The 40,566-nt window shown below is 43.4% G+C and carries 34 protein-coding genes; 6 read left to right on the top strand and 28 right to left on the bottom strand.

What is annotated here, in order from left to right:
- A partial coding sequence (locus JQM82_RS03415) for a CCA tRNA nucleotidyltransferase (protein WP_235248616.1) occupies positions 1–1,246 on the top strand: 1,246 nt, incomplete at its 5' end.
- Between the two features lie 49 nt (positions 1,247–1,295).
- Here JQM82_RS03415 and JQM82_RS03420 read toward each other — a convergent pair.
- The 7 genes from JQM82_RS03420 to JQM82_RS03450 form a co-directional block, all read right to left on the bottom strand.
- On the bottom strand, positions 1,296–2,135 hold the full coding sequence (locus JQM82_RS03420; RefSeq protein WP_235248617.1) for a 4Fe-4S binding protein: 840 nt from the start codon (positions 2,133–2,135) through the stop codon (positions 1,296–1,298).
- A 20-nt stretch (positions 2,136–2,155) separates the two neighbouring features.
- Entirely contained in the window at positions 2,156–2,311 is a 156-nt protein-coding gene (locus JQM82_RS03425; RefSeq protein WP_235248618.1) for a CD1871A family CXXC motif-containing protein, read from the bottom strand.
- The gene (locus tag JQM82_RS03430; protein WP_235248619.1) at positions 2,304–2,900 is read right to left on the bottom strand and encodes a TlpA family protein disulfide reductase; all 597 of its coding nucleotides are present in this window, start codon (positions 2,898–2,900) and stop codon (positions 2,304–2,306) included. The genes JQM82_RS03425 and JQM82_RS03430 overlap by 8 nt, the downstream gene beginning before the upstream one ends.
- Before the next feature lie 755 nt (positions 2,901–3,655).
- On the bottom strand, positions 3,656–4,456 hold the full coding sequence (locus JQM82_RS03435; protein ID WP_235248620.1) for an MBL fold metallo-hydrolase: 801 nt from the start codon (positions 4,454–4,456) through the stop codon (positions 3,656–3,658).
- A 267-nt stretch (positions 4,457–4,723) separates the two neighbouring features.
- Positions 4,724–8,116, bottom strand: a complete 3,393-nt coding sequence (locus JQM82_RS03440) for an ATP-binding protein (RefSeq protein WP_235248621.1) — start codon at positions 8,114–8,116, stop codon at positions 4,724–4,726.
- Positions 8,067–8,711: a DUF4194 domain-containing protein gene (locus JQM82_RS03445; protein WP_235248622.1), complete on the bottom strand. Its 645-nt coding sequence runs from the start codon at positions 8,709–8,711 to the stop codon at positions 8,067–8,069. Before JQM82_RS03445 ends, JQM82_RS03440 begins: the two co-directional genes overlap by 50 nt.
- A gap of 25 nt (positions 8,712–8,736) precedes the next feature.
- A complete protein-coding gene (locus tag JQM82_RS03450) occupies positions 8,737–10,101 on the bottom strand; it encodes a Wadjet anti-phage system protein JetA family protein (protein WP_235248623.1) in 1,365 nt (454 codons plus the stop codon).
- A gap of 199 nt (positions 10,102–10,300) precedes the next feature.
- Here JQM82_RS03450 and JQM82_RS03455 point away from each other — a divergent pair, with 199 nt between their 5' ends.
- Positions 10,301–11,011, top strand: coding sequence for a hypothetical protein (locus tag JQM82_RS03455; RefSeq protein WP_235248624.1), 711 nt, complete (start codon positions 10,301–10,303; stop codon positions 11,009–11,011).
- A gap of 138 nt (positions 11,012–11,149) precedes the next feature.
- Here JQM82_RS03455 and JQM82_RS03460 read toward each other — a convergent pair whose 3' ends face one another.
- Positions 11,150–11,740, bottom strand: a complete 591-nt coding sequence (locus tag JQM82_RS03460) for an ECF transporter S component (protein WP_235248625.1) — start codon at positions 11,738–11,740, stop codon at positions 11,150–11,152.
- 232 nt (positions 11,741–11,972) lie between these two features.
- Here JQM82_RS03460 and trhA point away from each other — a divergent pair, with 232 nt between their 5' ends.
- Positions 11,973–12,635 carry a PAQR family membrane homeostasis protein TrhA gene (trhA, locus tag JQM82_RS03465; RefSeq protein WP_235248627.1) on the top strand — a complete coding sequence of 221 codons (663 nt, stop codon included), beginning with the start codon at positions 11,973–11,975 and terminating at the stop codon, positions 12,633–12,635.
- Between the two features lie 56 nt (positions 12,636–12,691).
- Here the strand turns inward: trhA and JQM82_RS03470 are convergent, their stop codons facing one another.
- The 18 genes from JQM82_RS03470 to JQM82_RS03555 form a co-directional block, all read right to left on the bottom strand.
- Positions 12,692–14,005, bottom strand: coding sequence for a glycoside hydrolase family 32 protein (locus JQM82_RS03470; RefSeq protein ID WP_235248628.1), 1,314 nt, complete (start codon positions 14,003–14,005; stop codon positions 12,692–12,694).
- Between the two features lie 56 nt (positions 14,006–14,061).
- On the bottom strand, positions 14,062–14,298 hold the full coding sequence (locus JQM82_RS03475) for an HPr family phosphocarrier protein (RefSeq protein ID WP_235248629.1): 237 nt from the start codon (positions 14,296–14,298) through the stop codon (positions 14,062–14,064).
- A gap of 11 nt (positions 14,299–14,309) precedes the next feature.
- Entirely contained in the window at positions 14,310–15,404 is a 1,095-nt protein-coding gene (locus tag JQM82_RS03480) for an ABC transporter ATP-binding protein (protein ID WP_235248630.1), read from the bottom strand.
- A 6-nt stretch (positions 15,405–15,410) separates the two neighbouring features.
- Positions 15,411–16,262, bottom strand: coding sequence for a carbohydrate ABC transporter permease (locus tag JQM82_RS03485; RefSeq protein WP_235248631.1), 852 nt, complete (start codon positions 16,260–16,262; stop codon positions 15,411–15,413).
- Positions 16,234–17,130, bottom strand: coding sequence for a carbohydrate ABC transporter permease (locus JQM82_RS03490; protein WP_235248632.1), 897 nt, complete (start codon positions 17,128–17,130; stop codon positions 16,234–16,236). The genes JQM82_RS03485 and JQM82_RS03490 overlap by 29 nt, the downstream gene beginning before the upstream one ends.
- The gene (locus JQM82_RS03495) at positions 17,130–18,452 is read right to left on the bottom strand and encodes an ABC transporter substrate-binding protein (protein ID WP_235248633.1); all 1,323 of its coding nucleotides are present in this window, start codon (positions 18,450–18,452) and stop codon (positions 17,130–17,132) included. Before JQM82_RS03495 ends, JQM82_RS03490 begins: the two co-directional genes overlap by 1 nt.
- Positions 18,453–18,725: 273 nt before the next feature.
- A complete protein-coding gene (locus JQM82_RS03500) occupies positions 18,726–18,971 on the bottom strand; it encodes a GIY-YIG nuclease family protein (protein WP_235248635.1) in 246 nt (81 codons plus the stop codon).
- A gap of 129 nt (positions 18,972–19,100) precedes the next feature.
- Positions 19,101–19,853 carry a murein hydrolase activator EnvC family protein gene (locus JQM82_RS03505; protein ID WP_235248636.1) on the bottom strand — a complete coding sequence of 251 codons (753 nt, stop codon included), beginning with the start codon at positions 19,851–19,853 and terminating at the stop codon, positions 19,101–19,103.
- Between the two features lie 44 nt (positions 19,854–19,897).
- Positions 19,898–20,821 carry a SpoIID/LytB domain-containing protein gene (locus tag JQM82_RS03510; protein ID WP_235248638.1) on the bottom strand — a complete coding sequence of 308 codons (924 nt, stop codon included), beginning with the start codon at positions 20,819–20,821 and terminating at the stop codon, positions 19,898–19,900.
- Positions 20,822–20,883: 62 nt separating this feature from the next.
- Positions 20,884–23,361: a glycogen/starch/alpha-glucan phosphorylase gene (locus JQM82_RS03515; protein WP_235248639.1), complete on the bottom strand. Its 2,478-nt coding sequence runs from the start codon at positions 23,359–23,361 to the stop codon at positions 20,884–20,886.
- Between the two features lie 63 nt (positions 23,362–23,424).
- Positions 23,425–26,592, bottom strand: a complete 3,168-nt coding sequence (ileS, locus tag JQM82_RS03520; protein WP_235248640.1) for an isoleucine--tRNA ligase — start codon at positions 26,590–26,592, stop codon at positions 23,425–23,427.
- A 495-nt stretch (positions 26,593–27,087) separates the two neighbouring features.
- The gene (locus tag JQM82_RS03525; RefSeq protein WP_235248641.1) at positions 27,088–28,500 is read right to left on the bottom strand and encodes a D-alanyl-D-alanine carboxypeptidase family protein; all 1,413 of its coding nucleotides are present in this window, start codon (positions 28,498–28,500) and stop codon (positions 27,088–27,090) included.
- Between the two features lie 26 nt (positions 28,501–28,526).
- Positions 28,527–29,450, bottom strand: coding sequence for a cysteine synthase A (gene cysK, locus JQM82_RS03530; RefSeq protein WP_235248642.1), 924 nt, complete (start codon positions 29,448–29,450; stop codon positions 28,527–28,529).
- Positions 29,437–29,934 carry a tRNA adenosine(34) deaminase TadA gene (tadA, locus tag JQM82_RS03535; RefSeq protein ID WP_235248643.1) on the bottom strand — a complete coding sequence of 166 codons (498 nt, stop codon included), beginning with the start codon at positions 29,932–29,934 and terminating at the stop codon, positions 29,437–29,439. Before tadA ends, cysK begins: the two co-directional genes overlap by 14 nt.
- Before the next feature lie 10 nt (positions 29,935–29,944).
- Positions 29,945–31,030 carry a DUF6128 domain-containing protein gene (locus JQM82_RS03540; protein ID WP_235248644.1) on the bottom strand — a complete coding sequence of 362 codons (1,086 nt, stop codon included), beginning with the start codon at positions 31,028–31,030 and terminating at the stop codon, positions 29,945–29,947.
- A 44-nt stretch (positions 31,031–31,074) separates the two neighbouring features.
- A complete protein-coding gene (locus JQM82_RS03545) occupies positions 31,075–32,508 on the bottom strand; it encodes a deoxyguanosinetriphosphate triphosphohydrolase (RefSeq protein ID WP_235248645.1) in 1,434 nt (477 codons plus the stop codon).
- A 23-nt stretch (positions 32,509–32,531) separates the two neighbouring features.
- Positions 32,532–33,689, bottom strand: coding sequence for a hypothetical protein (locus tag JQM82_RS03550; RefSeq protein ID WP_235248646.1), 1,158 nt, complete (start codon positions 33,687–33,689; stop codon positions 32,532–32,534).
- A 149-nt stretch (positions 33,690–33,838) separates the two neighbouring features.
- Positions 33,839–35,116: a chloride channel protein gene (locus JQM82_RS03555; RefSeq protein WP_235248652.1), complete on the bottom strand. Its 1,278-nt coding sequence runs from the start codon at positions 35,114–35,116 to the stop codon at positions 33,839–33,841.
- 230 nt (positions 35,117–35,346) lie between these two features.
- Here JQM82_RS03555 and JQM82_RS03560 point away from each other — a divergent pair, with 230 nt between their 5' ends.
- The 3 genes from JQM82_RS03560 to JQM82_RS03570 all read left to right on the top strand — a co-directional run bounded on the left by JQM82_RS03560 (position 35,347) and on the right by JQM82_RS03570 (position 38,049).
- The gene (locus JQM82_RS03560; RefSeq protein WP_235248647.1) at positions 35,347–36,132 is read left to right on the top strand and encodes a Uma2 family endonuclease; all 786 of its coding nucleotides are present in this window, start codon (positions 35,347–35,349) and stop codon (positions 36,130–36,132) included.
- A 195-nt stretch (positions 36,133–36,327) separates the two neighbouring features.
- Positions 36,328–36,666, top strand: a complete 339-nt coding sequence (locus JQM82_RS03565) for a P-II family nitrogen regulator (RefSeq protein ID WP_235248649.1) — start codon at positions 36,328–36,330, stop codon at positions 36,664–36,666.
- A 132-nt stretch (positions 36,667–36,798) separates the two neighbouring features.
- Positions 36,799–38,049 (top strand): ammonium transporter, encoded by a 1,251-nt coding sequence (locus tag JQM82_RS03570; RefSeq protein WP_235248650.1) that lies wholly within the window; start codon positions 36,799–36,801, stop codon positions 38,047–38,049.
- A gap of 143 nt (positions 38,050–38,192) precedes the next feature.
- Here JQM82_RS03570 and JQM82_RS03575 read toward each other — a convergent pair whose 3' ends face one another.
- Complete coding sequence (locus JQM82_RS03575) at positions 38,193–39,941, bottom strand: glycoside hydrolase family 2 protein (protein ID WP_235248651.1); 1,749 nt, start codon at positions 39,939–39,941, stop codon at positions 38,193–38,195.
- A gap of 43 nt (positions 39,942–39,984) precedes the next feature.
- Positions 39,985–40,566: 4'-phosphopantetheinyl transferase family protein (locus tag JQM82_RS03580; RefSeq protein WP_268827656.1), on the bottom strand; the 582-nt coding region annotated here is incomplete at its 5' end.

The following is a 40,566-nucleotide window of genomic DNA, read 5'->3' on the forward strand; positions in this document are numbered from 1 at the left end:
ACAGGTTGGTGGCTGTGTCCGTGATTCTATTCTCGGGCGGACTCCCGGTGACTGGGACATCACCACCTCAGCCATGCCCGAAGAAACGAAAGCACTGTTTGACAAGACGTTTGACACTGGTATTGAGCACGGTACTATTACCGTTCTTCTTGGCAGAGAGGGTTACGAGGTCACAACTTATCGAATTGACGGGAAATATGAAGACAGCCGCCATCCAAGCGAGGTTACTTTTACCCGGAATCTGCAGGAGGACTTACTGAGACGTGATTTTACAATTAATGCAATGGCTTATAACGAAAAAGACGGGCTTGTTGACATTTTTGGCGGTCTTGACGATTTGAATGCAAAGACACTTCGTTGTGTAGGAAATGCCAGAGAACGTTTTTCTGAAGATGCCCTGCGAATCCTGCGCGGAATCCGATTCGCCGCACAATTAGGTTTTCAGATTGAAGAAAAAACCCGCCAGGGAATGAGCGAACTGGCTCCTACATTACAGAATATCAGCGCAGAACGCATCCAGGTAGAACTGATTAAGATGATCACTTCTGACAGGCCGGAACTGCTCCGGGAGGCATACGAACTTGGGCTTACGCAGGTATTTCTCCCGGAATTTGATCGTATTATGTGTACTTCCCAGGAAACGCCGCATCATATGTACACGGTAGGGGAGCATACACTGCATGCGATGATGAATGTCCGATCAGACAAGGTTCTCAGGCTAACGATGCTTCTGCATGATATGGGTAAGCCTGCGTTAAAGACCATAGACGAAAAAGGAACGGCACATTTTAAAAAGCACGCAGTCGAAAGTGAACGTATTGCAAAGACAGTATTAAAGAGGCTGAAATTTGACAATGATACTTTGAACAAAGTTACGAAGCTGGTATTCTATCATGATTATCGGATGCCGGCAACTGCCAGGAATGTGCGGCGTGCTATGAACACCATCGGCGAAGATCTATTTCCTTACTATATGGAAGTAAGGCGTGCAGACGTTATGGCGCAAAGTATGTACCTGAGGGATGAGAAGATAAATAATCTGAATGATATTGAAAAAATATATGACGACATTGTTTCTGCAGGTCAGTGTGTCTCGTTAAAGGATCTTGCTGTCACAGGCAGGGATCTGATTGCTGCCGGAATAGCTCCGGGAAAGGAACTTGGTGAGAAGCTGAATCAGCTGCTGGATATTGTCATTGAAGATCCTTCATTAAACACGAAAGAAAACTTGCTAAAATATCTGTAAAATTCGTTTATTTTATACAATTAAAAAGCGGCAATGGTTCTGTAAGTTCCTATTGCCGCTTTTTAAATCGAATCTCCAATACCTGCCCGGGACATTGTTCCGTACATTTCCCGCAGCGGATGCATTCTGCAGAATTTGGATTTTTAACCGGATCTACATCCATTGGACAATTTGCGCTGCACATCCCACAGGAAATGCACCGGTCTTTGTCGATTACCATATGATACAGACTGACTTTATTCAATAACCCATAGATTGCTCCCAACGGGCACATTACTTTACAGAAAAACCGACAGACCATCAGACACCCGATCAATGTTGCAATCAATATGCACATTTTAAATGAAAATAATGTCCCCAGCATACTGCGTAATTCCGGATGCGTTCCAAGAAGCGGAATCCCGCCTTCCAGTGTTCCTACCGGACAGATGTATTCACAGAAAGCAGGATCTCCCATCCCAACTGCATTTGTACATACAACCGGAAGTATCAGGACAAATACCAGAAGCATCAGGTATTTTACGTAAGTAAATTCTTTCCTCAGCTTTTTCTTTGGAAAAGGGAGCTTATAGATCAACTCTTGAATCAGGCCAAATGGACAGATGAATCCGCAGATGGCTCTCCCGAATATCACTCCCAGCGCCAATACAAATCCCACTACATAAAAGCTGAACCGAAACTGTATCGATCCACTCACTGCCTGCATGGCACCGATCGGACAGGACAGGCGCGCTGCCGGACAGGAATAACAATTCATTCCCGGATTACAGAACTGTTTCCACTCTCCTTTGTATATCCTGCCACTGATAAAATTACCAAGATAAGTGTTGGAATAACCAAACGCTGCAATCTGAATTATTTTTCTTCTTACTTCCTGATGTATTTTCATCCATTTACCTCTAACTGCTCTTATCCCAATCCGATACATTCCAGGCAGATATTGACTGCTTTATTCAGAACCATGGAGACTTCTCCCCGGTATATTCCATATGAAAGCATTCCAAACGCTGCCACCAGAATAAATATCTGCAAGACCCGTAAGATCTGTCTCCTGTTGTTATTCATTCATATACTCCTCTACAAATGTTTTATATCCATCCACATCCGCTCCAACGATCGGATCTCCGACGATATTGCCGTCCTTGTCTACAAAAAATGTTGTCGGAACGCCGATCAGCTCATAGATGATATCATCAAATTCTCCGACTGCCACCAGATTCTGATATCTCGCACCAGTCTGCTCTGCAAGCTGGCACGCTAACGCATATTGATCCGACTCTTCTGACTCCACATCCACAACAATACCTATGATCTGAACATTATCCGGCATCTCTTCCGCCCATTCTCCCAACTCCGGTAATTCACTGATACATGGGCTGCAATAAGTTGCCCAGAAATTTACAACCGTCAGATCTGTCTTCGAAAACACATCATTTGCAACAACATTGCCCTGAAGATCGATCGTGGAAAATTCCGGAATTACTTTCGGAAACCCGGAAGAGGTACTTCTCTTCGTTTCCTTATCCGTCGAATCTATCACAGTCTGCGCTTCTTCCGATTTCCCTGTATCATCTGCTTCTTTAGAACTGCAGGCACTAAGTGTCATACATATTGCAGCAATTAATAAACAAAAAGCTACGTTTTTCCTATTCATTTCAGATATTTTCTCCTCAACTTTTCCTATACTCCATCTATAACTTTCTGCGGCATCCAACATAAACAGTCCGCTTCATACGTATAGTTACAAAAAGGAGCTGTTGCCTAGTAACAACTCCTTTATAACACAGCCGGATTTATTTTGCAATTCCATCCTGCTGTAGCAGCCATGCAAACTGACGATATGTTACCGGTTTTACATTGATCTGCATCTAATACCTATACGACCGGCTGCTGACTTTGATGGACAACCACTACGAATCGTTCGAGTTATATATGCTTTGATTATCGGGCAGGAGGTTGATTTCGTACCGCAGCAATAAAAATAGCAGTTCGTCCAATATAGCAGGCCAGAACCAGCGCAGCTCACCGCCGTAGAGTCTTGCCATAGCCCATGGGCGCAACAACGGTAGTCATGGCAGAACGAGAGATGGGCCGCAGGCTCTCCTGCAGCCGTTCGGATATGTAAATGGTGTTCAAATTCCATTTTGATTTTGGCATGATGTTCACCTCTGACTCATTCTATTTGTCTTCTTACGCGGATCAGAGGGCATTTTCGCATTCTCCGAAATTGCCCAACCCCCGTGAGAATATCAGCTAACACGATACATTGTATATGAATATACCATCGGTTATCAGGAATCTGATGTCAATTGGTCTTGCACTTTTTCGTCCGTATTTGGAAAATTTCAGGTCGTTCACTGTAGTAGCAGTGAGAATTTTCACAGAAACATTTTATCTATGGGCTTACCTTTATATTTCAAATATTTCCAAATCATCCGGCACATACAGATTACCATGATAGTATTGCTTTCCTTCCTCCGTGTATAACCGTTTACGTTCTGCCAGATGCGTTTCCTCCGTGTGATACAGAAGAAGATTCGATACCTTCAGTTCTTCAGCCAGCTGGCAGGCTTCTTTTACTGTGCTGTGATGCTTCTCATAAGGCTTAAACTTGTCTGCCTCATCAAACAGGCAGAATGCCTCATGAAGCAGCCAGTCGCTGTCTTTTACATATTCGTAATTCACCTCATTGTACGGCTCGTCACCCACGCAGGTAAACTTTCTTCCATCCAAAAGCTGCATGGTGAATCCAAACTGCTTTGCCTTTGTAGATGCGATATCAAAAAACGTTACAGGACACCCCAGGATCATGCGGAAATCTCCACTTTTCACCACATCAAATCGAATTCTCTCGCCCATATGCCTGCACACCTTCTGCTGAATCGTCATATTGGCAATCGCCTGAATCTTCTCCGCAAGCTGCCCGTGACAATAAATACGCAGTTCCCCTTCATATTTTCCCTGGTTCATCCGCTGCCCGATCATTCGAATCAGCCAGATAACCCCCAGCACATGATCTACATGCTCATGGGTCACAAAGATATCATGAATATCTTTCAGATCAATATCTGTATCTTTTAAAACCTTCAGAATCCGGTTACCGCCACCTGCGTCAACGAGAAAATGCCGGTTTCCTTCCGAAATTGCAAAACATGTATTATAACACTCCGAAACCGCTGCATTGCCTGTACCTAATATTGTTAATTTCATAATCATGCCTCCGTCTATCATCACCAACTATATTTTCTGAACTTTTTCTTTTACCGCACTATTTATATCCTTTCTCCCCTGCAGGATACTGACTTCCTCAGCACTAATCCGAAAATCGGGTCTGCATATTTCAAACTGCAAAGATCATTTACATTTCCTTACTTTCCATCCGCTCTGAGTTCACCGGTTTTATACTTATAATATCGAATATTCCCTGGCCCCAATCAGCATCTCTTCTTCCGCCGGCATATCCTTGAACGGAACCATCTATAATAGCTCCGATTCACCTTCATTGTCCAGTTCTCCAAATTCCGATTTTTCAAATTCCTGAATAGATATATGCCTTTTATTCGGATTGGCATATACAAATGTCTTGTCTACATTTTCCAGATAGTTCTGTATCTTATCATTGGTTGCACTGATGATCGCCTGAAATCCAAGTCCCCGGATCAAAGAGATACAGCTTGCCACCTTTTCCGCATCCATCTTGGAGAATGCCTCGTCCAGAACCACCAGCCGAAGCGTTGGCACCCGCCGCATCTTCGGAGACTGACTGATCCGGTAGATCTGCGCAAAGCTTGCCAGCAGTGCTACGTATAACGGATTCTGTCCCTCTCCTCCGGAATTCTTCTTGATCATCCGGCTTAAGCCTATGGTCATGTCCTTTTCCCCATGCACGATCTGCTGCATATCAAAGGACAGATAGGTCCGGTAATCCGCATACTTATCCATATTCTTTTTCGCCTCGTCCAGCTCTTCCTTGGTTGCATGCTCCGGCGGGATAAAGATGTTGATCAGTTCATTCATCATCTCACCGTACTGATTCTCATGCTCCATCGTAAAGAGATCCATCTGATTCTCCATCGTATCTTCCAGCATCGACGGCTGAATCTGCAGTGCATCATCCATGAACATTTTGTAATATCTTCCATCTGCACCTTTGTTTTTCGTAATCACAAACTGATATTTGTCTTTTCCGAAGTCCAGCCGACTGATGATCCGGTTCAGTTCATCCCGTCTCTGGTATGCTTCCAGAATCGCACTGCGAATCTTAAAGATAAAGTCGTCCTTAAAATGCTCCACCGCCTGCCGTGCCTGTTCTTTTGCAGACTCCCGGTAAGCCTCAAGATTATCGCACTGCAGTTCCTCCAGTAGCTGTTCGTACATGGTGTTCTCTCTTGCCGATGTGGAAAATGTCCGATTTGGATAGCTGCGTATATAGCCGCTTCTTTCTTCCACCAATTTCTGGTAAGCACCTTCTTCTTCTTCTTTCAGCCGATAACTTTCAGCAATCTTCTGCCGCTTCAGATACTCATAATTCGTGGATTTTTTCGTGGCAAGGTACTCCCGGAAAACATTCTCGTAATCAGACAGTTGCTCTCCATCTTCGCAGAACATCCGGCTCTTCACCTTCTGACTTCCTTCTTTCCATTCTGTTTCTGCTGCAAGAAGCTCTTCCGTCAGTTTTTCCATTTCTTTTCGATGTTCCCAGATCGCCTTCTGTATCTCTCCAAGCTGTTCTTTTCCGGTATTCTGCGCTTTCTGCACCTGAATCTTTTTCTCCTCCCAGGCATCTACCGACTCTTCCTTCATCTTTTGCATCTGTTCGATCATTCCGGCCTTTTTCTTCTCTTTTTCAGTGACCGTTTTGATATCTGCAAACCAGCGCATATAATCTTCCGTCGGCTGATTCAGCATCTCAAACTGCATGGTCTGCCGGATCTCTTCCAGCTGTTCCTGAATCGGGAGCCGTTCTTTCTGCAGTTTCTCACAGCGTTCCTCCAGCTTACGGATCCGCTGACGCATACTCGTCTCTCCAATATAGGCCCTTCTGGTATAATGCTCCGGATTGATATGCTGGAGGCGATAACTGTGATACAGCATGCAGTCTGGTGTGACGCCAATTCTGCAGTCCCGAAGTTCCTCCACATTCTCGCATTTTTTTACATTTCCCAGGAAGAAATCAATATAAGCCCGCACATGCGGCTCTTTTGCCGTTACCTCCTCCGCAAGCGACCCCGCCTGGGCGACATGCGGCTCCTTCATAAGCTTTTCCGTATCCAGCACTGCTGCACGCGAAAACTTCTTCTTATCCATACCATGATAGATATCCAGTGCTTCCTTTGAATAAGCCGGATCCACGATCAAAAGCAGCTTGTTGCTTCCCATGTATCCCTCGACCGCATTATGCCAGCGTTCATCCCGGATATCCAGAAGGTCTGCAAGGATCTGGACATTCACAAACTTTCCACATCTTTCATGCAGGCGGTTGCGAATTTCATATCTTGCCTCTTCCAGTTCCCGCGGATATGCCTTCTTTCCCTGCTTTAACGCCTTCAGTTCCTCTCTGGCTTCTTTTTCTTCTTTTTTGATTCGCCGAAGTACCGCATCCGCTTCCTGCCTCTGTTCTTCCAGCTCTTCCTGCAGATCCTGCAGGCCTTCACTTAAGCGCTTCAATTCTTCTTCCGTAATCTTCCCCTGTATAAATCGATCAATATCCCAGAGCACCTGGTTCGGAGTCATATCCAGTATCGTCCACTCTTTCAGCCGATCTGCCGTCTGCTTCCAGCGCACTTTGCTTGTATTCAGACGTTCCAGAACTTCATTTAACGATATCAGATCCGCCTCCATACGCGCATATCCGCTGTCGGCAATCCGGAGTATGATCTCTTCGTATTCCTTCTGAAGTTCCTGCTGCTCCTGTTCCAGTGTCCCCTGCTTTTCTTCCAGTTTTTCGATTGCTTCCCGGCGGACCTGAATCTTATCACGACATTCCTGGCTCTTTCCCTCCTGCTGCATCATCTCCAGACGGTCAATCTGGTATGTACACATCTGTGCCTCTTCATGCTTTTTCTCATAGGCCTGATATGCTTCCTGAATCTGCCGGAGTCTTCGGATCTCCTCCAGTGTCTCCTCGATCTTACCGCGCATTCTTCCATACTGCATTACACTTTCCTGCAGGTCTTCAATATGAATATCCTGTTCCATACAGATATATTCTTTTACAAATTCCTCCAGCTTGATATTCATTCGAAATGATATCGCACGTTTGAACAGCTTCGGAAACTTTTCCATATCCAGTCCGCCCAGATAAATGTCGTATAATTGTCTGCGGAACCGTTCATTGCTTGGTCCGCAGTAATACTGTTCCGGCGAAAATGTCCGCTGCAGATATTCCCGCAGTTCCATCGTCGTAAGACACCTTGACTGTGTCCGGTACTGATTCTCAAGAAGCCCTCCTGTATGCCAGAAGAAAAGTCTGCTGATATCATTCGTTGCTGTTTCCACATCAAATACGACTCCGACACACTGCTTATCCTTCGTATTGGTCTGCTCCAGTTCCAGTACGATCGTACTGGAAAAATTACGATTTCGCAGGTACTGTGCTTCATTGTTGTCACTGATATTGACCATGCCGCGCAAGTACTCGATCAAAGTACGGTCCGAATCATCTGCAGCAGCCTTGTTAAAGAATCCTCTTCCGTCGGTATTGGCATACAGTATAATCTGGATCGCGTCGATGACCGTCGACTTTCCGCTCCCGGAATGTCCGGTAAAAAAGTTGATTCCTTCATTCATCGTCAGTATCTTCTTATCTATATAATGCCAGTTATTCAGACATATCTTCGATAGCGCCTTGAACGGCTGTTTCGTCTCCATTTTGTTCCTCCTCACTGAATGTTGCCAGCAGTTCTCTGATGTCATCTGCCATCAGCACTGCATGGATACACGGATAGATTACAAGTCTTGTTTCCTCATTTAGCTCTTCCAGTATATCCAGTGGCTCTATAATCTGGTGTTTTTTCAGAAGCGCAATGGTCCGGCGCATCTCTGTCGGAGAAGGAATCCCCCGCAGCACACGGAACTCTCCTGCCTTCTGATTGATCGCTCCCAGAGTGGTAACTACATGACTACTGGAAGATACCGCCTGCATCTGCTCATCATAGATCAGCTTCAGCACCAGCAGATATATGGTCGCAAGACGCGGCAGTTTTTCTCCCCACAGCATCTCTCCCTGAATATAGATAACACCCATATGTATATTTTCCCTTAACTGGATCCCTGCAATCGCAAAATAGCATTTCAGGAATTCCAGATGCTTGCTGCAGATCCGGTATTCTTTTGTATACTGCATCCTTCCGGACCGTTTATCATACTTTCTTTCCAGAAGAAATGTCTGTCGATACAGGGTCTGTACAACCTCCGTAATCTCCTCTTTTTCTTCCTGTGACAGCTGTTCGTAATACTCTATCATAGCCTTTCCTCCTTCTGCCGGTCCTCTACAGACTTCTTCTTACAAACTTTAAGGCCGGATACCGATAGCCATCGTTCTCCACCATCTCAGGTTCCTCTTCCAGCAGCATGTAACGACTGTTCTTACGGGTGCTGTAGTCATATGCCAGAATCAGTTTTTCAAAGTCTTCTTCCCCGGTAATCTCAAGCTTTGCCGCGTCCATGACTTCGTCCCGCATGTGAGTTTCGATAAACTCCTCAATCTGCTTTTTCGTGTAACGGACCTGAATCCGATTCAGCTTCAGCACGTCCTCTCTGTTAAGATCCTCCGTCTTTTCATCCGGAAGCATCTGACTGATAAAATCTTTTCTTGGTTTTTTCCGTTTATATAATGATTTATCCGATACAATCTCAAGCAGTGACAGATTCATCCTCGTTCCGACTGTCCGGATCATGTCGTCTGTTTTTTCCGGAGATGCCGCCATCCGGTTCAGTAGCTGTACCACCAGTCCTTTTGTATCAGTCTCTCCGCTCAGAAGATAATTCATCCTTGTTACCGTTGCTCTTACATACTTCGTATGCTCACTGTCCATATTCGCGATCCGGTGCTCGATATCGTCAAAGCCCCTCTCGATCAGATCCAGAAGATCCAGCACATCATCTCCGGTATCTCCCATCGCTCTTGATCTTGCACGCACCTTTTCAATCCACATTTCATCATCGCGGATCTCTTTCAGACATTGTTTGATATCATTTTTGTATCTGTAAAAATTGTCCGATGTCTTCAGAATATGGTACTTTTTCCTGACCACTTCTTCGACGTAACCATCCAGATGTTCCTTCAGAAGATCGCCGTAAAACTTCTGCTCCAGCAGCTTCGAAAAAAAGCGGTCCATATTGTGAAGCATATCCTGAAGTGCCTTGTTCAGCCTTCTGGTATTGACAAGCGCCGTCCGAAGCATACTCAGATTTGCCCTTGGATCATTACGAAATGAAAACAGGGTTGCATACACATTCTGAATATAGATATTCGTCTCCTCCATATCCTCCGAATTCAGACGTTCAAATGCGTCAATAAATATTGCCGCATAATCCGGAATCACAATATGGGTCACCAGAGTCCGGTAATCCTCTATCTTTTTCAACCATCCTGTCTTTAAAAGCCAGTTCAGAATCCGAGATGCCGGTGTTTCCAGCATATCGAATTCTGTATCATTTTCCTCTCGCTGAAGCTCAAATCTTTTTCTTGCATTCATATCACTTAAGACCTGAACACACACTTCTTTCGTCAGAAAATAATTGCTGTATTGATATTCTTCATTAATACATAAAAGTGCTTCGATATATATCTCCCGGTTTATGGACCGGAAAAGCCCCCAGAACCCCTCCGGGATTTCATGTTGCAGATGCATATATTTCTCCTGTAATCTATTGGTTATTTTATTGATCTGATGGCGGACTTGTTTCTCCACTTGTTGTTACTGACGGCCTTCCAGCGGTCAGGCTGACGCCGCTATCATATTTTAGCATTTTTAAGCCTCATTTTCCAGATTTCTTGTATTTTCTCCTAAGAACTGTTATGATAATAGAAAAATGTCCGGAGGGATTTCTATGTCTGAAAAAGCAAACAAAATAAACAATACAACTGAACAAATAGAAGCAACTACAACCGGATCCAACGTTTTACTGTATCCAGCGACTGAAACTGCAGTGAAAACCGATGAGACCACACTCTCTGCCGAAGCAGGCAGCGTTGAATCCCCGGTGCAGGCCCAGGCAGACATCAGTGAAACAGAAGCGCAGGCCCAGACAGAAGCCGATGAATCCGCACTTCCTGCACAGCCGAAAGCAGTAGAAGAAGATATAACCGCAAAAAAAGATGCTGCTTCTGCTGCCACTTCATCTGTCGTTGAACATACTTCTTCGCCGGATGAGGAAGATCTGTTTGAAGAAGAAGACTATACAAAAGCAAATGAAGAAAAAAAGCAGCGCAGCTTCTTCCATTTTCACTCCCGCCGAAAGGCTGAACTGTCACGTGACGAGCTGATTCTCTCGCGAATCAGTGATGAGGACCTGATGGAATACCTGCGGTTGGAACAGCATCGCCAGGAACTTCTTCAAAAGTCGAAAGAAGTCCGCGAAAAAAGAATCTGGAGTGCATTTCTGTTAGCCATATCGTTACTGGCAGTTGTCCTTGTAATCTATTTTTTAAAAGATAATCCTACCATCCTGGTCAGCATCCTGTACACAATCGGAATTCTGGTTGCCCTGTATATCTGGAACCGACCAAAAGACAAGGGTTCGGATAAGAAAACAAAATAAAAGATCAAAATAAAAGGTGTTGCTTTCTCCCCGTCCCATAGGATCAGGCCAAAAAGCGACACCTTTTATGACACATTCTTAATTAAACAGTTCCAATCATGCAGTAGTTATCGTATTTCTTAGTTATCGTATTTCTCACTAAGCAATTCTGTTATAGATTCTCTTTACCGGCTGATAAAGCACTGCAATCGCAATGATCATAAATACTGCATTGATCACAGTTGCCGGAATGGAAGCCACTGAACCGGCAAACGCTGCTGCAAGTCCACTGCCAAGAAGCATCATCCGAATCGTTCCCATCGTCAGTTCAATCACAACATTCATACATCCATAAAGTACTGCACAGATAACCGCATAGCCGTATTCCTTTTTCTGATCTCCCTGTGCTTTTCTCTTTAAGATCATGAAAACAGCTCCTACGATCAGACATTTTACAACTGTCTCAATAAATACCTGCGGGACGTCCTGCATATATCCATTCAGGATATCAAATATAATCAGCCCTAACGTTCCGGATACTGCACCGCGTTTTCCTCCCTGGAGCAGAACACCCATCACTACAAAAATATGACCAAAGTGTACGAATGGCGTTCCGATTGCCGCCGGAAGCGGAATCCGAAAAGACTGAATTCCCAAGAATGTAATTGCTGCAAAAAAGGCTGTAATCACCATGGCCTTCACATGCCCATCCGTTGCAACATTACCTGATTTTACCGCATTTGTACTCATTCACTCTTCCTCCTGTTCTTACATTAACCGTTCCTAATCTTACCATTCTTTTGGTTTTATTAAAACAGCCAATTATTTATATTTTAACCAGTCCAGTTCTGTTTTCAAAGACAAACACATAAAATTCAATTATCTGCTTGCTTTTTTCTTCTTTCGGGTATAATATACGTGTATAGATAATATAGTTTTTAAAACTACATGTTGTAATTATAATATTAGGAGGCGTATTATTATGGCAGAAAATTTATCAGAACACATCAAAGATCCAGGAAGCGCAATTACACATTTCATAGGAATGCTGATGGCTATATTTGCCGCCGTTCCACTTCTGATAAAAGCAGCACATGAACCCAGCAGGATATATATCATCTCGATAGCAGTCTATGCAGCAAGCCTGATCCTGCTATATGCTGCCAGTACAACCTATCATACATTTGACAGATCAAAAAAGGTAAACACGATTCTCAAAAAGATCGATCACATGATGATCAGTGTTCTCATAGCAGGAAGCTACACCCCTATCTGCCTGCTGGTTTTAAAAGGCAGAATCGGAATCATACTTCTTACGATCGTGTGGGCATTTGCCATAGCAGGCATTCTCATCAAAGCATTCTGGGTGTACTGCCCAAAGTGGGTCTCATCCGTACTCTACATTGGCATGGGATGGACCTGCGTACTGGCATTCACACAGCTTTTGAATACTCTGTCACCAGCTGCTTTCGGCTGGCTCCTTGCCGGCGGGATCATCTATACAGTCGGCGGCGTCATCTATGCACTGAAGCTGCCTGTCTTTAACAGCAGACACAGATACTTCGGAAGCCACGAGATCTTTCATCTCTTTGTAATGGCAGGAAGCGCCTGCCATTTCGTTGTAATGTACGCTTTCGTACTTTAAAGGAGTAAAAAAGGGACGGGGAATTTTTAAAAATTCCCCGTCCCTTTTTTACTGCGCTAAAGTGTAGTATATATTTCCACCTGCATTTTTGCATCTTTCTGTATTTGCTTTTCCAGGCCGTACACAGTATTTGTAATCACACACTCACCATTATTTACAAAAACTTCTATCAGATGAGGATCTACATAAACTTCTACATGATACCCCTCCTGAAGTTCCGGAGTTTGAAATTCCGTCCGAAAATCCGGAAATTCCTTATATAAACTGCTCCTGTCAGTACATATCCGTTTACCCTTTCTATGAATCCGGTAACCACCGATATCTATCACATCGCCGTCATTCATCTCAAACACCAGACGATATCTGTTTTCTATCGCTTCACTGACCTCCTGAATCTTTTTCTGATAAGTCTTCTGAATATTAGGATGCACCCTGTAATAAATATGGTTATTCTTTACTTCTACGACTCTCGGCACACAAAACATTCCATTCCAGCTTTCATCCACTGTTTTCGGCATACGGGCCCAGGCAATAACAACTCTTCGCCCAGCTTCATCCACTGTACTTTGAGGCGCATACAGATCAAGACCATAATCAAACATCTGATATTCTTCAGGTAGTTTCATGCTGCAGTTCTTCCTGTCAAATTCCACCAGCATACTGACTGCCTGATTTTCTTCCCTTTTTCCATCCTTCATAATGCCCATAGGTGAAAACTGTAAGACCTTGCTTCCGTTGACTTCAAAATAATCCGGACATTCCCACATCCATCCGAATTCTTTGTCCATGGAAGCCGCGTTTACGTATGTCCAGTTCTCGAGGTCTTCACTTCTGTAGAACAAAACTTTTCCTTGCTTATCATCCTCTGTGCTTCCCAGAATCATATACCATGCATCTTCTTCACGCCACACCTTCGGATCACGGGTATGACGTGGATCACCGTCAAGAGTATCTTTTATGACAGGGATTACCGTTTTTTTATTCTGAATGTTATTAAAATGTAACCCGTCTTCTGAAATCATTCTCATCTGTGCCGAAACAAACTGTTCATCCAGGCAAAGATTAACATCCTCCGGATCTTCTTCCAGATATCTGACTCCCGTGTAAAACAGATACATTTTTCCATTATGCTCTATCGCACTTCCCGAAAAGCAGCCATTTCTGTCATCCCATTTACTTGGAAACAATGCAATCCCCAGATCTTCCCAATTCACCAGATCTTCGCTTACTGCATGCCCCCAATGCATCCTTCCCCATCTTGGTCCATAGGGAAAACACTGGTAAAACATATGATATTTTCCTTTATAATAAATGAAGCCGTTCGGATCATTGATCCAGTTATTCTGTGCCTTAATATGTATCTTATGCATTCTTCAAAACTCCGTTTCAGCTATATTTTACCGTCGATAGAATCATTATACAGGTGTTATTCTTGTATATATTCTTTGAGACTCTCAATAATTTTCTCTGCTTCTTCATCCGAAGCATGTATCCGCAGTTCAATCGGTTTCGATATATCGATGCTGAATATACCCATGATTGATTTCGCATCAACTATATATCTTCCCGCAGCGAGATCCATATCACAATCTATTTTTGAAACAGTATTTACAAACACTTTTACTCGGTCAATTGAATTTAACAATATATTCTTTTTTACCATTTTCTATTCTCCTATATATAATTTTCACCGGTTTCTTTATCGAAGAAATGCATTTTTGAAGGCATAAATACGAATTCTATCTGATCACCGATCTGGCTGACCTCATACTTTGATACTCTGGCTACTGCCTGGCTTCCACCAAACATAAAATACAGATTATTCTCATTTCCCATTACTTCAGTATCTGTAATTACAGCCTGCTGCTTATTCTCACCATACAGTTCCATATTCTGAGCATCCATCTTCAGATCCTCACCCCGGATTCCAAGCGTCATCTCTCCCTGTCTTCCGTCAAGCTTCTTTATCACAGCTTCCGGAACTGTCATTTTGCTTCCGTCTTCAAATGTTGCCACGTTGCCTTCTAACACAATGTCGAAGAAGTTCATCTGTGGAGATCCGATAAATCCGGCAACAAACTTATTCGCAGGATGGTCATAAAGCTCCATCGGCTTTCCTACCTGTTGAATGACTCCATCTTTCATAATAACAATTCTGTCCGCCATTGTCATGGCCTCTACCTGGTCATGTGTAACATATATCGTTGTCGCACCAAGTTCTCTGTGCAGTTTACTGATCTCTGTACGCATGCTGACACGGAGTTTTGCATCCAGATTAGACAGTGGCTCATCCATCAGGAATACTTTCTGATTCTTAACAATCGCTCTTCCTAACGCTACTCGCTGACGCTGTCCTCCGGAAAGGTTTTTCGGTTTTCTGAACCTGTACTCTTCCAGCCCCAGAATATTGATTGCCCAGTCTACCTTCTTCTGAATCTCATCAGCCGGCATTTTCATATTCTTGAGACCATACCCAATATTTTTTTCAACGGTCATATGCGGATACAATGCATAATTCTGGAACACCATCGCAATGCCACGATCTCTTGGAGCCACTTCATTTACCTTTTGTCCGTCAATATACAGTTCCCCGCCTGTAATCTCTTCAAATCCTGCAACCATGCGCAAGGTCGTAGATTTACCACATCCTGAAGGTCCTACAAATGCTATGAACTCTTTCTCTTCAATATTCAGATTAAAATCATCTACCGTATTTTTATCGGAACCAGCATATCTTTTACATATATTTTTAAACTCTATAAAACTCATAATCTCTTATCCTTCCTTTGAACCTGTTGAGGTAACTCCTTCTACAATCTGCTTTGAGAACAAAGAGTAGATGATGATTACCGGAATTGTAATCAATGTGATGACCGCAAGAGTCTGTCCCATTGTTGTATTATCATTAGATGTAATCGAATTCAGTCCGATCTGTGCAGTCAGAAGATCGCTGGATGTAAATACCAGTGACGGCCAGAGGTAGTCATTCCATACATTCAGGAATGTAAATACACTGACAGTTGCCACAACCGTCTTTGACATCGGCAGAACCATTGTAAAAAAGTATTTTACAGGGCCACAGAAATCTAACTGTGCAGCCTCATATACATCATCCGGCAGACTGACAAATACCTGTCGGAACAGGAATATATTAAATGGATTCACGATCATTGGCAGGATATATCCAAGTACTGTATTCAAAAGCCCTGCCTTGGCAATAATCAGGAAATGAATGGTAATTACCGTCTCTGTCGGAACAATCAGAAGCATCAATATAACCATAAGCCACTGATCACGAAACGGAAAATCAATCTTTGCAAGAGCATATCCCGCCAGTCCATTTACAACAATCCCAAGAACGATCAGAATTGCTGCGTATAACAATGTATTTCCCATATATCGCAGAAAATTCGTATTTGTTATAATTGAAATATAATTGTCAAAGAAATTTCCATCCGGCATCGGTGGAATAAATGCCGCTATAGAATTCATGTCTGCTGTGATTGCTGCATCCGGTTTAAAAGAATTTGCCAGCATCCAGATGACTGGAAAAAGGAAAAACACGGACAGTCCCAGCAGGATAATCACTAAAATCCAGTTAATTCTTTTTTGCTTTTTTGTTAGCATGTCCATCCTCCTTATCCTTTGTCAGCACATTCTGGATAATCGTCAGAATCACGACAAATATTGTAAATACGATTGCCATGGTTGAGGCAAGTCCCATCTCCCAGTTCACCGTGCCTGTTTCATAGATGTCGTATACGATCGTGTATGTAGAATGATCCGGGCCACCGCCGGTCATTACCATCGGCTGAACCAACATACGGAATGCTCCGATCGTAACAGTAATAAACACAAATACGCACAGAGGTTTCAATTCCGGAAGAGTGATGTCTTTAAATTTCTGCCAGTTGCTTGCATGATCCATCTCTGCAGCCTCATATAATGCAGGATTAATATTCTGAAGGCCTCCGAGGAAGATGATCATCTGATATCCGACTCCCTGCCACACGCTCATGAATGCAATTGATGGAAGTGCCTGTTTCGCACTGTAAATAAATGGCTGTGCATCCACTCCAAACTTACCAAGCAGTGTATTGAGTATTCCCTCCGGGCTGTAGATCTGAAGCCATAAGGTAGATACAACCGCCAGTGACATTACGACCGGCACGAAAAATGCAACCTTAAAGTACTTCTTGCAATGAGCGGCTTTATTGATAGCCAGTGCCAGAAGTAAAGCTCCTCCGCACTGAAGAGGCACAATAATAATTACAAACTTGACGGTATTTAAAAATGACTTAACAAACAGTTCATCCTTAAAAATATTACAATAATTTTCCAGGCCTACAAAATGCGTTAACTCCGGATTCAGGGCAAAATAATCTGTAAAACTGAATCCCAGGGTCAGAAGCATTGGCAGAAACAGAAATAACGTAAGCAGCACCAATGCCGGCCCAAAAAATGCCATTCCCATAATTGAATTTTTCTTCTTCATTATTCCCTCGTATAACGTTCTAACTTCGCGTTAATCCTTTCTACAGATTTATCCAGCTCAGACTGTGCATCCTTGCCTCCCAGCGCCACACTCTCCAGAACCTCCTGGAAGCAGGTACTTACCTGCGGATATACAGGTGTCTTTGGCCTCGGATGGCCATACTCACTCAACTGATTATATAACGCATTGTAGTTCTCATCCGTCTGGAATATATCAATCTGCGCAAATGCCTCGTGTGTAGACGGAAGACTCTTGGCTTTCTCCCAGATATTTATTCCACTCTCCACACCACTCATCCATTTGACCAGCTCCGTAGCCCCTTCAATACATTCTGTACCTGAGGAGGCCGCAAATGCCCATGAACCTGTTGGTGTATAGCGTTCCCCAGCCCAGTCATCGCCAACAATATACGGTGCTACTCCAAGATTTACATCAGGATAGTTTTCGTATATCGTATTGACCTCCCAGGCTCCGTCAAACTTGAAAGCAGCCCTGCCACTTTCAAATAATTTATCTACCGGAGTTTCTGACATATATCCATTCTGAACAATAGACTGGAAATATTCCATGGTTTCCTTGCATTTCTCTGAATTAAAATATCCATCCACTGTAAGACCGTCTTCACTCACCAGGTCTCCTCCGTTGGACCAGATAAACGGTGCATAGTAGTAAATGCTGGCTTCACCGACCGGGAATGTCATATCCAGCGGATATCCTCCAATGTCATCTGTAACTGTTTTAACTTTTTCAAGAATATCCAGAAACTCTGACCATGTCCATGGGTGTTCTGCATCAGGAATTTCAATTCCCGCTTCTGCAAGAATATCTTTATTATAATAAAGTCCTACGCTTGATTCCATGACGCCCAGTGCATACAATTTGTCATCATACGTTCCCTGATCTATGATAGAATCCAGATACACACTCTTTTCTTCTTCTGTAAGCTCTGCCAGTGGCTGGATGATGCCATTTGCCGCATATGCTGCCACATTCGGCCCGTCTACAGTAAGAACATCCGGCAGACCTCCTGACATAACAGATGCGTTTATTTTATCAGAATATCCGCCACCACTGTCATTTCGCGGAATAAATTCAATGTCTGCGAAATACTTTCCGTCATATTTCTCATTAAAACTTTCCACAGATTCTTTGTAGACCTGCCCTTCATCAGTATCTTCGATACTGTGAACCCACAGTGACAGATATTGTTCTCCCTCATCATATCCTTCAACGTCACCGGGATTCACCTCCTTTTTCTGACACCCGCACAAAACGCCGGCTGTTATAAGCGCTGCTGTCAGAAATAACCATTTTTTCTTCATAGGTTCCTCCTTTTCTTTCCATAATATTACTTTATTGATCCTGCAAGATGAATAACCGGTAAAGTTACCGGTTACTTTATGTGCTAATAATAGCATCCTAAGATAGAGGCGTCAATAAATTTTACAAGATTCCTTCACTTTCGTAAAATGTCCTAATTTTGCACTTTCATTTTTATTACAAGTTCACAAAACCGGTTACTTTAGCGTAGTAAAAACGGGACGGGGAATTTTTAAAAATTCCCCGTCCCGTTTTTACTACGCTAAAGTAACAAGTTATCCACACGTTTTCACCAATTTTTCCTTCTCTTGCCGACTCATACGTTTAATTGCATATTCACGTTTCATTGCCTCTCCTTTTGTCTCATATTCTTCCCAGTATATCAGCTTCACCGGTCTCCGGTTCCTCGTATATTTCGCCCCTTTGCCCGCATTATGCGCCTGTATCCTTTTCTCAAGATCATTCGTCCATCCAGTATAAAAACTCCCGTCCTGACATTTTAAAATGTATGTGTAATTCATGATGCAATCCTCTCCATTTATTTTATCCACTTAATCCCCATTATAAATTCATTCTCTCTTTTTTTAAATAGGGACAGGGGATTTTATAAACGGGACGGAGGATTTTTAAAAATCCTCCGTCCCGTTTTATCATTCCATATACTCCACCGGATTGACCGGCTGTCCATCTTTACGCATTTCAAAATATACATTGCATCCTTCTACGCTATAGTATTTGGTCGGCTGACTCACGTACCCCAGTATAGTCTTTGCTTCTACATAATCTCCCACTTTTACCGGCACTTCCTTCAACTGACCATAGAACAGTTCATATCCGTTTCCCAGATCAACATTTACCGTTGTACCGGTCTGTGCGGTCACGTCTATGGATTTAACGATTCCCGGTGCAGCTGAGATTACCTGATCTCCTTCTGCTCCGGATATAATCATCGCCGGATTATACTTATACTGATCCAATGTTGAAAAGTATACCGTCTTGTCCATGCTGTAGCTCATAATGACAGTTCCGTCTACCGGCCACAATAACTGACTGCTTTCATTAAAGTTAATATTATGACCGCTCCCTGCAGTTGTCTGTATCCCACTTTCAACGTCTCCGTTTGATCCTTCGCCGCCTTCGTAGTCATCTTTTTCTTCGGTATCTGTCTTTGTTGTTTTTTCTTCTTCTTTGACTGCCAGGTTATTGGCTTCCTGTAAAGGTTCCTCCTGTGCTTTATCATCTGTATTATTCGTTTCTTCCGCCCTGGCAAGTTCATCCTGCTGTGTTTTCCTATAATCATTGAATGTATATGTTCCAACTATTGCGATTGCTGCCACAAAACATAATACTGCCGCGACGGTAGCACCTCTTTTTTTCTGTGAGGGACTTTTCTTTTCTTTCATGTTATCACCACCTCTGATTCTATTTTTGCCAGATAGTGATGCCCTTATTCTGTTTCCAGTAATATTTCCGCAACTTCTTTTATTTCCGTTCCTTCAAAAAAATAATTTAATATTTCCTGATATTTTTTCCCACTTTCTGCCATTCGATTGGCACTGTACTGACTCATTCCAATACCATGTCCAATTCCCCGGGTCGTAATCCTCATTTTTCCATTATAACGCTGCAGCGTAAAGCATCCGGATTGCAGATGATAGTTTTTGCGAAATTCCTCTCCGCTTATATTCTCCTGCCCTACCCTTACATTGGTTACATATCCTGCGCTGTCCACTGCTGTCACTTCTGCATCCATATCATCTGTTACCAGTGTCTGTATCTGTTCTTCGGATTCTATATCCGCCTGGCAATCCACAATTTTCAGATATGGATAGGCTTCGCTTCCCAGCGCTTCTGCACCATCTCTGGTACATCCGTTACTCAACCGAAAAAATGGTGTATAAGCCAGCTCTTCATTATACATAAGAACCTGTCCCTCTGTTTCTTCCCATATCTGCTCCAGCTTATGATATTTTTTTGAATATTGCGTTCCCCACGCCTGTTCCATCTTTTCCTGTGTCCAGAACGGTTCTTCCAGTATTGTATTGCTTCCGGATTCTATAATCTTCTTATATACGTCAGTCCGTACCAGGATTGCCTGTGCTTTGAGTGCTTCTTTCTCATAATCGGCCGGAATTTCTCTGGCAAGCACGCCGATACAATACTCCGCGATCGGCATTCTGACAATCTCTGTCTCCTCCTCTTCATCTGTATTTTCTTCCTCATCCCCACTCGAGATTCTCACCTTCACACAGGTCTGGTCAACATGCGATGATACCTCTATCTCTGATCCATTTAAAAACACCGTAATCACATACGGAAGGAGCACGATAATAATCGCATAACAACCCCATTTTTTTAATCTCTGCCGCATAAAAAAGCCCTCCCATACACTGTATGGAAAGGCTTGTTATTTTATTCCACTTTATTCTCTTTTTAATATTCCGGCTTGGCCTCATTGATAGAAATCGGCTCCAAATGCCAGATATCATCCACATATTCGCGAATTGTTCTGTCGGATGAGAATTTTCCACAGCATGCAGTGTTAAGGAGTGCCATTTTTGCCCATCTGTCTTTGTCTTTGTAAGCTTCCTCCACTCTCTGCTGTGCTTCAGCATATGAACGGAAATCCTTCAGGATAAAATACATATCCGCACGGCTTCCGCCCTTGTTATTCAAAAGTGAATTATACAAGTCACGATACATCTCTGTATCTCCATTCGCATAAGTTCCATCCACCAGCTGATCTACCACGCGACGTACATCCGGATCATTATTGTAGATATCATATGGATTGTATCCACCATTCTGCTCGTAATTGATAACTTCGTCAGAACTCAGTCCGAAGATAATTGCATTTTCCATTCCAACTTCTTCTACGATCTCAACGTTTGCTCCGTCCATAGTTCCAAGTGTCGGTGCACCATTCAGCATGAACTTCATATTACCGGTACCGGATGCTTCTTTGGATGCTGTAGAAATCTGCTCACTGACATCTGCTGCCGCAAAGATCAACTCTGCATTGGACACACGATAATCTTCGATAAATACCACTTTCAGTTTTCCGTTAATGCTGCGGTCATTATTTACCACATCTGCCACAGAGTTGATCAGCTTGATAATCTGTTTTGCACGAATATAACCTGCAGATGCTTTCGCCCCAAAGATAAACGTTCTCGGGAAGAAATTCTTCTCCGGATGCTCTTTGATCTGATTGTACAGGTACATAACATGCAGAATATTCAGAAGCTGACGCTTATACTCGTGGAGACGTTTTACCTGGACATCGAATATAGATCTCGGATCAACCTCTACACCATTGTGCTCCAGAATATATTTTGCCAGACGCTCTTTATTCTTGAATTTAATGCTCATAAACTCTTTCTGAGCCTCAGCATCGTCTGCATACTTCTTCAGACCGGACATCAGAGACAGATCTGTTGCCCATTCATCAGTTCCGAGTTTTTCTGTTACCCAGTCCGCAAGAAGTGGGTTACCATGCATCAGGAAGCGTCTCTGTGTGATACCGTTTGTTTTATTATTAAACTTCTCAGGCATCATCTGATAGAAGTCTTTCAGTTCCTGATTTTTCAAAATCTCTGTATGAAGTCTTGCAACACCATTTACAGAATAGCCTGCTACGATTGCAAGATGTGCCATTTTTACCTGGCCATCTCTGAGGATTGCCATACTTTTTACTTTTTCTTCATTTCCAGGATACATTGCACGCACCTGGTTTACAAAACGACGGTCGATCTCCTGGATGATCTGATAAATACGCGGAAGCAGTCTTGAGAACAGATCAATCGGCCATTTTTCCAGTGCTTCTGCCATAATCGTGTGGTTTGTATATGCACATGTCTTTGTGGTGATCTCCCATGCTTCATCCCAGCCAAGGTTCTCTTCATCCAGAAGGATACGCATCAATTCTGCAACTGCTACCGTTGGATGTGTATCGTTCATCTGGAAAGTTACTTTCTCTGGAAGTTTATGAATATCATCGTGTTTTCTCTTATATCTTGCAATCGCTGCCTGAATACTTGCGGATACGAAGAAATACTGCTGTTTCAGTCTCAGTTCTTTTCCGGCATAGTGGTTATCATTCGGGTACAGAACTTCTACAATATTCTTTGCAAGATTTTCCTGCTCTACCGCCTTGTGATAATCTCCGCGGTCAAATGACTCCAGCTGGAAATTCACAATTGCTTCCGCATCCCAGATGCGCAGAGTGTTTACCACATGATTATTGTAACCTACGATCGGATAATCATATGGAATTGCCATTACAGACTCATAATTCTCCTGTACAAAATGCGTCTTTCCTGTCTCATCATATTCAACGCGGATATTTCCGCCAAAACGGACTTCTTTTGCGTATTCCGGTCTCTTAAGCTCAAACGGGTTGCCGTATTTCAACCAGTTATCCGGTGTCTCAACCTGATAGCCGTTTTTGATCTTCTGCTTGAACATACCATAACGATAGCGGATACCACATCCGTAAGCAGAATAGCCGAGTGTTGCCAGAGAATCCAGGAAACATGCGGCCAGACGTCCCAGACCGCCGTTTCCAAGTGCCGGATCCGGTTCCTGATCCTCAATTGCATTCAGATCAATTCCCATCTCATCCAGCGCTTCTTTTACTTCCTTATAAGCAGTCATATTGATCAGGTTATTTCCAAGGGCTCTTCCCATCAAAAATTCCATGGACATATAATATACTGTCTTTGGATCATCTTTCTCATACTGCTTCTGTGTTACAAGCCAGTCATCAATAATTGCTTCTTTTACGGCATAGGAAACTGCCTGAAACAACTGCTGAGGTGTGGCTTCTTCTACTTCTTTACGGAACAAGGTTTTTACGTTATTTCTTACTTCTTTTTTAAATGTGTCTTTTTCAAATCTTGGATTGTTCATGTCCTATCTCCCTCCACATGTGGGGTTCGGGCAGTAATCCCCCAGCTTCAGTTTGTACTGTAACTATTGTTTTTCCACCCCGAGGATTACTTTCTCCCCATTGATTTTCCATTCCTTCACATAACCGGTCGGTTCAGCTTTTGTTACGGCCAGTGCAAGAGTCTCTTCTGCTACCGTATCCGCATTATCGGCAAATATTTTCTCTGCCTTTTCCGTTCCGGCATAAGTAACTGTAATCTTATCCATCACTTCAAATCCAGCTTCTTTACGCATAGTCTGTACTTTACTGATGATCTCACGTACAAATCCTTCCTCCAGAAGCTCTTCGGACAGATTGGTATCCAGAACGACCGTAATGCCATTATCATTTTCAGATACAAAGCCCGGCATCTGCGCAGTGTCAATCAGCAGATCTTCCCTTGATAACACAACCTCCTGGCCGTTGATCTCAAGAATCAGTGCTTCTTTCGCATTCAGTTCATCCATGGCTGCATTTCCATCGATTTCTGCGAGTGCTGCCCTAATACCGCCTAACATTTTACCATATTTTGGTCCGACTGTCTTTAGCTGAGGTTTAAAAGAATATGAAGTAAAATCACGAACTTCTTGTGTAAATGTTACAGATTTTACGTTCAATTCGTCTCTTACAATATCCTGATAGAACTCCGGAACCTCAAAATCAGCTTTGACATACATCTGTCCGATCGGCTGACGGTTCTTGATGTTTGCAGTATTTCTGCATGCACGCCCCATTACAACCAGCTTCAGGACATTATCCATATTCGCCTCAAGCTCTTTGTCAATATATGCTTCATTTACCACCGGGAAATCGCACAGGTGGATACTCTCCGGAGCATCTTTGTCAATGCTCCTTACCAGATTCTGGTAGATATCTTCTGTCATAAACGGAATCATCGGGGCCGCTGCCTTACTGATCTCAACCAGTGCTGTGTACAATGTCATATAAGCGTTGATCTTATCCTGCTCCATTCCCTTTGCCCAGAAACGTTCACGACTTCTTCTTACATACCAGTTACTCATATCATCTACGAAGTCCTGAAGCGCTCTTGCTGCCTCTGGAATCTTATAGTTTTCAAGGTTATTATCCACTGCCTTGATCGCAGAGTTGAGCTTGGAAAGAAGCCATTTATCCATAACAGATAATTTGTCATATTCTAATGCATATTTTGTTGCGTCAAATTCATCAATATTTGCATACAATACAAAGAATGCATAAGTATTCCACAGAGTTCCCATGAACTTTCTCTGTCCTTCGGTAACTGCTTTTCCGTGGAAACGATTCGGCAGCCATGGAGCACTGTTGACATAGAAATACCAACGAATCGCATCTGCACCGTATTTTTCCAGCGCATCAAACGGATCTACCGCATTTCCCTTGGACTTACTCATCTTCTGTCCATTTTCATCCTGTACATGTCCCAGAACGATGACGTTCTTATATGGTGCTTTATTGAAGATCAGGGTAGAGATTGCAAGCAGGGAATAGAACCATCCTCGCGTCTGGTCTACCGCCTCGGAGATAAAGTCCGCCGGGAACTGTTTCTCAAATAATTCCTGATTCTCAAATGGATAGTGATGCTGTGCAAATGGCATGGAACCACTGTCAAACCAGCAGTCGATTACTTCCGGTACACGGTGCATCTCCTTGCCGCAGACCGGACATTTGATTGTAACCGCGTCAATGTACGGACGATGGAGTTCGATGTCATCCGGACAATTGTCGGACATGGATTTCAGTTCTTCAATACTTCCGATCGAGTGCTGATGTCCACATTCACACTCCCAGATATTTAACGGAGTTCCCCAGTAACGGTTACGGCTGATGCCCCAGTCCTGAACATTTTCCAGCCAGTCACCGAAACGACCCTTACCAATGCTTTCCGGAATCCAGTTGATGGTATTGTTATTGGCGATCAGATCCTCTTTGACATCCGTCATCTTGATAAACCAGGACTCGCGTGCGTAATAAATCAGCGGCGTGTCACATCTCCAGCAATGTGGATAGCTGTGCTCGAAATTCGGTGCCTCAAAAAGCAACCCTCTCGCTTCCAGATCCTTCAATACCTCCGGATCTGCTTTTTTAACAAATAATCCGGCAAATGGAGTCGTCTCTCCCATATTTCCTTTTTCATCCACCAGCTGTACGAACGGCATATCATACTTGCGTCCTACCTTTGCATCGTCCTCACCAAATGCAGGTGCGATGTGTACAACACCGGTACCATCGGTCAGTGTTACATAAGTATCACAGGTAATAAAGAAAGCTTTCTTATGCTGTTTTTCTGCACAGTCATATGCACACTGATACAGCGGCTCATATTCCTTGTATTCCAGATCTTTTCCAAGATAAGTCTCAAGAATCTCATAAGCCGGTGTCTCTGCTGCCCCTTCTTCTGCTTTTCCTGCAAGTTTTCCAAGCACAGTGTCCAGAAGGGCGGTTGCCATATAATATGTGTACCCGTCTGCAGCCTTGACTTTTGCATACTCTTCATTCGGATTCACACAAAGGCCAATGTTGGACGGCAATGTCCATGGTGTGGTGGTCCATGCAAGGAAATATGCATCCTCACCGATTACTTTAAAACGAACGATTGCAGAACGTTCTTTTACATCTTTATATCCCTGCGCAACTTCCTGTGCGGACAGCGGCGTCCCACAGCGCGGACAATATGGAACGATCTTGAAGCCCTTGTAAAGAAGCCCTTTATCCCAGATCTGTTTCAGTGCCCACCATTCAGACTCGATAAAGTTATTGTCATAGGTAACATATGGATTCTCCATGTCAGCCCAGAATCCGACTGTACCGGAGAAGTCCTCCCACATTCCTTTGTATTTCCATACACTTTCTTTACATTTTTTGATGAACGGCTCAAGACCATACTCTTCAATCTGATCTTTGCCGTCGAGGCCGAGTGCCTTCTCAACCTCAAGCTCAACTGGAAGACCGTGTGTGTCCCATCCTGCTTTACGAGGAACTTCGTATCCTTTCATGGTACGATATCTTGGAATCATATCCTTAATAACACGTGTCAGGACATGGCCGATATGCGGCTTGCCGTTGGCAGTCGGTGGACCGTCATAGAACATATACATCTCGTTGCCTTCACGATCACGCATACTCTTTTCAAAGATCTGGTTTTCTTCCCAGAACTTCTCAGTTGCTTTCTCTCTGTCCACAAAATTCAAGTCTGTAGAAACCTTCTTATACATAGCTACCTCCTCTGGGGACGGAGTTTTTTTTAAAATTCCCCGTCCCAAATTAAAAATCCCCTGTCCCTTTTTCAAAATCGCCTGTCCCCAATGCTTTTACCCACATTTTCCACAGAAAGCGAGGAACAAAAAAAGCTTTCATCCTGCATAGGACGAAAGCTAACGCTTACGTTTATAACCACCTAACATACTATCATATGCGTTCCTGTAACGGAGGAATCCCGTCAGCATTTACTAAATTTCTCCTGAAATCTTTCAACAACTGCAACTCGGAAGTGATATTCAAATGTATCTTACTTGCATCAGGCTTCCACCATCCCCGATTCGCTGTATCTTTCAGATATACCCTACTGTCTTCGTCAGCGTTTTTTACCGTACTATTATAATCAGGAAATGTGGAAAACGTCAAGAGGTTTTCCACATTTCTTTTTTAATTTGGGACGGAGGATTTTTAAAAATCCTCCGTCCCAAATTAAAAATCCCTTGTCCCTTTTGTCATTTTCTTTTTAACACCATAACAATAAGACTTATAACCAGAACAACAAGAAGTCCCGTTGCTCCTATAATTATTCCTTTTTCTACTATTGTCTTTTGTTGAAACTTTTCTTTTATTTTATCTAGTATCTCTTTTATATATGTTTTCCAGTTTTTTGTTTTTTCCGTTTTCTGATCATCCGCCTCATTGTCTTCTGTTTTTACCTCACCAACGTCTGCTTTAATACGATCCAGATAGGATTCTCTCAACTTTGCTCTTGCAGTCCCTACCACGTTTCCTTCGTACGTATACTCTAAAGTTGTTTCGTCTTCTGCCGATATAGTATCATCGGCAATCATCTGCATTTCCAGATCTTCAAATTCTACACCATCGGGCAGGACTACATATCCGTCGCTCCTATCTTCAAGGATTTCCTGTATATCTTCTGATTTTTCATTTTCTGCTATACTGACTTTGTGGAAATTCTGAAATGCATATTCAAACAGGTTCCGGGTATCCGGATATATATTCGCACCATGCGTCCGAAGCACCACACATACCAGCTGCATACTTCCATTATCCGCCATCGTGATCAGTGTAGATAGCGCGTCGGATGTGTATCCGGTTTTCCCTCCGACCGCATATTCGTAATAATTTGCATTTCCAGGAATCAACATCTTATGCTTTTGTTGAAACACATGCTCTTCTGTTGTTGCAGATTCCGGAATCACATAATTTAATGTCTGCACAATTGTAAAAAATTCCGGATGATTAAATAATTCTCTGCCAATTAATGCCATGTCCCTTGCACAGGTATAATGCTCCGGGTCATGTAATCCATTCGTATTTACAAAATGAGAGTTCATGCCTCCCAATTCCTGGCATCTTTGATTCATCTGTTCTACAAACCAGTTATAATCCTGTCCTGCATTTTTCCCGACATTTTCTCCTACCGCATAGGCCGCTTCATTAGCCGATGCAAGCAGGGTCGCGTACAATGCCTGTTCCAGCGATATTACATTTCCTTCTTTCAAACCTACCGAAGAATCTCCCGGCTTCATAAAAGTCACACATTCATGGGAAAATGTAACATTATCGGAAAACTGTCCATTTTCCAGGGCAATTAATGCCGTCAATACTTTGGTTATACTTGCCGGGTATTCATGCTCATCGACATTTTTCGCATACAGAATTGCACCCGTTCCGACTTCCATTACAATCGCAGCCTCACCATAGGTTCCCGGACCTTTTGGCCAGTTCGCCCATTCATTAGACTGAACTGCCATATTGTATACCTGTTCCTGAAGTTGTTTTTCCTGCTCTTCCGCAGCCTCCTCTTCAGTCTGTCCTGGCTCGGCATATGCGGTTATCCCCACACATATACACAGTACCATTACTAAAAAAGCCGCAGTCAAGCGCCTGCATACTCTCATCCTTTATCCTCCGCTCCAGCTTGACATTAAAACAATGGTGTAGAAAAATACCGCTCTGACGTATCCGGAAGTATCGTTACCACACGCTTTCCTTTCCCCAGCTTCTTTGCCAGCCTGATTGCCGCAGCTACATTGGTTCCACTGGAGATGCCACACATCAGCCCCTCACATTTTGCCAGTTTTCTGGACACTTCTAATGCCTCTTCATCCGTAACGATACAGATATCATCATAAATATTCTGATTCAGTATCTTTGGAATAACACCGTCTCCAATCCCCATCTGCAGATGACTTCCCACCGGATGCCCGGACAGAATTGCTGCATGTTCCGGCTCCGCCGCCCAGATCTCAACATCCGGATTTTTCTCCCTCAGCGCCTCACCGATTCCGGTAATGGTTCCTCCGGTTCCGATCCCGGAACAAAAACCATCGATCGGTCCGTCCACCTGTTCCAGAATCTCTCTGCCGGTCTGCCTCCTGTGCGCCTCTACATTTGCAACATTTTCAAATTGCTGCGGAACAAACACATGCGGATCTTCTTTTTGCATTCGAAGAGCAGTCTGCATACACTCCTCAATACAGTCTCCGATATTTCCCTTGTCATGGATAACTATCACTTCTGCTCCATAATTCTGTACCAGCTTCCGGCGCTCTTCGCTGACAGAATCCGGCATGATAATAATCGTTTTATATCCTTTTACTGCGCCGATCAGTGCAAGACCGATGCCCTGATTTCCGCTGGTCGGTTCAACTATTATCGTATCCCTCTTGATCTTTCCTTCCTTTTCTGCCGCTTCTACCATCTGAAGTGCAGTTCTTGTCTTGATTGATCCTCCAACATTGACGGCCTCATATTTCACCAGAATCTCCGCACTTTCTTCTCCTGTCATATGATTCAGGCGAACCATCGGTGTATTGCCTACTGCTTCCAGTATATTATTGTAAATCATTTTCTTTCTCCTTTTTCTTTTGTTTTTTTGCTTCTCTGAGCTCTTTAAAAAATGACTTCATCATCTGACTGCACTCTTCTTCCAAAACTCCGGTCGTCAACTCTACCTGATGGTTAAATTCCGACATATCGAGAAGATTTAAAATAGACCCGGCACATCCCGCTTTGGGATTCATACATCCCACTACGACTCTGGTCATCCGTGATTGCACGATCGCACCGGAACACATCTGACATGGTTCCAGTGTAACATACATCGTACACTCTTCCAGCCTCCAGTCATCCATCTTTTTACTCGCCTTTTTAATTGCAATCAGCTCCGCATGCGCCAGTGTATTTTTATCAATCGTTCTGCGATTATATCCACGTCCGATAATCTTTCCCCGATAGACAATCACACATCCGATCGGGACCTCTCCGATCGCATATGCTTTTTTCGCCTGTCTGATCGCCTCTTTCATATATTTTTCATCAATATTATGCATCTACATTTCCTCATTTCGAATCCACCTTTGTGGTTCGACGACACTCACCCCGCACTTTTCTGCACCAGTATCCGAACCTTTCGTCCGCATGTTCTTCCTCGTTGCTCCGATCTATTTCGACATTTTCTGCTTCAATAAACTCTGGAAATCCAAATGCTTCTGCGGCTCTGGCTTCCTGTGAATGATAAATCCCCGGAACTCCCAGTCGGAGCTCATTTCCATCATCTATCAATACTACATGGTGATAATTAAAGTATCCATGAAGCAAAAATCGATTATTCGCCAGTTTCCATTCACATCGCGGAAGCTTCGCCAGATCCTGCCTCTGCATTTTTGTACACCTGTACGGATAATCTCTCCCCCGAAGATCTGTATCTTCCGACACAGCGCCAAATAAAGGCTGTTGAGAGGGTATCGCCTTTTCCTCCGGCCAACATTCTTCCTCCGGACGAGTCAACTCTTCCGGCATCTCACGTTCTATATCATCCAGATCTGTGATCTCCTCCGGCGTCATACGTTCTATATCATCCAGATCTGTGACCTCTTCCGGCATCTCACGTTCTATATCATCCAGATCTGTGATCTCTTCCGGCATCTCACGTTCTATATCATCCAGATCTGTGACTTCCTCCGGCGTGTTCTCGGGGAACGGTGGAATCGGCTCTTCCGGCTGTGGCAAAACCGGCTTTAAAAAACGCATGCGCCCGGGGTTCACCGGAAGATCATCCCAGACCGCTGCATACCTCCGACCATCTATATCTTCCAGAAGAATTCCGTCAATCCGCTCAAAATTCTCCGGCACGCCCGTATCTTCCCGGGTGTATCGAAGCTGATAATTAATGGCAGGATTCATATTTTCTACGGTTCCCTGCCATATTCCCACGCACTCTTCCCCATCCAGATAAAACAAGGATACTTCCAGCCTTTGTTTTCCCTTCATGCGGAAGCCTTTCCCGTGAATGTGAACGGTGCACACCTCATCTTCCTGTTCTACTTTAACAAATCCAACATTGCGAAGCCTTCTCGCCTGCTCATATTCATACAGATAACGAATAAATCTCTGCAATCCTTCACTTCCATTCCTGGGTTTTATCACAATCTATTCCCTGAAATGTCAATTTATACCTTTTCAGAATTCATTTACAAAATTGCCTTCAACTCCTGATACAGCCTTTTTGCATAACTGTCCGTCATTCCACAGATATAATCCGTCGCCAGAAGAATTCGTAAATACAATCTGTAATCTTCAGATCTTCCTCTTGCGTGATAATGGTACGCCTTTTTATAATTATTGGATATAAAAGATACCATTCTTTCATCAATCGAATTTAACTTCTGCGTCTCATCATCATACTTTATAACTGCTGTCATAAATCGATCCATCAAATAATCCAGCATCACCGCTTCTGTGACTTCCATCCGATAGATCGGTTCTGAGATGAAGACTTCACGATATGCAAGATCGCCCAGAAGTTCCATCAGTTCCTGCGCATATGTTCCAAAAAAGAGATCCTTTCGATATTCTCCCCTCATAATCTCGTTATAATGAGAAGTAAACCCATATGTGGCACATCCAATCAGAAACCCCTGAACTTTGACAATCCAGTTTTTCACCGCATACTCTTCCGGATCTTCCACTCTGATCTGGCGACCTCTGCGATACAATTCTTCCATCTTGTCTGCCGGACGGAATCCGCCATTATAACCATACAGTTTTTCTTCCTTTTTCTGAATCTCTGCAAGCTCCTCCAGAAGCTTATGATAACTTAAAAAACCCTTCACAAACGCATCTTCAATATCTGCCGTCTTATATGCAATATCATCGGCCGCTTCCAGAATAAACGTGAGCGGATGCCGGTTACGTCCGGCCCCTGTCGTCGTGACGATCTCCCGGAAGATATCCTGATCGGCAAAGTAATATCCCATCTTTCTTTCTTTGATATCGTCAGAATCCGGTCTGATCTCTGTCGACGCAATCGGATATTTGATAATTGTATTCAACAGTGCATACGTTAAATTCATACCACTTTCATCCACCAGAAAATGCAGCTTCGTCACCAGGCGCAGCGCCTGTGCATTCCCTTCAAAATGGTAAAAATCCTCCCGCATCTGCGGTTTTAAAACCTGATCAACCGGCTTTCCATGGTATTCTATTAACGAAAGATTCTTCTCAAACCATTCCCTGATAATCTCCTCTCCATAATGTCCAAACGGAGGGTTCCCGATATCATGAATGAGCCCCGCACATTGCAGGATACTGCAGATATCCTCTTTCATCTGCGGAGTGAAACCAGGATCTTTCTTATATACCAGTATATTTTCACCGATATTCTGTCCGAGCGATTTTGCAAAGGAAGATACCTCCAGAGAATGGGTCAGTCGTGTGCGGATAAAATCACTCTTATCCAACGGAAATACCTGTGTTTTGTCCTGAAGGCGCCGGAAAGAAGCGCTTCCTATAATCCTGTGGTAATCTTTTTCAAATTCACTTCGAAGATCTGTATTCTTCGAATATCGACTCCGATTCGTACTTTCTCTATTCCGTTTTGTCGACAATAGTTGCTCCCAGTTCACCCGTTCTCACTCTTTCCTTTTATCTAATCCAGATAGATCGGCGGTTCATAATCCTTTCCAAGAAGCGCTTTCTTTCGCTCCTGATATCCAAGGAATGCCCATTCTGTCATATCTGTCCACTGATGATTCTCTCTGTCATATACCTGCACGTAGCCGATTCTTGTCGGATGCATTCTGACACTGTTGGATTCGTACTCTTTCCCAGTATAGGGATTCCTTTCTCCGACATTCGGATCCTCCTCGTATACCGGCAGTTCCTCCTGTACTTCTTCATCCATCGTTTCCGGTATCGCTTCCGCCTTGGCTCCGGTCATTTCCGTCTCTGTCACTTCTGCATATTCCGGTTCTTCATTCTGCTGTACTTCCGTTTTCTGCAGAACTACATCCTCTACAGACGGTTCTCTTTCCGGCTGTTCCTTTTCCGGCTGCTTCTCTGCTTTTTCCACGACTGTTTCTTCCGGTTTTTTCCGACGCATAAAATACGATCTCCAACCGTGCACCTTCTTTTCCTCCGGTTTTGGTTCCGGCTTCTGGTTCTCTGCCTCAATTGCAGCAATCTCCTCCAGTACTTCTTCTACTGTCGCCTGCGGAGCTTCCTCCTGCACTTCCTCTTCCTGCGGGATATCCTCTTCATACGCTTCTTCCACATATGACTCCTCCGCATAATTACCGACTGTTGATAGCGGCTGTCCTTTCTCTATATCATATCTGTCATTTTCATTCTCCGTCTCACATCCGCTCTCTTCCCTCACCGGAATCACTGTTTCTTCTTCGAAATCCTGCAAACTCTCTTCATATCCGCCTTCATACATGTCTACCAGCTCTCCGACGGTAATATCTCTCTCCGATGCTGTCTCATGCACTTCTGTTTCCGTTTCATGTATCTCCGGCTCTGACTTCTCTGCCACTTTCTGCGCTTTGTGACCTGAAGATCCCTTCTCTTTTTTTTCAGTCGGGGTATCATCGTCCAGAATCGTTAAATGAAAAGAACATCCCAGAATTCCTGCAATCATACGCATATCCTGCTCTTGAAAATTATCTCTGCCCAGTCTCTGTGTCAGATTCTGACGGGACATTTTCTTTCCCGTACTTTTTTCAATCTGTTCTGCGAGTTCCTTAATTGTCATGCCTTTACGGCTTAATATAATCTTGATCTGTTCACCAAATGTCAAATCCAGCATGATTCATCCTCCTTATTCAATTATATACTCCCTCATCAGGTTTATTTGTTTGTAAACTTTTTTATTTCTTCTTAAACCTATCTTTTTCCCACATATTATTCTAACAAATAGTAAAAAACCAGTCAACCGGAGCCATAACTTTTCTCCCCTTAAGAAGTATGCCTGCCGATATATTTATTTTCAGTCTTTGAATACATAATCTTCTGTTCTTTATACAGACTCTGGTATCCGGAAAGCAGATAACTGACAGATATTACAATACAGAAAAACGGCATTCCGGCAAATCCAAATAATTCAAATGCAATGAGAAGTGAACTGATCGGACTGTTCGTCACTGCGCAGAACACCCCCACCATCCCGCATGCGGCACAGATATCCGTCGGAAGTCCCCAAAAAACGGATAACGCGGAACCAAGCGTTGCACCGATAAATAGAGATGGGACAATCTCTCCGCCTTTGAATCCAGCACACAGAGTCAGGCAGGTAAACAGGATCTTCAGAAGAAACATCTCAATACCTGCCGGTTTGCCAAAACTTCCGGCGATGATATCGCCTCCCAGTCCCAGATATGCATCCGTCCCAACAATCAGATACAGCACAATCACTGCCACACCTCCGGCAACAACACGGATATACGGATTAACAAACCACTCCTTCAGTCGTTCCTCAAACCAGTGGAGAAGCACGCAGAATACTGCTCCTGCAAATGCAAATGCTACCGCAAGAAGAATGGCTTTTATCCCCGCAGTACTGTAAAACTTCGGTACGTTTTCAACCGGATACGGAGCCGTTAATGTCCGAACTTTTAGCACAACAGAGATCTGCTGTGCAATAAATGCAGAAAACATACATGGCACAAGTGCGGCATAATACATGACGCCTACACTGATCACTTCCATTGGGAATATCGCAGCAGCCATCGGTGTCCCAAACAGAGCAGCAAATGCCGCGCTCATCCCGGCGAGCATTACAATCTTTTTATCACTTTCATTCAGATGCAGAATTCTTCCGAGCCATCCTCCCAGACTCGCACCAAACTGAAGGGCCGCTCCTTCTCGTCCGGAAGATCCTCCGAACAGATGCGTAATTGCCGTAGACAGCAGTATCAACGGTGCAATTCTCCCCGGTACTGCCTCCTCACCGGAACGCACTACCAGAAGCACCATATTCGTTCCTGAATTCTTTCCCTGCCCTGTTATCTTATACAAAAAGACAATCAGAAGTCCACCCACCGGCAGACCGAAGATTATCCATGGATTCATAATACGAAATTCTGTTACCCATGTAATAACATGGGCAAACAGACTGGCGATCGTTCCGATCCCCCCTCCTATGACTACCGAAAAAATCATCCACTTTACCAATGTTCCAATCAGTATTTTCCACGCATGCAGCATGTGTAAGACCTTATCTGCCATGTTTTTCATCACTCATTCATTCCTTCTGTAACTAAAGTATTCTCTTTTCTCATTATATCAAATGTTTTCCCCTTTTCAACACATTTTATATATTTTGGTAATTTTATATTTTTATACCATTTTACGGTTGACATTTCTATATTTTTATATAATAATTAATATATCAATAAACTATATTTCCCAAAAAATACTTGCGGACTGGAGCAGATCACAAATGTCCCGATACAAGGAGGTCCCATATGAATATTGATACATTAAAAGCCAGAAAAAAGGAACTCGGTCTTACAAACAGGCAATTGGCAGAAATATCCGGCGTGTCTCTCGGAACGATCAATAAGATCTTCAGCGGTGCAACCCGCTATCCACAACTGGATACTATGGATGCTCTGATCTCTGCCCTGGGTCTGGATTCTCTGGAGTATCGTCCGGACTCTCATGCCGACAGATTGTGCGAATCCGTTTCCGCATATTCGGTCAATCCGAAAAACGGTCACTATACTCTGGAAGATTACTATGCTCTTCCTAATCATATACACGCAGAACTGATAGACGGTTATCTCATTTTTCAGGATCCGCCCACCATTCATCATCAGGCCATCATAGGTGAACTCTTTTTCCAGATCTATTCCTACATCCGTGAAAAAAAAGGCACCTGCAAAGTCCTTCTGCCACCGACAGATGTTCGTCTTGACAACGACAATAAGACTATACTTGAACCCGATCTGATCATCGTTTGTGATCAGAAAAGAATTGAGGAAAAGCGGGTCAACGGTGCCCCTGATTTCGTTGCGGAAGTGGTTTCTTTCTCCAGCCGAAAAAGAGACTATCTTGTAAAACTGAACAAATACTGGACAGCCGGAGTACGCGAATACTGGATCATCGATCCCGCTCAGGAACGAGTGTCTGTATATCGTTTCAAAGACACCGAAGAAAATTTTGATATGAAAACCTACGGATTTTGTGACAGTGTGCCCGTCGGTATTTATGAAGATCTGATGATTAACTTTAAAGACTTTGAGCCATAATTAGTTTTGCCAAAATTTTCTCAAAACTTTATATTTTACTGTGCATTTTCTATAAAATAATACTTTTTTACAAATTTACTATTTACAAATCAATTTTGTCGTGTATAATGAAACCCATCAAAAACAAAGGCGTTTTCCTTTATGCGGGAAGCGCCTTTTTTGATTTTTATCTAAGGAACAAAGGGAGGTAATGCTATGAAAAAACTGGAAATAATCATCCAGCCGGAAAAGCTTGAAGATTTAAAGTCCATACTGGATGAAAGCCATGTCAATGGCCTTATGATAAGTAATATAATGGGATACGGCAACCAAAAAGGTCACAAAAAAGTTTACCGTGGTGCAGAATACAATGTAAATCTTCTGCCAAAGGTAAAGGTAGAAACCGTCGTTGATTCCGGAATTGCCACAGAACTGATCGACAAAATCGTTTCGGAAATCCGCACCGGCACGTATGGTGATGGAAAGATCTTTATATATGAGGTAGAAGATGCCGTTCGTATCCGTACCGGAGAACGTGGAGCAGATGCTTTATAGAACAACATCTGCACGGCAGATCACCCAACGCATAACACAATTTATATAGAATACCCATCAACGGAGATAATCACAAGGGCAACAAAGCCCAGATTATCTCCTCTTTTTATTTACACCTAAGGAGGTACTTTTATGGATTTAGCAACTTTAATTGAAAGTGGAATGGACGTGACAGAAGCGGCCGGACTACTTATGAACATTATGTGGACAATGATCGGTACCATTCTGGTATATTTCATGCAGGCTGGTTTTGCAATGTGCGAAGCCGGTTTTACCAGAGCAAAGAACACCGGTAATATCCTGATGAAAAATATGATGGACTTTGTACTCGGAAGCTTATTCTTCTTTGTATTTGGATTCGCACTCATGCACGGAACAGATTTTCACGGTATCATCGGTATCAAAGGATTCTTTAACCCTACCTCTCTTGCAGATGCAGACGGAATGATCAACGGTCTTCCAATCGGAGTATTCATGATCTTCCACACCGTTTTCTGCGCGACAGCAGCAACGATTGTATCCGGTTCCATGGCTGAAAGAACAAAATTCGCAGCTTATCTGGCATACAGTGCGGCTATCAGTATCTTTATCTATCCGGTATCCGGACACTGGATCTGGGGCGGCGGTTTCTTATCTGAATTGCAATTTCATGATTTTGCCGGTTCTACTGCCGTACATATGGTCGGTGGTATCTGCGCACTGGTTGGTGCAAAGATCCTTGGACCTCGTATTGGAAAATACGGAAAAGACGGAAAAGCCAAAGCAATTCCGGGACACAATCTTCCAATTGCAGCTCTCGGTGTATTTATCTTATGGTTCTGCTGGTTCGGATTCAACTGTGGTTCTACCACAGCCGCGACTACAAGCCTTGGCCATATTGCCATGACAACCAACCTTGCAGCCGCAGCCGCAACACTGGTTGCAATGATCGTCACATGGGTACGCTATGGCAAACCGGATGTATCTATGACATTTAACGGTTCTCTTGCAGGTCTGGTTGCAATTACAGCCGGATGTGACGTTGTAAATGAATGGGAAGCTATCATCATCGGTGCTCTCGCAGGTGCAGTCGTTGTCTTCTCTGTTGAAATTATTGACCAGAAGATCAAAATCGATGATCCGGTCGGTGCGATCAGTGTACATGGTGTATGTGGTGCGTTCGGTACTATTCTTACCGGTGTCTTTGGTGATGGATGTAACCTGGGAACTCAGGTACTTGGTGTTGCCGCAACTGCAGCTTTTGTATTCGTAATGGCATTCATTGTATTTACAGTGATCAACAAAACAATCGGTCTTCGTGTTACCAAAGAAGAAGAAATCGATGGTCTGGATGTTCACGAACATGGTTCCAGCGCATATGCAGATTTCAACTTCCGTATATAATTTTGATAATACTATAACCCATTTATTGGTAATACTATAAACCCATTTATCGATAAATCCCCTCTTAAAGAGAAAAAAAGACTGACGCATAATATAAAGACATCATCCTGAATATCTATATTGTGCGGCAGTCTCTTTTTCTTTCATAATAACCGTTTATTCAATTGTACGACTACTTCTTCTTTCATCTTCACTATCCGGCGATCATATGTAAGGATTCCATTCACCTCTTCTTCAACATCCGAAAGCTGTGTGTATACGGTAGCTGACAGACCATTTTTCACGTTCGGAAGAATCTCCTGCTCCATCAGCTTCTGATATCCTTCCGTCAACTCTTCTATCGTTTCAAATGTCCGATACCCATACATTTTTTCATACATCCGATGTCCCGGCAGACCAAGTGAATATCCACCAAATTCCGTCAATGCAGCCACTCTCTTCTCCGGCACGATTTTCAACGGGAAGAAATAATCGTGAATACTGTGGATATCCCCTCCGCCCTGATCAAACCAGCCGCTTGCCTGGTCGATCAGCCTGGTATGGTCTTCTCTTTCAGCCTCCCGTGTAACCTCCTGTGCATAAAACTGCCCCCATCCTTCATTGAACAGCACCCAGGTTACGATTGACGGATGATTATACAGATGTCGAATCGTCTGTTTCATTTCTTCCAGAAACTGAATTCTGCTTTCTTCTTCCCGTCTTCCAAGAAGCCTTAGTGTTGAATCTTTTCTTTTTATATGAAAAAATTCCATTGCAGTCGCCAGATAGGTCACATACCAGTGACGATAGCTCTGACCTCCATTTACCATATCCTGCCACACCAGCATTCCCAGGCGGTCACAATGGTAATACCATCTTTGCGGCTCAATCTTTACATGCTTTCTCAGCATATTGAACCCCAGCTCTTTCATCTTCTGAATATCATAGATCATCGCCTCATCACAGGGCGGCGTATACAGACCATCCGGCCAGTATCCCTGATCCAGCACTCCTTTTTGAAAATATGGTCGATGATTCAGACACATTCTTGGAATTCCATTTTTATCCGGTTCCACACTGATGCACCGCATCGCCGCATAACTCTCAACACGATCTGCTCCCATATGGATCTCTATCTGATACAGGTAAGGATCCTCCGGACTCCAGCTGTGCATATCCGGAATCTCAACCTCTAGATCGGTTCCTGTATATCCGACTGTCCGAATCGGCTGCATCTCGTCTGTATAGATTACTGCTGCAACAGGTTCTTTTTTCTCCGGATGCGAGGATGTTACACGAATCCGAAGCTTTCCTTCGTCGTACAGAGGAGTATTTTCCAGATTACAGATATAATGCTCCGGCACCTGTTCCATCCAGACAGTCTGCCAGATCCCGCTCTGCGCCGTATAGAACATGCCTCCTTTTTTCAGCTTCTGTTTCCCCCTGCTGTAAAAACAGGTGTCCGAATAATCTCTCGCCATCACGATCAATTCGTCCATCTGTCCCGTCATCTTTTCTGTAATATCCACCGAAAACGGAAGATAGCCTCCCAGATGTCCGGCAAGATATTTTCCGTTCAGATAGACTGCCGCATACTGGTCCACTGCGCCAAAATGCAGCAGCCATCTCTTCCCCTCTGTCTTTTCTACATTCTGTGGCAGTATCCTTCGGTACCACAGATACTCCTGCGGCTTTAATTGTCTTTCCACTCCGGAAAGAAAGGATTCCGGAGAAAATGGCACCAGGATCGTACCGTCATATTTTTCAGGAATTTTTTTTGCATCCGTAATCGCATATTCCCACAATCCATTCAGATTAACATAACTATCCCGCTTCATCATTGGTCTTGGATATTCTTCCCACACATGCTTTGGATCTATCCGTGATGTCCACATCGTCTCCATCTGTTTCATACCATCCACCTCTTTCTTCCTGTTCAGAATACCTTCCAGAGATTTACAACACCAGAACATGAATCTTGGGATCTATGTCTTCATCCGTTGAACATACTGCAATTCTTGCCCGATTTCCCGCATCTGTATATTCTCTGCAATAATAATTTTCCGGATATTCACGGGGCTTTTTCAAAAACTTCGGGATCCCCTGCTCATCCCAGAAAAACGCATACGTACGTGTATCCAATGCCATGCCTTTTCTCGTTACTTTCATAAAGCTTTCTTTTAATACCCAATAACGATAGAACATCTCTTTTTGTTTTTCCGGATCCGGTATTTCCACAATATGACGATACTCTTCCTCACAGAAAAACCTCCTGGCAACCGAAAGCTTCATATCTCCGATCATTTCCACGTCGCATCCGACTCTCTGCCCCGGTTCATCACTGAAGGAACACAGCGCATAGTTTCCCGAGTGAGACAGATTAAACATACAGGTCTCCCCCAGCCCTTCTCTCTCCTTCACACATTCCCACAATGCCCAGGCACCTATACTTCTTGCTCTGTCCTGTTCCATCCGGAAGCGTTTTGCTTTTTCCTGCCGCCAAAGTGGAACATTTTCATAATATTTCTGATATATTTC

Origin of the sequence: Faecalicatena contorta (genome assembly GCF_021531995.1) — a bacterium.
Lineage (GTDB): Bacteria > Bacillota > Clostridia > Lachnospirales > Lachnospiraceae > Dorea_A > Dorea_A contorta_A.

Coding starts and splice junctions, on each gene's coding strand:
- JQM82_RS03420 (WP_235248617.1), bottom strand. CDS start 2,135: ATGAAAATACATCAGGAAGTAAGAAGAAAAATAATTCAGATTGCAGCG.
- JQM82_RS03425 (WP_235248618.1), bottom strand. CDS start 2,311: ATGAATAACAACAGGAGACAGATCTTACGGGTCTTGCAGATATTTATT.
- JQM82_RS03430 (WP_235248619.1), bottom strand. CDS start 2,900: ATGAATAGGAAAAACGTAGCTTTTTGTTTATTAATTGCTGCAATATGT.
- JQM82_RS03435 (WP_235248620.1), bottom strand. CDS start 4,456: ATGAAATTAACAATATTAGGTACAGGCAATGCAGCGGTTTCGGAGTGT.
- JQM82_RS03440 (WP_235248621.1), bottom strand. CDS start 8,116: ATGGAGACGAAACAGCCGTTCAAGGCGCTATCGAAGATATGTCTGAAT.
- JQM82_RS03445 (WP_235248622.1), bottom strand. CDS start 8,711: ATGATAGAGTATTACGAACAGCTGTCACAGGAAGAAAAAGAGGAGATT.
- JQM82_RS03450 (WP_235248623.1), bottom strand. CDS start 10,101: ATGCATCTGCAACATGAAATCCCGGAGGGGTTCTGGGGGCTTTTCCGG.
- JQM82_RS03455 (WP_235248624.1), top strand. CDS start 10,301: ATGTCTGAAAAAGCAAACAAAATAAACAATACAACTGAACAAATAGAA.
- JQM82_RS03460 (WP_235248625.1), bottom strand. CDS start 11,740: ATGAGTACAAATGCGGTAAAATCAGGTAATGTTGCAACGGATGGGCAT.
- trhA (WP_235248627.1), top strand. CDS start 11,973: ATGGCAGAAAATTTATCAGAACACATCAAAGATCCAGGAAGCGCAATT.
- JQM82_RS03470 (WP_235248628.1), bottom strand. CDS start 14,005: ATGCATAAGATACATATTAAGGCACAGAATAACTGGATCAATGATCCG.
- JQM82_RS03475 (WP_235248629.1), bottom strand. CDS start 14,298: ATGGTAAAAAAGAATATATTGTTAAATTCAATTGACCGAGTAAAAGTG.
- JQM82_RS03480 (WP_235248630.1), bottom strand. CDS start 15,404: ATGAGTTTTATAGAGTTTAAAAATATATGTAAAAGATATGCTGGTTCC.
- JQM82_RS03485 (WP_235248631.1), bottom strand. CDS start 16,262: ATGCTAACAAAAAAGCAAAAAAGAATTAACTGGATTTTAGTGATTATC.
- JQM82_RS03490 (WP_235248632.1), bottom strand. CDS start 17,130: ATGAAGAAGAAAAATTCAATTATGGGAATGGCATTTTTTGGGCCGGCA.
- JQM82_RS03495 (WP_235248633.1), bottom strand. CDS start 18,452: ATGAAGAAAAAATGGTTATTTCTGACAGCAGCGCTTATAACAGCCGGC.
- JQM82_RS03500 (WP_235248635.1), bottom strand. CDS start 18,971: ATGAATTACACATACATTTTAAAATGTCAGGACGGGAGTTTTTATACT.
- JQM82_RS03505 (WP_235248636.1), bottom strand. CDS start 19,853: ATGAAAGAAAAGAAAAGTCCCTCACAGAAAAAAAGAGGTGCTACCGTC.
- JQM82_RS03510 (WP_235248638.1), bottom strand. CDS start 20,821: ATGCGGCAGAGATTAAAAAAATGGGGTTGTTATGCGATTATTATCGTG.
- JQM82_RS03515 (WP_235248639.1), bottom strand. CDS start 23,361: ATGAACAATCCAAGATTTGAAAAAGACACATTTAAAAAAGAAGTAAGA.
- ileS (WP_235248640.1), bottom strand. CDS start 26,592: ATGTATAAGAAGGTTTCTACAGACTTGAATTTTGTGGACAGAGAGAAA.
- JQM82_RS03525 (WP_235248641.1), bottom strand. CDS start 28,500: ATGAGAGTATGCAGGCGCTTGACTGCGGCTTTTTTAGTAATGGTACTG.
- cysK (WP_235248642.1), bottom strand. CDS start 29,450: ATGATTTACAATAATATACTGGAAGCAGTAGGCAATACACCGATGGTT.
- tadA (WP_235248643.1), bottom strand. CDS start 29,934: ATGCATAATATTGATGAAAAATATATGAAAGAGGCGATCAGACAGGCG.
- JQM82_RS03550 (WP_235248646.1), bottom strand. CDS start 33,689: ATGCTGGATTTGACATTTGGTGAACAGATCAAGATTATATTAAGCCGT.
- JQM82_RS03555 (WP_235248652.1), bottom strand. CDS start 35,116: ATGAAAAACATGGCAGATAAGGTCTTACACATGCTGCATGCGTGGAAA.
- JQM82_RS03560 (WP_235248647.1), top strand. CDS start 35,347: ATGAATATTGATACATTAAAAGCCAGAAAAAAGGAACTCGGTCTTACA.
- JQM82_RS03565 (WP_235248649.1), top strand. CDS start 36,328: ATGAAAAAACTGGAAATAATCATCCAGCCGGAAAAGCTTGAAGATTTA.
- JQM82_RS03570 (WP_235248650.1), top strand. CDS start 36,799: ATGGATTTAGCAACTTTAATTGAAAGTGGAATGGACGTGACAGAAGCG.
- JQM82_RS03575 (WP_235248651.1), bottom strand. CDS start 39,941: ATGAAACAGATGGAGACGATGTGGACATCACGGATAGATCCAAAGCAT.